This window comes from Capnocytophaga sp. HP1101, from assembly GCF_054772415.1.
This window is the reverse complement of sequence record NZ_BPUU01000007.1, coordinates 36,453-94,123: the sequence shown is the minus strand read 5'-3', so window position 1 is coordinate 94,123 and position 57,671 is coordinate 36,453. Positions and strand designations below refer to the sequence as shown.

Genomic DNA, 57,671 nt, shown 5'->3' with positions numbered 1-57,671 from the left:
TCTGGTTTATCAAGAGATTTAGGGACTCCATCAATAGTCATACTTTCCCATACCCAAGTACCAATTAAGTTCTTGTTTTGTACACTTCCCCCATTGTCGCTTTTACCACAAGCGATAAAGGTTACTAAAATTACTGCCATAATGGCTACTACCTGTGTAGCAGTGCGAAAGGTTGCCCACGCTACGTTTTTGTTTTTGTTTTTCATTGCTATTGTTACATAAAATTAAGTTTATACCTACTCTGTTCAGGCTTTTCGGTTACCGCCTTTATCGTGTAGGTTTCGCTATAATAAAGCAATAAAAAAACGTGGAAACATTCCTTATTGCTCAATTTCTGAAGCCCGACCAAAGGCTGATGTAAATAAGCAAAAGGAATGCCCACGTAACCGTAGGCATTTCCACTTTTACTTTCCTATTTACATCTAAAAAAATTGGTCGTTTTCAGAAATTAGGAAACTGTAAAGCGAAACGCTATATGTTGTTATGTTTAAATGCTATTTAAGCATTTATGTTTTCAATGAAAATTTTAATACAGAATTAACTTAAATTCAAGACGGAAAGCCGTCTTAGTAATCTATTCGGGTCTTGCTTAGCATTCATTACACCTATGATCCAAACTTTTGAAAGTTCTTCTATCACAAGAAAATAAATACAAAAATGAAATCTTTTAGTAAGACAAACTCTAATTTTTTCAGTTTCTGTTCTAAAAGAATAAGGTCTACTTTTAATATCTTGTATATAGTCGTATATTTCCTCATAGACTTCAAAACCTAAATTTTCTTTGATATTGTTGTAAAAAACAACTATATCTTCCAAGTCTAACTCAGCTTGGTGATGAATCATCAAATTAAAAACCATACTTAGTTCTTAGTCTTCTGTCAAAATCATCAAATGAACCTCCTGCTGTTTCAGGATTTGTCATTATCTCATTGGCTCTTGCTGTAAGCACTTGTAAATACTCATCAGTAGGAGCTCCCTCATCAAAAGCTATATTCTTTTCTTGTAAAAAAGAAGTTAATATAGCTTCTTGTAAATCATCTTTAGGATATACCAATACCATAATAATTTTGTTTTATGCGACAAAAGTATAAAAAAGTTTTATTCCTACAAAGAAAAAGAGTCATTTTAACACAAAAACATTGTTATCAACTTTGCCAAAGTCTCAAACTTTGGCAAAGTAAAAAGCAATGCACATCGCTGTACATTGCTTTTGTGAATTGTCAATTATCAATTGTTAATTGAATAATGCTCTAAGTTCTTTAGCGGTTTCTACCATTGCGTGGAGGGCGGCTTTGGTTTCTGGCCAGTGGCGCGTTTTGAGTCCGCAGTCGGGGTTGACCCATAGTTGCTCTTTAGGCACTACACTGATGGCTTTCTTCATCAAATTGGTCATCTCTTCTTGCGAAGGTACGCGTGGTGAGTGAATGTCGTATACTCCAGGGCCTATTTCGTTAGGATATTTGAAATCGCCAAACACATCAAGGAGTTCCATTTGGGAACGTGAGCACTCAATGGTAATCACATCGGCGTCCATATCGGCGATGGCTTCAATCATATCGTTGAACTCGGAATAACACATATGGGTGTGGATTTGGGTTTCGTCGTCCACGCCCGATGCCGAGATGCGGAAGGCTTTGATAGCCCAGTCAAAATAAGCTTTCCACTCGCTTTTGCGCAAAGGCAATCCTTCGCGAATGGCAGGCTCGTCAATCTGAATCACTTTGATACCCGCTTTTTCCAAATCAACTACTTCATCGCGAATGGCTAAGGCTATCTGCAAACAAGTTTCGGAACGAGGCTGGTCGTCGCGTACAAATGACCATTGCAAGATGGTTACAGGGCCTGTAAGCATTCCTTTTACGGGCAACTTAGTAAGCGATTGTGCGTATTTACTCCAGCGTACGGTCATTGGCTCAGGGCGTGAAATATCACCAAAGATAATTGGGGGTTTTACGCAACGCGAACCGTAACTTTGCACCCAACCGAATTTGGTAAAGGTGTAGCCTTTGAGGAGTTCTCCAAAGTATTCCACCATATCGTTGCGTTCAAACTCGCCGTGTACGAGCACGTCAATTTGAGTGTCTTCTTGAAAACGGATAGAATCTTCAATTTCTTTTTCTAACAGTTTATCGTATTCGGCTTGGGTGAGTTCGCCTTTTTTGAAGCGAGCACGCCAACTGCGCACTTCGGCAGTTTGTGGGAATGACCCGATAGTGGTTGTAGGGAAGAGCGGCAAGTTCAGTGCTTTGTGTTGTGCATCTTTGCGCACGTTAAACGGACTGTGGCGCACATCGTCTTTAGCGGTGATGCCGTTCACGCGTTCTTTTACCTTTTGGTCGTGAATAAGCGGAGAGGTTTTGCGGTTCTCAGCGGCTTTTTTGTTTTCTTCAAAAATCGCTTTTACCTCAGGGGTAATATGTTTGGTAGCAATCGCTTTGAGAGTTGCGAGTTCTTTCACCTTCTGTTTAGCGAAAGCCAACCATTGTTTGATTTCAAGGGTAAGCACTTTCTCGTTGTTTTCCAATTCAAGGTTACAAGGCGAGTGCAATAGCGAACAAGAAGTAGCGATAAGCAGACGATCAGCACCGAGGGCTTCGGTAGCTTTTTCCACGAGAGCTAAGGAATGTTCAAAGTTGTTTTTCCAAATATTGCGGCCGTCTACCACCCCAAGCGATAGTTTTTTGTCGGCAGGGAGAGCTTTGAGCACTTTGTCGAGCTGAGCAGTAGCACGCACCAAATCAATGTGGAGCACTTCAAAAGGCAAAGACACTGCCAAGTCGGTATTGTTGTCCAATGCCCCGAAGTAGGTAGTGAGGATAAACTCAGTGTTAGGGAATTGGCTTTTGAGTTCGCTATATACTTTTTTGTACACCTCAGCAGCGCCTTCAGGAAGGTCGAGTGCCAAGTAAGGTTCGTCAATCTGAATGGTTTTAGCTCCTGCATCTACTAAACTGCGCACGATTTGGATGTACACAGGCAATAAGCGTTCAGCTAAGTCTAAGCGGTGGAAACCTTGTTCTTTTTCTTTACCGAGCAACAAATAAGTAACCAAGCCAATAAGCACAGGTTTAGTGTCAAAACCGTGTTTTTTAGCGAGGTTGTATTCTTGCAAAGGTTTGTTTACCAAAATTTTGAAGGTTTGATCTTTGGTAAATTCAGGTACTATATAGTGGTAATTGGTATCGAACCATTTGGTCATTTCCATAGCGGTGATATCGATACCATCTTTTTGATAACCACGAGCTAGAGCGAAGTAACGCTCGGTGTTTGAAAGGTGCTTGATAGGGGCAAAACGCTCGGGAATCGCGCTCACTACAAACGAAAAGTCGAGCATTTGGTCATAGAACGAAAAATCGTTTGAGGGGATGAGGTCAATGCCAGCTTCTCGCTGCAACGACCAGTTGTGTACACGGATTTTTTCCGCTACCGCCAAGAGTTCTTCTTCTGAGCTATTACCCGCCCAAAAAGCCTCATTAGCCTTTTTAAGTTCTCGTTTTTCACCGATACGAGGGTAACCTAATACGTTTGTTCTCATTATATATTCTGTTTGAAATTTCTAATTCGGGGCAAAGGTAATAAAAATAATGTGACCTACAAATTTTTAAATAATAATTTTTTACTACAAATTTAAATTTTAGGATATTTTTCTGAAAAGAGAGTTTTTGTCAGGTTTGAGATTTCCGTTCTAAGAGATGATATCACTGTGATAAAAAAAGTCCCCGCTTAGGGCGAGGACTTTGGGAAACTGTGATTATCTTTTATTTGTTACTTGTTACCTGATGTATCAAATCAGCGGCTTCTTGGAACTGTATAGCCGAGTGTACTGATAAGCCTGAGGCGTCTAATATTTCTTTAGCTTGCTCGGCATTGGTACCTTGCAGGCGCACAATGATAGGCACGTGAATGGCATCGCCCATATTTTTATAGGCATCTACTACCCCTTGTGCCACGCGGTCGCAACGCACAATACCCCCAAAAATGTTGATGAGGATAGCCTTCACATTAGGGTCTTTGAGGATGATGCGGAAAGCCGTTTCTACGCGTTTGGCATCGGCGGTGCCTCCCACATCGAGGAAGTTGGCTGGCGAACCTCCCGCTTGCTTGATGAGATCCATCGTAGCCATAGCGAGGCCAGCACCGTTTACCATACAGCCCACGTTGCCGTCGAGGGCTACATAGTTGAGTCCTACAGCTTTAGCTTCTACCTCAATAGGGTTTTCTTCGCGTGTATCGCGGTAGGCTGCATATTCGGGGTGTCGGAAGAGTGCGTTGTCATCGAGCACCACTTTGGCATCTACTGCCATTATTTTGTTGTCGGAAGTTTTCAGTACAGGGTTGATTTCAAACAGACTCGCATCGGAAGAGATATAAGCGTTGTACAGAGCTGTTACGAATTTTACCATTTCTTTTTGAGCTTCGCCCGTTACGCCTAAGTTGAACGCAATTTGGCGTGCTTGGAAAGGCAATAAGCCCGCGGCAGGGTCGATTTCCTCGGTGAAGATAAGGTGAGGTGTTTTTTCGGCAACTGCCTCGATATCCATACCGCCCTCGGTAGAGTACATAATCATATTTTTACCTTTGGCACGGTTGAGCAATACCGACATATAGAACTCTTTAGTCTCACTTTCGCCAGGGTAGTACACATCTTCGGCGATGAGCACTTGGTGCACTTCTTTACCCGTAGGCGGTGTTTGCGGGGTGATGAGGTGCATCCCGATGATTTGGGAAGCGATAGGCTCTACTTGGTCTAAGCCTTTAGCGAGCTTGATACCACCCCCTTTGCCACGCCCACCCGCGTGAATTTGTGCTTTTACTACATACCACTGAGTGCCAGTAGCTTCAGTGAGTTGTTTAGCTGCCTCTACAGCTTCAGCAGGGGTTTGAGCTACAATGCCGCGCTGTACGCGCACCCCAAAACTCGAAAGGATTTCCTTCCCTTGGTATTCGTGTAAGTTCATACGTGATTGATTTGGTAACTATTCGGCAAAGATACGAAAATAATTTGATAATTAGCAAATTTGAAAATGAAAAAATTAGCAAATTGACTAATTGGCAAATTGACAAATTATTACTACTTTTGTCCCCTAAACCGATACAAATGAAAAACACCTATATATTAGCCATTGAATCTTCTTGCGATGACACCTCTGCTTCAGTGCTTTGCAACGACCAAGTGCTTTCTAACGTGGTAGCCAATCAGGAAGTTCATAAACAATACGGCGGGGTAGTACCCGAATTGGCTTCACGCGCTCACCTTCAAAACATTGTGCCCGTAGTAGCCCAAGCCCTCAAAAAAGCCAATATCACTCAAAACCAACTCTCGGCTATCGCTTTTACGCGCGGCCCTGGTTTGATGGGGTCGCTATTGGTGGGGACTTCCTTTGCCAAATCAATGGCAATGGGGCTCCATATTCCGCTCATTGAGGTTAACCATATGCAGGCGCATATACTCGCGCACTTTATTGACGAAGGACAAGAAAAACCCGAATTTCCTTTCCTCGCAATGACCATCAGCGGGGGGCATACCCAAATTGTGAAAGTAAAGAGTTTTTTTGAGATGGAAGTATTGGGTGAAACTTTGGACGATGCTGTGGGGGAAGCCTTTGACAAAACCGCTAAAATATTAGGACTTCCTTACCCTGGTGGCCCCCTCATCGATAAATACGCTCAAGAAGGCAACCCCAAAGCCTTTACTTTTTCGAAACCTAATATACAAGGACTCAATTTCAGTTTCTCCGGACTCAAAACGGGCATTCTCTACTTCGTACAGAAACACACGCAAGAAAATCCCAACTTTATCACCGAAAACTTAGCCGATATTTGTGCCTCGGTGCAACACACCATTGTGGAAATACTGATGAGCAAACTCAAAAAAGCTGTCAAAGAAACAGGCATCAAGCAAGTAGCTATAGGCGGAGGGGTGTCGGCCAATTCAGGCATTCGCAACGCTCTCACTGCTTTGGGCGAGCAATACGGATGGCGCACCTTTGTGCCTAAATTTCAGTACTGTACTGATAACGCCGCAATGATAGGAATTGTAGGGTACTACAAATTCTTGGAAGGCGATTTTACTGAGCAAGGCGTGACGGCGCAGCCGAGACTATCGTTTAGGTAATAGGCTGGAGAAGGCACTTACCCCTTATTTGAAAAAAAGCTCATATCTTTATAGGAACTCTCCTATAAAAATATGAGCTAAAAAAAGTAACAAATAAAAATAATTCTCTTCTTAATGGTCTTTTACAATTACGAGTTGTGCTTTGGAGCCTGTGGCTAAATCCCAACGGTTGCGCAATATCGTTTTACCTTGGTCGTCAAGCACCATAAACTCTGCCGTATTAGGGCCTGAATCCCCTTGGTTGAGCGCCAAAAACTCTACTTTGTTAAACCCTGGCTTGAGTTCCACCTTGAAACCTCGAAACTCTCCCAGTAGAAAAATGTCGCGAACTTCTTCTACTCCATTTACATACAAACTCACGTGGTCACCATCAATCGCAGCGAAGTCGCGACAATACACATTTACAAACTTTCCGTTATTGGTAAAATCCCCAAAAAACTGGTCGCCTTTAGGCGCCTCATAATCCTCTTGCTTGTGGTCGTTGAGCACTTCGTAATTAGGCTTGAACTCCACTTTGCGCTGTACCAAACTGCTCTTTCCCGTGAAATCAATACTCTTTTGAGGGGTCTTCATCCAAGGGTTGTCCTCTTTTTTAGGTGCTACACGCAAATTGATAGGACTGCTTTTGCTTTCAAGCTCAGGTGATTTCTCCAGCGGGATCACCACTTTTATATCCCTTTTTTGTGTCTCAAAAGGTTGTGCCTGAGCTGCTAAGCCTCCTAACAATAGTAATATGTACAAGTGTAATTGCTTCATATCATTTGGGCATTTACTTTTTTATAGCGATAATTATGCCAAATATTTGTTTTCTGCCGAATATTTCATACCTTTGCCCCTCACTATAAAGTATTTTTTTATGAAAAACATCGCATTATTTGTAGCACTCTCTTCCTTTTTTGTAGGAACCGCTCAAGATGACTTAATCAAATCGGTAGCTGCTAACCATTCAGAAAATGCTGGATTCCAGTTTACTACCGTTATCAACCTTGAACGCACCGACGTGAAAGACCAAGGTAGTAGTGGCACTTGCTGGAGCTATGCTGGCGCTTCTTTCTTAGAAAGCGAAATGAGCCGTATGGGCAAAAAACCTATCGACTTAGCCGAAATCTTCACCGCACGCAATACTTATATTGAAAAAGCCAAACAATACGTGCGTATGCACGGCTATTTGGATTACGGTCAAGGGGGTGAACTCCACGACGTGATCAATATGTACGCCAAATACGGTGCAGTACCTCAATACGTGTACACCGGCTTGAACTACGGCACCAATCGCAACGACTTTGGCGAATTGCACGGCATCCTTAAAGGATTCTTAGAAGGCTTAGTGAAACGCGAAAAAGTGAAAAAACTCACCCCTAACTGGTTGCCTGCCTTTACAGCAACTATCGATGCTTATTTAGGTACTGTGCCCGAAAGCTTTATGTACGAAGGCAAAAAGTACACCCCTCAAACCTTTGCAAAAGAACGTGTGGGTATCAACCCAGCCGACTATATAGAAATGGTCTCTTACGCCGACCAGCCTGTGTATCAAAATGTGTTTATGGCCGTACCCGATAACTGGAGTTACGATCACGCCTACAATATCGCAATGACCGATATTACCAAAACCATCGACAATGCGCTCAAAAAAGGTTATACTATCGCGTGGGCAGCCGATGTGAGCGAACGTTATTTCAGTTGGAAAAACGGCGTAGCTTTCGTTCCTGAAAAAGATCCTGCCGAGATGACCCAAGATGAAATAGCCCGTTTGTTTAGCAATACACCTGCTGCCGAGAGAACCATCACCCCCGAAATGCGTCAGCGTGATTTTGACAACTATCAAACCACCGACGACCACGCGATGCACATCGTAGGCCTTGCCAAAGACCAAAAAGGTCGCGAGTACTACATCGTGAAAAACTCTTGGGGCTTGCGCAATGACTATCAAGGCTATCTATACGTAACCAAAGCCTTTGTACAGTTCAAAACTACCGCCCTTATGCTCCACAAAGGCGGCGTACCGAGCGACATACTTAAAGGTAAGAGATAAGAGGTAAGCAACTTTAAGGTTTATAACTAGGAACTTTTAGGTAATACAATACAATAAAAAAGCAGTATAGCGCATTTTGCGCTATACTGCTTTTTTTGTCTCTACACAGCTCTGTTATAATACCGCAATGCAAGAAATCTCTACTTCTACAGCTTTAGGTAATTGTGCTACTTGTACGGTTTCGCGTGCGGGTGCTGTTGCCTCGTTGAAATAGCGCGCATATACGCTGTTTACTTGCGCAAATTGCCCCATATCGGCTAAGAAAATGGTGGTTTTTACTACATTTTCAAAGGTAGCACCTGCTTCGGTGAGAATGGCTTTGAGGTTTTCCATCACTTGCTCGGTAGCAGCTTCAATGCCTTTTACTACCTCGCCTGTGGCGGGATTTACGGGTATTTGTCCTGATACGTAGAGCGTGTTGCCAGCTTTTACAGCTTGAGTGTAAGGTCCTATAGGCGCTGGCGCTTTTTCTGTAAAAATGATATGTTTCATATAAAATAGTGTTTAGGTTTCACGTGTTAGGGAGTAGAAGTTAGTTTAGTAAAGTTGGCTTTTAGTGTTCCTATGTTACCTACTCGGTCTTTAGCTTCTACAATGAGCTCATACTTATCGGTTTGGGTAGTATCAATATCGCTGAAATGAAAAGTAAGACAACGGTTTTTTGGTTCGTATTCAAAGAGTATCCACTGACCGTTGAGAGTGGCAGAGCAGGACTCAAATCCTGAAAGATTATCACTTACTAAAATCTTGAGTGTATTAGCTTTCACGAAGCCCCCATTTCTGAAATTCACGGCTTTAAGAGTGGGTGGAATAGTATCTTTGCGCAAAAAGAACTTTCCTAAGTTACGCGCTTTGGCTGTGAACACGCCATCTTTATAAACGGTAGGTTCATAGCCTCCGTTTGAACGAGCTATAAATACCTTAGAAGTGTCTTCATTCGCATAAGTATCGCTTTTGATAGTTACTGTAAAGAACTTTTGAGCAGGAATAAAGGAACTACCAACGGTTAAAGTATCCTTAGTACTGGTAATATTCATCAAATAATCTTTGTAAAAAGTATCTTCGGGGAAGTATACGCTTCCGTATTCCATTTCATAATAGTTATCGCGAGTTGCAACCACTTGCTTATTGCCTTTAGGTTCTGGTCGAGCTGTTTTTAAAGGCTCTCGTTTGCCTTCTATAGGGATATTGATTTTAGTAGTATTTCCTTTAAAATCTTCTGTAATAATAGATACTGTATATTGTTTACCTTCCTCAATGGTAAGATAGCCTTTATTAGGCTTTAATGTAGGATATACTGATTCGAGTTTGTTGTTGGGCAGTTTATACAATAGCTGTACAAAACCCCTGCGTTGTGCATAGCGCTCATAATCGATGAGGGCATTGAGATAGCGGGTATCATCATAGTTAACTTTATCAAAGACGATTTCTAATTGAGTTTCGCCGTTGAGCAATAGGCTTGTTTTATAGATACCGTTGCGGTGCATTGTTTCATCTTGACGGTCATACCCTAAGATACCAAATCCTATGGTGCCAATGGCATTTACTTTTTCGGTTAGATAAGTGCCATCTATCTGTTTGTTTTTATTGAGCTGACGGGGTAATTGTGTGTTATCAACTTGAGCATCATCACTTAGTGAATAAGCGTATACTTGTAATACCTCGGGAGGTGTAGTGTCTTGTATTTCCTGAAAGCCAAAGAGCAATGGATTCCAGCCGTTATTGTGAATATCACGCACCTCGAAATGCAAGTGAGGTCCTTGGCTTCCGCCGGTATTACCGCTGAGAGCTACCCAATCGCCTTTTTTTACCACAAATTGTTTTTCGGGAACGAGTATATCGATATCATAGGTTTGTTTTTCGTATTGTTTTTGTTTTACGTAAGCCTCTATCTCAGGAGCGTACTTCTGCAAGTGTCCGTAAGTGGTGACATAGCCATTGGGGTGAGTGATAAAAAGCATTTTGCCATAACCATAGGGACTTACTTTGATGCGGGACACGTAACCTTCTTCAGCTGCTAAGACCTGCAATCCTTCGCGACTCTCTGTTTTTAGGTCGATACCTCCGTGAAAGTGATTCGGGCGCAGTTCGGCGAAATTACCTGCAAGCAAGGGCTTGGTATTGAGGGGTATTGCAGCTTGAAAAGATTGAGCTATTAAGGTAAAAGGTAAAAGGCAAAAAGTAAAAGTGATGAGTAGTGAGTGATAAGTGATATGTTTTTTCATTATTTCAGTCTAAATTTTGCTTTTGTAAAAACGGCGCAAAAGTAGAGAATTATTAGCAAATTAGCAAATTAAAAAACATTGCCAAAGTTTAAAACTTTGGCAATGTTGTTATAGAGTACTGATATTTAAATCTTTTAAATCGAGAGTAGCGCCTATTTCTAAGAGGTGGAGGCGACGGTGGTCGTCTTTGAATTTGCGTTTAGAGGCTTCTTTATCGATTTTAATTATGGGGAAGGTGTCGTAATGTACGCCGAGCACATTGCCTACTTCTACAAAACGGGCGGCGGTTAGGGCATCGCGTACGCCCATTGTATAGTTGTTTCCGATAGGGAAAATACCCAAATTCACGCGGTATTGATGAGGGATAATTTTCATATCATAATGCAAGGCTGTATCTCCTGAAATGTAGATAGTTTCTTCGTTATAATCAATTAAGAAACCTGCGGGATTACCTCCATAAGAGCCATCGGGAAAAGAAGAGGAGTGTTCGGCTTTAATCATTTTGATTTTCACTTTGCCATCTACAAAGCGGTGAGACCCCCCGAGGTTCATTGCGTGACCGCTGAGTCCTAAAGCCTCGAAGTGAGCGAGGATTTCGGGGTTAGTAATGAGTTTTGCTCCTGTACGTTTGGCGATAGCTTCCACGTCGGCAATATGGTCGAAATGGGCGTGAGTAATGAGGATATAATCGGCTTTGAGCGTATTGATATCAATATGAGAAGCCAAAGGGTTGAGCGTAATGAATGGGTCTACCAAAAAATGGGTACCATCAATGTCTATATTCACGCAAGCGTGACCTAAGTAAGTTACTTTCATAGTGTTTTATTTTTTTTGATTATTATTTGTTGTTTAAGGCTACAAATGTACAGATAAAAAATGAATAATGCAAATAAAATTGAAATTTATAGAAAAATGCCAATAATACCGATGATGTCAATAATGCCAATAATACCGATAATGAACTTTGACAAAGGTCGTAGCACGACGACCGATTAAAAACTTTGGCAAAGTGTATGCCACTAAAAGTGGCATATCAGTGGTTTCGGAAGGAAACGAAGAGATTCGGAGGAGGTGATTCAGGTAAAAGTTAAAAGTTAAAAGGTAAAATGGGTATGGTTAGCTTATACAAAGCTTATAGGAACCTTATACGAATCTTGGACGATTGTTATACAAAGGGTATATAAGTGGTTGATTCATAATGTAATACAATAATGCCAATAATGCTAAAAACAGGGTTTCGAGACGAAAGAAAGGGGAAGAGGCAATGGGCATTAGGCAATAGGCATTAGGAGGTAACATCTCCCTAACCCTCTCGTTGAGGGGGAACTGTGACGACGCAAAGACGGTGCGAGCTGCACGGGCAGTTGTAGTAGGACAGGCAAGTAGGTAAAGAATGAATGAAGAAAGAACAAAGGTAACCTCCCCCTAACCCCCTCCAAAGGGGGAACTGTAGCGACGGGGAAGCGAAAGAAATGACGAAGGACGAGGGACGAAGGAAATGTGATGAAAATATCTCCTTAGTATCGTATAAACATTCCCCTAGCCCCCTTCAAAGGGGGAAATGTGACGAGGGGGAAGCGAAAGAAATGACGAAGGACGAGGGACGAAGGAAATGAGATGAAAATATCCCCTTAGTATTGTATAAACATCCCCCTAACCCCCTCGTTGAGGGGGAACTGTAGTGACAAAAAGACGAAGGAATGATGAACGATGAATGGAGGTATGGTGAATTTGGGGTTAATGAAACAGCCGTTTTATATGGCTTTATAGAAAAGAAAATTGCTTATACTGATTTACGATAGGAGCGCCACCAACGTTCGGGGATAGTGCCACTAATGGCTTCTTCGTAGTCTTGAGGCAAACAAGGTATAAGTCCGGAAGGTACGTGATTTTGAGGTCCGGAGTATTTATCGCCTCCGGGCTTCATCCACCAGCGTTCGGTTTGTGTACTTTTGAAGAATTCGATTTGGATATCTTCGATAGGTACGATATATTTGGTGTAATTCTCGTCGTTTATTACGGGCAATTCTTTGATACGGAAGTTAAAGCCTTCGTAGAAATACCAGAGCATTTCGGCGAGCAATTGACTTGCTAAATCGGTATTTGGGATATCGAAAATTCCTGCTACTTGCACATTGCTACTGATGCCTGCATAACGGGTAATGGCACATATTTCCCTGCTATTGAAGCCGTTTACATTACCTTCTGTCAGCATATCTTTTGCTTGTACTGAGGTCATATCGACACTTACTATATCGGCATCTCGCATTGCGGGCTCAATAATCTTCAAATCATTCACTATATTGCCCAATCGATGTACTTCGAAGCACATTTTTTCGAGCAAATCGAGCTCTTCTTGTGCTACGTAATAGGACTGGTAGCCTAGATTGGTAAAATCAAGCAAATTCACGGGAGGTTCTGAGATGAGCTTGCTCATATAAGAGCTTTCGACAAAGAGTTCTTCGTCATCACCAAAATCAAACTTTGCATCTACACATACTATATTCACCATTTGTTCGAGGCTATCGAAAGCGCGGTAAAGCGAATAGGTAAAGTCTTGTGAACCTCCTAATACTATAGGTATCACTCCTTGCTTGATGAGATCAGCGACGATTTCGCGAATAGCAAAATGCGTGTCGTCTTCGGTTTCACCTAAGGGCAAATTGCCTAAATCGGCAATGGCGAAGTTCCAGTTGCCCATAAACAAGGAATACAAATGCTGACGAAACCGATAGAATGACTGCTCTTCTGTTTCGAGGCAGAAAAAAGCAATTTTCACATCGGTAAGGTCGGGTAAGCCAAGGGAAGGGAGGTGTTTATGTATTTGGAAACCTACTTGTTGAGGTTTGTAATCGTCTAAGGTAAAAGCCTCATCGACAGGCTGTAAATAGGATAGTGACATAATTATTTGTATTAATAGACGGCAAAGATAGGGGATAATTAGCAAATTAGCAAATTTGAGAATTAGCAAATTATTTGTGGTTGTTGATTCGTAGTTTATAATTATTTTGTAATTTTGCCGAATAAATAAGACAACTATTAGGATTTAGCTATTAACTATGAACGATATCACGGCTATACTCGATGATATATCGCACCGCCCTTGGGAGATTCCCAAAGGAAAAATCGCTTATTATCAGGAGTGGAACGATGCTTTGTTTTTACATTTTAGAGTAGAGGAAAAAGCCTTGCGAAACTTAGTTCCTGCTGAGATAGAACTCGATACTTTTCAAGGAAAGGCTTATGTATCAGTAGTTTGTTTTCGTATGGAGCAAATACACCCTATACACCTGCCAGCAGTGGGTTTCCTCTCAAATTTTTATGAGATAAATGTACGCGCGTATGTGAAGAAAGGAGATAAAGCAGGTGTGTATTTCTTGAATATAGAAGCAGAAAAGGCTTTTTCGGCTTGGGTAGCACGCACTTTATCGGGGCTTCCTTACGAAAAATCAAATATCAAGCGCACTCATAGAGGCTATACCAATGCGAACTCGCGAAAGAATTTCTATTTAGATGTGGGTTTTAACATTTCGTCGCACATAGAAGACAAAACGCCCTTTGACTTGTGGCTTACCGAACGTTATTGTTTGTACTTAAAACAAAGAAATAGTCTTTACCGTTATGAAATCCACCACAGAGAATGGCAACTAAACTCGGTAAAATTATATAATGTGGATATGGTTTATCAGTTGGGTGCTATAGAACTTTCTGCAGAGAATTTGGTAGCGGTACATTATTCAAGAGAACTACCTGTAGTGTCGTGGAAACGAGAAAAAATAGATAGAATTTAAAATGAAGATATTACATATAGACAAAAATCACCCCTTGATGCTCTCGCAATTAGCAGCACAAGGTTTTGAAAATCACGAGGACTACACCAGCCCTAAAGAAGCGATAGAAGCTAAAATTGCTGAGTATGATGGAATTATTATCCGCAGTCGCTTTCCTATAGATAAAACGTTTTTAGATAAAGCTACTCGCCTGAAGTTTATTGGTAGGGTAGGAGCAGGGCTTGAAAATATTGATGGAGCGTATGCCGAAAGTAAAGGTGTAACACTCATCGCAGCTCCTGAAGGTAACCGCAATGCCGTGGGAGAACACGCACTGGGGATGCTATTAGCACTGCTGAACAAGTTCAAGAAAGCAAACAACGAAATTAAGAATGGACAATGGTTGCGCGAGGAGAACCGCGGTTGGGAGCTTGACGGCAAGACAGTGGGCATCATAGGCTATGGCAATATGGGAAAGAGTTTTGCTAAAAAGTTGCGTGGGTTTGACTGTAATGTGATTTGCTACGACATTCTGCCTAACAAAGGCGATGAGAATGCCAAACAAGTAACTTTAGTAGACTTTTTCCGTCAGGCGGATATTGTTAGTTTGCACACGCCCCAAACGCCTCAAACTGAAAGGATGATTAACGAGGCGTTTATCAATAGTTTTGCTAAGAGCTTTTGGTTTTTGAACACTGCTCGAGGTAAGAGCGTCGTAACTGACGATTTGGTGCGTGCTTTGCAAAGTGGAAAAGTATTAGGTGCTGGCTTAGACGTATTGGAATACGAAAAAGCATCGTTTGAAGATTTCTTTACCGATGACCAGATGCCTGCCTCTTTCAAATACTTATTAGAAGCCGATAATGTGATTCTCACGCCTCATATTGCAGGCTGGACACTTGAAAGTAAAGAAAAGCTTGCACAAATAATAGTAGATAAAATCATTGACCAATTCGCTTGGCAAATTGGTATATTCACAAACTAAACAAATTAAATAGAAATGAAAAAAAGTTATTTACTCATCGGGGTAGCCGCTTTACTGCTCGGCAGTTGCTGTGCTACTAAACAAACTACCACAACGCAAACTACTACACAAGAAAGTGCCCTGATTGCCAATGGCAAATTGTGGTCGTCATACTTCCAGCAAAACGCTGCTGAATATGAGGCTTTGTGTTTGCAAGCCTTCAATGTGGCACAATTGCGCTTAGATGAAGCTCTTGCTAAAAAAGGGGATAAACCCTTAGCGATTGTTACTGACATAGATGAAACCTTTTTAGACAACTCACCTTTTGAAGCCTATTGTGCCAAGCAAGGTATCAGCTATTCACAAAAAGCGTGGGAAGAATGGACGGTATTAGGCGAGGCAGAACCTTTGACTGGAGCGTTAGAGTTCTTTAAATACGCCGATAGCAAAGGGGTAGCTATTTTTTATGTGACCAATAGGCGTGACAATGAGCGCGAAGGGACAACTAAAAATTTGCGCAAGTACAACTTCCCTTTACCTTCTGAGAGCCGATTGATACTTCGTTCAGCTGAGAAAAGCAAAGAAAATCGCCGATTACAAATTGCTAAAGATTATGATATTGTACTGCTGATGGGTGATAACCTTTCCGACTTCTCTAAGGACTTTGATGGAGGTACTCCAAAAGAACGCTCTCAGGCAGTTCACCATAACAAAACCGAGTTTGGTAAGCGTTTTATAGTGCTTCCTAACTACTCTTACGGCGATTGGGAAGGCGCTGCTTATGGTCATAAATATTCTATTCCAGAAGCTGAAAAAGAAGCGATAATTAAAAACAATACGAAGGCATTTAAATAGCTAAGAGGTAAAAGATAAAAAGGTAAATTATCAATTATTACTTGCTAATTGATAATTAATTCCTATCTTTGCAAAAAAATAGTCACTATATGCCTAAAAGCACAGTTACGCCCTATCAGGATTCAGCACAGGGTAAAAAAGAACAAGTTACCCAGATGTTCAACACTATCTCAGATACTTATGATGGTTTGAACCGCGTGATTTCGTGGGGGTCAGATGTAAAGTGGCGTAAATTTGTAGTGCAAAAAGTTGCAGAAATACACCCTACAACTGTGCTTGATGTCGCTACCGGAACAGCCGATTTAGCAATTGCTCTTACCACTATACCAGATGTTAGGATTACAGGATTAGATATTTCGGAAGGAATGCTAGAAGTAGGGCGTGAGAAGATAGCTAAAAAGAAACTTACTGATCGTATCAACTTAGTGCAAGGGGATAGTGAACAATTGCCTTTTGCCGATGCTACTTTCGATGCTGTAACAGTAGGCTTTGGAGTCCGCAATTTTGAAGATTTGGAAAAGGGGCTAAGAGAAATACTTAGAGTGTTAAAACCCAAAGGACGTTTGGTGGTGTTAGAAACTTCAGTACCTGAGAAGTTCCCCTTCAAGCAAGGGTATTATCTATATACAAATTATATGATGCCTCTCATTGGGAAACTTTTTTCTAAAGACCGATTAGCTTACCGATACTTATCTGATTCGGCTATTCACTTTCCATACGGGAAGAATTTCCAACAGATATTAGATAAAGTAGGCTATCATCAAACGGAATATTATCCTAAAACCTTAGGTGGAGTAGCCACCATTTACATAGCTAATAAATAGAACTTTAACAATAAAAAATGGATAAGAAAACATTTAAAAAGAGTCTTATAGGGTTGTTCTTATTTTTAGGAGCATTCAATTTGTATGGGCAACTTAAAGAGCCTATTATGAACTTAGAGCATTTTGATGAAAAACGCTTTCAGTGGGGGTACTATTTTGGTACCAATGTATTTGACTTCAAAATAGATTACCGCGATTTAAATTATCGCACCGCTAATCTAAGAGAAATACAAACCGACCGTAAATTAGGTTTTAATGTAGGTCTTACAGGCTCTGTGCGCTTAATCAAGTATCTTGATTTACGTATTGAACCAGGATTGGTATACAACAAACGTATTCTTATCTTTCCCGGTTTTTCTGACACAAGAGATAGTATGCGCGAAGTCCCTTCTACTTACATTTATATTCCATTATTACTGAAATATAGTGCTAAACGTTGGTATAACGTAAAACCCTACGTAACAGCAGGAGCTTCGATGGTATTTAACTTGAGTAGCAATGCGAATTTAAATATTGATAACTCCGAAAAGACTTTCCGTGCTACAAGAAATGTTTTCTTTTATGAGTTAGGTTTAGGTATTGACTTCTACACTCCTTATTTTAGAGTCTCTCCTTCTCTGAGAGCCCTGTTCTCAGTCAATAATGAGTTGATACCAGATAATAACCCTAATAGCCCTTGGACAAGTAACCTTAATGGCTTAAAGAGCCGTGGTTTCCTATTAAATTTAAACTTCGAATAATATGAAAAAACTAATCCTTATACTGGGCTTTTTGATAAGCCTTATCTCTTATGCGCAGAACTTTAGCTACCCTATGGCAAGTCCGCGTCAAGTAATCACACAACAGTTTTCTGTGAGTCAAATTACAGTAGATTACGGTCGCCCCAGTGTGCGTGGTCGTAAGATATTTGGTGAGTTAGTCCCCTATGGAAAGGTTTGGCGTTTAGGAGCTAACCAAGCTACAAATATTAGTTTCCTTCAGCCCGTGAAGTTCGGTGGTAAATCAGTAAAAAAAGGTGATTATGCTATTTTTGTAACCCCCGAAGCTCACCAATGGAAAGTAGTCCTTAATTACGATGCTGATGCGTGGGGAGCTTATAGCTATGACCCTAATGAGAACGCTATTGAATTTACAGTGCCAGTTACTCAAACCAAGGATTTACAAGAAGCCTTAGAGTTCTCGTTTGAAAGTATCTCCAATGAGAAAGTAAACTTAGTAATTCGTTGGGAATACACAAAGGTTGAAATCCCTATTGAAATAGACAAAAAAGAGACTATCGATAAGATTATAGAACAACTCAAAGAAGTAAAACAATTTGAGAGAGACTTAGAAGGTAAAGACGATAAGAAATAATGAGAAGGAAACAAGTGCGAAAATACAGCATATTTGCCATTTATATAGTTATTTGGCTCGTTTTTCGTAATTTTCCTACCCTCACTGAACATATTTATAGTAAAGGTATCTACCCGTATATAGCCAAAGTATTACACTTTCTATTCGGGTGGATACCTTTTTCTATAGGTGATATTTTATATACTCTGCTTATTATAGGGTTACTTTTAGCCGTAATAAAACACTTTAAAAAACTATGGCAAGAACCCCTAAAATCCTTAGATAACATATTTTCAAAAGTAATACGCATTGCCTTCGCCTTTTTCTTCCTCTGGGGGTTCAACTATTTCAGAATACCATTATCAGAGTCTTTGCACATCTCTAAAGAATATACCCAAGCACAACTATTGCAAGCTACAAAAACGTGTATTGATAGAGCCAATGCACTTCATTCACGATTAGCTACTAATGATACGACCAAAGTAGACTTTTGGCTATCACAAAACGAAATATACCGAATAGCTTATGAGAGTTACCCTATGAAGATAGAGGGTATTACTGATTTTCGTGCAATAAAGAGCGTAAAACCATCTCTTTATAGCAAACTCCTTACCTATATGGGATACAGCGGATATTTAAACCCCTTTACCAATGAAGCACAAGTAAATGGGAAGATGATAGGCTATAGCACCCCCGTGACAGTCTGCCACGAAATAGCACACCAAATGGGCTACGCAGCCGAAGAAGAAGCAAATTACATAGGATACTTAGCCGCTCAAAGAACTGACAATCCCTATTTTAAATACAGCGCAGAACTCTTTGCCTTGCGCTATTTCCTCAATGAAGTAGCTCAAGTAGACCCTACTCAATATGAAATCCTTCACTCTCAAGTTCACAAAGGTATCTTTGAAAACTATAAAGAAGTACGCTTATTTTGGCAACAATATGAAAACAAAGCCGAACCCGTTTTTAAAGCAAGTTATGATGCTTTCCTAAAAGCAAACAAACAAGCACACGGCATCAATAGCTACGATTTAGTGATAGGACTACTGATTCCTCATTATAGTCATTAACAATTAGACGTTAGAAATTAGTATTGACCGCTAATCATTAACCATTAATCATTAGTTACAGGTATTTGTTAAGTTCCATTAGTAAAACTTCACTGTCCTGGAAACCCTCCCCTCGCCAAATAAGGTTCATATTATTAAAGATAGCAACCGTAGGCAAAGCGCTTATCTTCAAAGCCTTACTTAACTCTTTATTCTTGTTCACATCCACTTTCACAACCTTTACCCTATCCTTCAAAATAGTAACTACCTCACGTAACACAGCATTCATATGTAGTGAAACTTCAATGCCTTCAGAATAAAAACAAATGAGTACAGGGCTATTTACATTGATGATATCGCCAAATTTCTCCATAATTTTATGTTTAAAATAATGGCACAAAAATACAAAGTTTTTTTTAATTACAAATAGATATAACCAAAATATATTATTTTTTCATCTCTGAGAGGCAAATAAAACGATTTCTTCCCCCTTTTTCTTTACTATCTCTTCGGGTACTATTCACTCTTCCTTCGTCTTTTGTTCGTCTTTTGTTCGTCTTTTGTTCGTCTTTTGTTCGTCATTCCTCCATTCATTCTTTGCCTACTTGTCTGTCGTACTACGACTGCCCGTGTGGTTCGCACCGTCATTCCTTCATTCATTCCTTACCTACTTGCCTGTCGTGCTACGACTGCCCATCGTGCTACGATCGCCCATCGTACCACGACCTCTTACTGTCTCTTGTAAGAGTATTTTTTATGGGTAAAGAATTTAAAGGGCAGAGAATAATTCGTATTAAGGTAAAGGAAAGCGCTTTAAATATTGAAATTTAAAAGTTTATAGCTAAAAAACGACCTCTTTTTTCAGCTGTGAAATAACAAGATATTACACATAAAATTGATGCATAGAGGTAAAAAAAAGGAGTAGATTATTTTATATAAAAAATAAATTCGTATATTTGCACCTAATTTAATAAAACTAACTAATATTATTTAGATATGTCAAACGACATCCGCATTCGAAAAGGGTTAGACATACACTTGGAAGGCGAAGCTGATAAGACCACAAAACAGCTTCCGCTTACCTCTATGTATGGTATTAAACCCAGTGATTTTCACGGCATTATTCCCAAGCTATTACTGCGTGAGGGCAATGAAGTGAAAGCAGGTGAAGCACTATTCTTTTCAAAGAGTGATGAGCGTGTTTTGTTCCCTTCTCCGGTAAGTGGTACCATTAAGGAGATTGTGCGCGGTGAACGACGTAAAGTGTTGGAAATACACATTGCGCCAAGCCAAGAACAGGCTTTCAAAGACTATGGAAAGAAAGACGTAGACGAGATGCAAGGCGAAGACATTAAGGCACACCTATTATCTTCCGGTTGCTGGCCTTTTATCAAACAACGCCCCTACGACGTGATTGCCAATCCCGACGGAAAGCCAAAAGCTATCTTCGTGTCGGCTTGCAAAACCAATCCGCTCGCTCCCGATTACGACTATGTGCTCAAAGGTAAAGAGCAAGCACTACAAACCGCTCTCACTGCCTTGTCTAAACTCACCACGGGCAAAGTACACGTGTCTGTTTTTAAGGACAGCTCTTTGTCTCCATTCCGCAACCTCAAAGACATCGTTGTGCACAACGTGTCAGGACCTCACCCCGCAGGGAACATCAGTACACAAATTGCACAAATTAGTCCGATTAATAAAGGCGAAGTGGTTTGGGTAGTAACTCCTCAAGATTTAGTGGTGATAGGCGAACTCTTCCTCACAGGTAAATTAAACATTACCCGTACAGTAGCTCTTACAGGTTCACGTATTGAGAACCCTCATTACGTTACTGCTATCGCTGGTGCTCAAATTAGTGGAGTAGTAGGTAACCAAGTGAAAGACGTAGCCACTACGCGCATCATTAGTGGAGATGTGCTTACTGGCACAAAGGTCAGTGAAACAGGCTTCTTAGGTTTTTATGACGACCAAATTACAGCCATTCCTGAAGGAAACGACTACGATTTGTTCGGTTGGGCAAAACCAGTAGCCAACAAGGTTTCACTTACGCGTTCGCTCACTTTCTCGTGGTTAAATCCTAAGAAAAAGTACGACCTCAATACCAACACCAATGGTGAACAACGCGCCTTTGTGGTAACAGGTATGTACGAAGAGGTTTTCCCATTGGATATTTATCCTATGCAATTGCTCAAAGCTTGTTTGTATAAAGATTTAGATGAATTGGAAAACTTAGGAGCTTACGAAGTAGCCCCAGAAGATTTTGCCCTTACTGAATTTGTGTGTGTATCTAAACAACCACACCAGCAAATCATCAGGGACGGGCTTGATTTAATGATGGCAGAATTAGGTTAATTCGTAGAAAAGTAAGTAAACAGTTTTTTAATAATTGAAACGAAATATGGCTAATTATTACAAACCTTCAGGGAAGTTTTCACCTATATCATTTGTATATTTCTTATTAGTATGTGTGATAGTGTTGCCCATATTGGCAACCATTTATGCGTATTTAATATGGTATATCCTATTGTATATCTCAACTTCTTAGTAACAATTGGTTTTGGTTTTGCCATAGCTATTACGGTTACTCATTTAGTAATTAGGCTTGGTAAAGTCCGCAATTATGGGTTAGCTATTTTGTTTGCTTTTATAGCATCACTTGTGGCTTATTATCTGCAATGGGTGGTATGGGCTGATTTAGCTATCAATACAAGTGAAGTGTATGGTAATAAACAAATAGGTGTAGCCGTAAGCAATGTACAACTTGAACAATTGTTTTACTTATTAGGTCACCCGTCAGACCTTTTTGGATTGATAGGTCTTATCAACGAAGAAGGAACGTGGGCTATAAAAGGCAATGTTGTAAGTGGAATCTTCCTCACCATTATTTGGATAATTGAATTCTTAGTAATTGTAATTATGAGCATAGTTGCCTCTGTGGGTCGTGCTAAAGAACCTTTCAGCGAACTTACCAATCAGTGGTTTGAAGAAGAAGAATTACCCGCTTTTTTATATATAGAAAATGTGGGTGACTTTAAGCAACAAGCAGAAGAAGGCAATTGGGAGCAACTATCGGCTACTATTCAAAGAGGAGACAAAGGAACTAATCATAGTGTTTTTACTTTGTATACCTCAGCAAATGAATATTATCTTTCAGTTTCTAATGCTACAGCTAAAAAGAGTAAGAAAGATAAGGTAGAGTTTGATACCGAAGATTTTATAAAATATCTCAGTATTGATAAAGCTGTTTATGACCTATTGAAGAATAAAATCTAAACATTATGGCACGTCCGCAATCTAAATTAGGGCTTGTAGTATCAGCAGAGAGAAAATACGATGAATTAATTTCTTTAATTGATACTATTCCCGAAGACAAACGAGAAAAAGAGTTCCCTAAGGGGACAATGAATCGAAATCTCCGAGATGTACTCGGACATTTATATCATTGGCATTTGCTTTTTTTATCTTGGTATGAAGAAGGAATGAATGGAGGTAAGCCTAAAATACCAAAAGAGGGTTATACTACAAAAGACACTCCCAAATTAAACCAAGAGATATGGAAGAGTTGCCAAAAGGTACCGTTTTCTGAAATGTTTTCTCTGTTTAAAGATTCACATAGTAAAGTTTTTCATATTATAGAAAGCCATACTGATGAGGAACTTTTTACAAAGAAGAAATATCCTTGGACGAAAACTACCTCTTTGGGGTCTTATTTGATTTCGGCAACGTCGAGCCATTATGATTGGGCTTTAAAACTAATTCGCAAATCAATAAAAAAGATAAAATGAAAAAAGTTTTTCAATGAATTACTATATAGCATTAGTGCTTTTAGAAACTGAAAACTTAGTTTCAAAAGTAAAAACTTATGATGAAACCATACTTTCAATAGAAGCCTCTTCCGCTGAAGAAGCACGAGAATTGGCTGTGAAATATGGTAAATCGTGTGAAGCAAATTACAAAAATGAGTTGGGAGAAGATATTTCTATTCATTTTAGGCAAGTAATAGATGTAAATCAACATTTAAGAGATGAATATGAAGACCGAGTCTTGGAACTCTATTCCCGTCATTTTGAAGATTTGAACAGTTATAGTAATTTTGAAAAGCTGTATTCTAAAAAGTAAATATTTAACTTATTCATAAGAAAATGAGTTTAAAAAGTAAATTAAATACATTAAAAGAAAAGTATAAAGGAACCAAGATGGAGACCACTTTCAATGCGCTCCACACTTTCCTCTATACGCCTAATGAGGTAACCCACGGCGGTACCCACATTAAGGCTGCTGACGACCTAAAACGTACAATGAATATGGTGGTTTTAGCACTAATTCCTTGTTTGATTTTCGGCATTTTCAATACAGGGTACCAGCACGAAGTGGCTTTCGGTCACCTCACTCACCCCGCTGAAGGCTTGGCTTTCTGTAGCGGTGATTTCTGGAGCTGGACAAACTTCTGTATTGGCTTTATGAAAGTACTTCCTCTCGTGGTTGTATCCTACGTAGTGGGCTTGGGCATTGAGTTTATCTTTGCTACCATTCGCGGTCACGAAGTAGAAGAAGGGTACTTGGTAACAGGTATGTTAGTGCCTCTTATCGTGCCTGTTGATATTCCTCTTTGGATGCTCGCTGTAGCAGTTGCCTTTGGGGTAATTATCGGCAAAGAAGTATTTGGTGGTACAGGTATGAACATCTTGAACCCTGCGCTTACTATCCGTGCCTTCTTGTTCTTCGCTTATCCTACCTCAATGACAGGGGATAAAGTTTGGGTAGAAGGTGTGTTAGACTATACAAAACAAGTAGCAGCAGGAACACAACCTGCTATTGATGGCTTGTCTGGTGAAACTATCTTAGGGAACTTAGCACAAGGAAACCCCATTCACTACACCAACTCCGATCTTCTTTTCGGATTTATTCCTGGCTCAGTAGGTGAAACTTCTACGATCCTTATCCTCTTAGCAGGTCTCTTCCTTATCTATACCAAAATCGCTTCTTGGCGTGTAATGCTCAGTATGTTCTTTGGTGCTTGGGTAATGGGTGCTATCTTCAACGCCTTAGCACCATCTATGGTAGGTACTTCTTTCCACGCTATTTGGAGCGTGCCTGCTTACCAACACTTGCTCATCGGGGGCTTGGCTTTCGGGGCTGTGTTTATGGCTACCGACCCAGTTACAGCGGCACAAACCAGCACTGGTAAGTATATCTATGGTTTCTTAGCTGGCTTCATCGCTATTGCAATTCGTTGCTTTAACCCTGCTTATCCTGAAGGGGTGATGCTTGCTATCTTATTGATGAACGTATTGGCACCTACTATCGACCATTTCGTAGTACAAGCTAACGTGTCTCGCCGTAAAAAACGTTTAAAAACAGTTACTAAAACCGCATAAGTTATGGCAGTAAAAACAGAAAGTAATTCGTATACAGTGATTTTCGCCATTATAATGGTGGTAATCGTAGGAGCATTGCTCGCTGGTATCTCATCAGCCTTGAGCAGTGACATCAGTAACAACCGTAAGTTAGAAAAGAAACAGAATATCCTTTACGCTATGGGCGTGAATAAAAATGAAGGCGAACTTGGCGGGGGTAAAGTAGAGTTCCTTACTACTACTGAAGCTGAAGCGCAGTTTCCTAACTATGTGAAAGAGCAATTCCTTATCAAAGGAAATACTGCTGAAAAAGTGGAAGGTGCTAATGACCTTATCAATTTCAATGGTCATCGTGACGGTCTTCCTCTCTACGTGGGCGAGAAAGATGGCAAAACTTACTATATCATTCCTGTAACAGGACGTGGTTTGTGGGATGCTATCTGGGGCTATGTAGCCGTAGATAAAGACCTTATAGTGCAAGGGGTTTATTTTGACCACAAAGGTGAAACAGCTGGCTTGGGTGCCAATATCAAAGAACGTTTCTTTATGGACGACTTCATTGGCGAACACCTCTTGAATGCTTCTGGTGAATTCCAAAGTATCAAAGTGTCTAAAAGCAACGGCGACCCCGAAAACAAACGTAAAGAAGATGGTCAGGTAGATGCTATCGCTGGGTCTACCCTTACCGGTAACGGAGTGCAAGCTATGATCGATCACGGTATCGCTCCTTATGTTTCATATATTAAAAGTTTAAACAAATAAGACGACTATGGGACTATCAAAAAAAGATACAAAATTAGTAACCGACCCTTTATGGGATAACAACCCCGTAACGGTACAGGTGTTGGGTATTTGTTCGGCTTTGGCAATTACTGCACAGCTCAAAGCGGCGTTGGTAATGAGCCTTTCATTCACCTTTGTAATGGTAATGGGTAACGTGGCTGTGTCATTACTCCGCAATGTCATTCCTCCTAAAATCCGTATTATTGCTCAGTTAATCGTAGCTGCTTCTTTGGTAATTATCGTTGATTTGGTGCTCAAAGCTTTCGTGTACGACCTTAGCAAACAGCTGTCAGTATACGTAGGGCTTATCATTACCAACTGTATCCTGATGGGGCGCTTTGAAGCCTTTGCTTTGGGAAATCCTCCGGGAAAAGCTTTCTTAGATGCTATCGGTAACGCAGGGGGTTACTCTATCGCGCTCCTTATCGTGGCATTCTTCCGCGAACTTCTCGGTTCTGGTACTTTGTTCGGCTTCCAAGTGTTAGGCGACCCTATCAAGAAAACAGGAGTTTATGCCTTAGGCTATGAGAACAATGGCTTTATGCTTTTGGCTCCAATGGCTTTGGTAACTTATGGTATTGTAATTTGGGTACAACGCACTCGCAATAAAGCCCTTATTGAGGACAGTCATTAATAATTAAAAAAACAAAAAAGAAATGTTAGAATATTTAACACTGATTTTTAAATCAATATTCGTTGAGAATATGGTTTTTGCTACCTTCTTGGGTATGTGTTCTTATTTGGCTGTATCTAAGAAAGTATCTACTGCTATAGGTCTGGGAGCTGCCGTTATTTTCGTGCAAACGCTTACAGTGCCTATCAACTTTTTGCTCAACCAATATATCCTTAAAGAAGGGGCTTTGGCTTGGTTAGGACCCGAGTACGCTGATTATGATTTGAGCTTCCTTACTTATATCTTGTTCATCGCTACCGTAGCTACTATGGTACAGTTGGTGGAAATTATTGTTGAGAAGTTCTCTCCTTCATTGTATAACTCATTGGGTATCTTCTTGCCTTTGATCGCCGTGAACTGTGCTATCTTAGGGGGCTCTCTCTTTATGCAATCTCGTGAGGAAACAATTCACTCATTTGGTCTTTCAGTAGCCTATGGTTTTAGTTCTGGTTTAGGATGGGCGATCGCTATCTTGGCGTTGGCAGCTATCCGTGAAAAAATTCGTTATTCACACGTGCCTGCCCCTCTTCGTGGTTTAGGTATTACCTTCATCACTACTGGCTTGATGGCTATCGGTTTTATGAGCTTCGGTGGTATGCTTACCGGTGGTAGCAGCAAAAAAGAAGAAGCTCCTAAACAAGAAACTACTATCCAACAAGAAGTTAAAACTGATAATTTAGCCAATAACACAAAAGATTTAAGCAATGATATTAGCAAGTGAAATATTAACAACTATTGCAGTAACGGTGATAGGATTATTAGTAGTAATCCTCTTGTTAGTGGCTCTTTTACTTTACGTAAAACAAAAACTAACTCCATCGGGACCTGTAAAAATTACGATTAACGATGAGAAAGTAATTGAAGTACCTATCGGTGGCTCATTGCTTTCTACTTTGGGTAACGAGAAAATTTTCTTGCCATCAGCTTGTGGTGGTAAAGGCTCTTGTATCCAATGTGAATGCCACGTGTATGAAGGTGGGGGAGAAGCTCTTCCTACCGAAACGCCTCACTTCACTAAAAAAGAATTGAAAGAGGGCGTGCGTTTGGCTTGTCAAGTGAAAGTAAAACAAGATATGAAAATTGGGGTGCCTGAACAAGTGTTCGGTATCAAGAAATGGGAAGCTACCGTAGTGCGTAACTACAACGTGGCATCATTCATCAAAGAGTTTGTGGTTGAAATCCCCGAGGATATGGACTACAAACCAGGTGGATATATCCAAATTGAAATCCCACCTTGTGAAGTAAAATACTCCGATATTGATATCACAGCGCACCCTAAAGAACACCCAGGTGAACCTGATAAGTTCAAAATGGAATGGGATAAGTTCAAATTGTGGCCTTTGGTGATGAAAAACACCGAGCCTGCTGAACGTGCCTACTCTATGGCTTCTTACCCAGCTGAAGGTCGTGAGATTATGCTCAACGTACGTATTGCAACTCCTCCGTTTGACCGTGCTAAAGGTGGCTGGATGGATGTAAACCCTGGGGTGGCTTCGTCTTACATCTTCTCTCGCAAACCTGGCGATAAAGTAACTATCTCTGGTCCTTACGGTGAGTTCTTCATCAACGAATCAAATGCTGAGATGTTGTACGTAGGTGGGGGTGCTGGTATGGCGCCTATGCGTTCGCACTTGTACCACTTGTTCAAAACCTTAAAAACTAATAGAAAAGTTACTTACTGGTATGGGGGTCGTTCAAAACGAGAGTTGTTCTATGTAGAGCACTTCCGAGAATTAGAGCGCGAGTTCCCTAACTTTAAGTTCTTTATCGTACTTTCTGAACCTCTACCAGAAGATAACTGGAAAGTGAAAAAAGATATCCACGATACTGAAGGAGACGGTTTCTTAGGTTTCGTTCATAACGCTGTAATTGAGCAGTATTTGAGCAAACACGAAGCTCCAGAAGATATTGAATTATACTTCTGCGGTCCGCCAATGATGAACAAAGCGGTTCAGAAAATGGGACAAGACTTCGGTATGCCTGATGAAAATATCCGTTTCGACGACTTTGGTGGTTAATCACTACCTACATTATACAAAAATCCGACTTAGCAATAGGTCGGATTTTTTATTGATAGGGAAATGAGAGAAGAATACCAATAATACCAATAATACCAATAATACAGAAAGGTATGCTTAGCTTTACGAACCTTATAGAAAAGACGAACAAAGAACGGTGCGAGCCGCACTGGCAGTCGTAGCACGACAGGCAAGTAAATAAAGAATGAATGGGGGAATGACGAACAAAGAACGAACAAAGAACGAACAAAAGACGAAGAAAGAACGAAGAAAGAACGAACAAAAGACGAACAAAGAACGAACAAAACCTCCCCCTAACCCCCTCCAAAGGGGGAATTGTAGCGACGCAAAGACGAACAAAAGACGGTGTAAGCTACTTAGGCAGATGAACAATGAATGAAGGAAAGAAGAAAGATAAACGGTGTGAGCTACTTAGGCAGATGAAGGATGAACAAAGAAAAGATGATTAAAAGTAGAACTTTTAATCATCTTTTTTGCTTGTGGAGAAGATGGGGCTCGAACCCACGACCTTTTGGCTGCCAGCCAAACGCTCTAGCCAACTGAGCTACATCCCCGTTTGCAAGTGCAAAGGTAAAATATTTTTTTCAATTACCAAACCTATTTACAAAAAAAGTTATACTTTTGCCATAAATTTATAATAACAATGACTGATAGATTGCAAGGTTCGTTGTATACGAAAATAGATAAACAACTGGCTGTTACTACTTTTGGACATCCTAATGCTAACTGTTTCCCTTTGGAGTTACTAAATAGGCTTACTAAAGAAATAGACTTACTTTCAGAAAATGATGAGGTGAGCGTTATACTCCTTAGGAGCGAAGGCGATGGAGCTTTCTGTGCAGGAGCTTCTTTTGATGAGCTTTTAGCCGTTAGCAATGAAGAGGAGGGTAAACGCTTTTTTGAGGGGTTTGCGCATCTTTTTTTAGCGATGCGCCGTTGTAAAAAACTTATCATAGGTAGGGCACAAGGCAAAACGGTTGGCGGAGGGGTAGGTTTGCTTGCTACCTTAGACTACGTGTTTGCTACTGAAGCTGTGAGTATTAAGCTATCAGAACTCTCATTGGGTATAGGTCCTTTTGTGATTGCTCCTACTATCTTGCGCAAAGCAGGACAGGCAACACTCAACGAGCTTTTTATGGCACCCGACCAGTGGAAGAGTGCTTATTGGGCTCAGCAGAAAGGACTGATTGCTCGTGTGTTTGAAAACACGAAAGATATGGATGAAGCTATTGACCATTTTATAGTTACGCTGTTGAAATCTAACCCCGTGGCTTTATCGGAGATGAAGCGTATCACTTGGCAACATACGGAATATTGGGAACAAGAACTCATAAACAACGCTGCTATTTCAGGAAAATTAGTGCTCTCTCAGCAGACGAGATTAATGTTAGAAAAATTGAAGAATAAATGAAAACAGAAGAAACCGTTTTAGAAATCAACCTATCCGCCTTAGAAAAGAATGTAAATTACTTAAAAAATAGGCTCAAGCCTACAACTTTATTTTTGGCAGTGGTAAAAGCTTCCTCTTATGGGAATAATTCAGTGCCTATCGCTTTGCATTTGCAAAAAAAAGGATTGGCAAATTACTTTGCAGTGGCTTATACTTCAGAAGGAATTGCGTTGCGAGAAGCGGGAATTACACTGCCTATCTTGGTGTTACACCCTCAGCATATCAATTTTGATGATATTGTAAAATATCATTTAGAGCCTACTCTTTATTCTTTGCGAATGACTCGCTTGTTTTTAGAGTATGCAGAAAAGCATCATTTGGTAAAATATCCTGTACATCTTAAATGTAACACAGGGCTTAATCGATTGGGATTAGATTTAAGTGAAATAGGTGAAGTACTTAATTTACTGAAAGATAATCCTACTGTGATGGTGAAAACTGCTTATTCTCATTTAGCAGCTTCAGAGGATTTGAATGAAAAAGAATTTACTGAAAATCAGATTAAGACTTTTATAGCTTTCCAAGAAAAGATAAATAAGACTTTCTCACATAAAGTGTTGTACCACCAATGTAATACTTCAGGTATACTGAATTACCCTCACGCTCAGTTTGATATGGTGCGTTGTGGCATAGGAATGTACGGTTTTGCTAATGATGCTCAGCTACAGCAATATCTTACGCCTATTATGGCACTGAAAAGTGTTATCTCACAGATACACACTTTGCAGGTGGGAGATAGCTTGGGCTATAATCGCGGTTACATTGCTGACCATATTACTAAAACCGCCACTATACCAGTAGGTCACGCTGATGGTATTAACCGTATTTATGGCAAAGGTAAGGGGGTTGTGTTTATCAATGGGAAGAAAGCCCCTATTATAGGTAATGTGTGTATGGATATGATATTGGTAGATGTTACTAATATTGCTTGTGAGGAAGGAGATGAGGTAATTGTATTTGATAAAGACCATACAGCTGAGACATTGGCTGAGTCGGCAGGTACAATTTCGTATGAACTTATTACCTCTATGGCACACAGAATCAAAAGAGTATATATAGAAGAGTAAAAAAGTATAGAAAAATAGCATTAAAAATTTTGCTATATAAAAAAAAGGTTGTACTTTTGCACCCAGAAATCGCGGGATAGAGCAGTAGGTAGCTCGTCGGGCTCATAACCCGAAGGTCACTGGTTCGAGTCCAGTTCCCGCTACAAAAATTAGACAACTGAAAAAGAGTGGTTTATATTCATAAATCACTCTTTTTTTATGTCTGATTTTAGTGAAAAATTACAAAACGCATACGCTAACGCATACGGAAACGAATACGCTATGAAAAATAAAGGTCTCTTCACTTTTATGTAAAGCGATTAGTGATATTTAATTTAGCACTATAGATTTAATATACTTTATATAATCTGTTAGATAGAATGTCAATCTAATATTCTATTTATTTCTTCAAAAAGAATAGTTTTTTACCACTTAAAAATTATTAAAAACACACTTGGGTAAAACTTTAACAAGACTTTAACATAGTGTAAAATATTGGAAATGAAAAATCTATATTTTTTTTGATTTAAAAACGTAAAAATATACACTCTAATGATGTGTAATTAAAAAAAAAGGATTACTTTTGTCGCACTAACTCTGTATACATAATATACAATTAGTTTTAAGAATAGCAGTTTTATATACCATAGTTTAATAACTAATGATAATGAAAAAGTTTTTATCAGCAATTTTGTTTTTGATGTTCGCAGGAGTTGCGTCAGCTCAATGTATAGACTTAGAGACAACGCCTATACCTGGGAATTGCTACTCCGATGCGCAATTAAAGGTGGAGGCAAAGCCCGTAACGCCCAAACCAGCCATTTGTCCTGATCCCAGTGGTGCGGGATATTTTGTGCAACTCAAAGGTTATGGAACCGATTCTGGTTTGCAGAAAATGAGTGGAGTGAATCCTGCTCAGTACACCTTTAGAAACCTTGAACCAGGGGAGTATGAGGTGATAGTACGTGACCAAAAGAATGGTACTCTTGATATAAAAAAGGTAACCGTTACTTCTAATTACAAGATAATGAATATCCAAAACTTGCAGGCACTAGCACCTGTTTGCGGGAAAAGTAATGGAGGTGTAAAGTTCCAAATTCCTAATGGAGGTATTGGTCCTTTTGAGGTAACCTTATTTGATATGAATGACCAAGTTTTGGTGCCTACACAAACTTTTCAACGTCCTGCTGGAAATGGATATATAGAGGTACGTGGTTCCAGTGCGCACAAAATATTACAGAATACTCTTATAAAAGTACAGATAAAAGATGTTACCAATGTACACGGCGACTGCGGTGAAATACGCCGTTTCCCTAGTGTACAAATTCCAGCAGAAACCTTTAGCTTTGACTGTGTTGAAATAAAAACAGCTGACCGTTATCTATACAGGAGTGAGACCGATTGTAATGCATATAGACTTCGTTTTAGATTTCACGATAAGAATGGTGTTTGGTTAGATCGTTATATAGATAGACAGGTGCTAAAAGACCATTTTAGCAAACCAGGTACTGCGGTAGTACGCTTTTTAAACCGTTCTAAAACCGTAGATATCTCTTCTTCCTTTAATGTCAACGCATTTTATCTAACTACTAATGGTTATGATATTCAAAAAGGTGATGAAATAGAAATCACTGTTAAAGGTACTAATAACACTATTGTTGAAAGGGTAAAATTTAATGATGATATTCTAACACCTTCGTGCCCTTCTTCTAATGTCTTATATACTGTTAACCAATCCTATAAAAGACATAAAGCGGGAACTTGTGGTACCATAGAGCAACAATTAGCTTTCTCTTATGGAGTATATCAAAGTGCTTATAAAAATTTTCCTAATACAGGAGGAGGAGGAACTTATCAGTATCATATAGACTGGCCTGTGGCGAAATTTAATATTACACAATTTAAATTAGAAAAGAGTAATAGCGATGCTGGACCTTGGACAACCGTTCAAATGGTAATAGGAACGGCTGGCTCAGGACAAGCACGTTGGGGATCTGGTTATATTGGGGTAGATCAAGTAGGAGAAGGATATTACCGGCTTACTTATACTGACCCTATTGGTTGTAGAAAAGTTTGTACTTCTGTTGTACATGTATTTTATAAAGTACAAACTACAACCAACCCTCTTGACAATATTTGGAAAGATGTGCGTATAGGCTATGGTGCCTATGAAGGTACAGGTGCCTATGGTATTTATTTCACAGGAAATAACTTCTATCTTCCTTTAAAATTTAAAGTAGAACCTACCGATGGTACTAAATCGGTTACCTATCAAGGTTCTATCGGTTGGAGTAGTACTGTTACACGTACCATAACTTATCCATTGGAAATGACAGTTAATAGTACTGGAAATGTACAACAAGGATATACCAATTTGCCCACAGGAGAATATAAAATAACAGTAACAGATGCTTGTGGTAATACCTCTACTCGTAATTACTTCTTGCCTGCAATGCATTACACTCCTGAACTAAAATATGAGCGTGATTGTGAGGTAGGAAAGATAATGTACGACTTAGGCCGCCCTTATATGAAGAACTCTACTTTTGAGGCAGTGTATTTAGAAAAATATGAAGAAGATGGTCACGGAGGAGGCTCTTGGAAACCTGTAAAGGTAAATGGAAACAATAATTATATATATGGGCACAAAGGTACGTTTTCTAACTTGCTTCCAGCTAAATATAGACTTTATACTAATTTATCGGGTTCTTATAGAAATAGAGCTTTCTTGCGCGATACTGGAGGAAATTATAATAATTTCTATGATCTCACAGATCCTACTACCCCCAATGTGGGTAATACAGTAGCTTATGGAGAAATTACTATAGGTGATTTGGTTAAAATGAACCCTATTTTGAACCCTGCAGTATGTAATAATGGTAGTAACTCAGGAATGATTTCAGTAGATTTAACAGGGCAACAAGTATTTTTCCCTGTTACCTATGAATTGTATTCTAAACCCAATGCTACTTCTACGCAAACTACTTTTATAGAAAAAGCAACCTATCAACAGTCACAAAACCAATATTATCATATATTTAGAAACTTGCCTACGGGGCACTATATGGTTAGAACAATCCATCGTTGCCAAACCGTAAACAAGGATATAGAGATAGATATCAGTGGTGATTTTGATCCTTACTTAGTAGTAGACCGCCCAGCACCTTTCTGTAAAGGAAATACAGCTACTGTTTATTTAGGGGTATCTGAGCACATTTTTGATATAAGATGGTTTAAACTTGATGCAAATGGTCAAAAAACAACATCATCACCTTTACAAACTGGCTCTTCTTTTTCAGAAGCTATTTACACAACTACTCATTACTTGGCTGAATATAATTTAAAACCAGGTATAGGTTGTGGTAATGCAAAAGTATATACTAAATCGGTTACTGTAACAATGCCTCCAGAAGATGAAGATCCATTACTAAGAACTCCTTGTCCTAATGATATTATTGTTTTTGCAGATCAAGGAGCTTGTGGTAAGTCAGTGAATTGGAGAGAATCTTCGGCTTATAATACTTGTAATGGTGCTATCACTACTGTGAAGAGTCATACACCACCATATTATTTTAATATAGGAGTTCATACCGTTACTTATACATTCTCTGATGTGAAAGGGAATACTACAAGTTGTTCTTTCACTGTGACAGTGAAATCTAATGGCACTAAACTGAAAACGAGTCAGCGTTATGTTGATACAGCAGGAAATGCTGTTACACAATTAACGCCTAATCAAGAGTTTTACTATGAGCTTACTTACCAGAACGACGGTTCAGAGAATATTAATAAAGCAACTATAAATGTAAAACTTCCTGCTAATACTACCGTAGTTACCAATGGTAACCCTGACCTTAATGGGGCAGGAGATGGAACAGTGAATAATCCTCTCCCTCAAAGTAGTTATAACAATGCTACTAAGAGCTATCAGTTTGTGATAGGAGGTACTACCGGAGGTGTACAGTTGCAATCTACACTTAAAGCAGGAGACCCTGCTCGTGTAATTCGCATTCCTCTTAAACTTGTAGGAGACTGCAATGACTTTTTGAAGCCTTGTGAAAATTACTTGCAAACGTCTATGAATATAGACTACGAAGGAGGCGCTGCAGGTTGTACAGGAAATCAACAGACAGAAGCAGGCTCTAAGACTATTACCGTAGATACTTCGGGCTGTAACCGTCAAGAGGCATTCTGTGGTAGCGGTGCGATGACTTTTGAAGCTATAGGAGGCTTTACTAGTTATCAATGGTATAAAGATGGAAATCAATTATCAGGTGAAACTGGACAATCTATAGTAGCAAACAGTCCAGGTGTTTATAAAGTAGAGAAAACAAATTCTTGTGAAGGAGTTTCGATAGTAACAGTAGAGACTATCAGCTATCAAGGTATTTCATCTACTACCGACCCTATTCGCGCACAAGCTCAAAATATAGGAGTAACTTGTCCTGGTGATGGTAGTTGGACAAGTCATTTCTACTTGTGTCAAGGAAACACTAAGAACATAACAGTAAGCTATAAGAGCACTGCTTTTGAATGGCAACAATGGAGTGGAGGTTGTACAGAATCATCACCTGATTGTCGTAATACCGATGATAGTTGCTGGAATCCGGTGCACTCTAACGCTACATTTGTGGCTAATACAGCGGGTAAATATCGCTTACATTTGAAAGATTGTAATGAAAACTTCTATTTTGAAGTATTCACTGCAGGACTTAACGGTTCACTTTCTGACAAGATAGACGAGACTAACTACTCACAAGGTTCAGTGAAATTGAACTTGAGTGCAAGTGGAGTGAATTATAGAGTAGGAATTTATAAAGGAGGATTGCTCTACAGAACTGATAATATCAATACAAATGATTACCGCATTCCTAACTTGTCTCAAGGAACTTATGATATTAAAGTTACCTCAGTGCAAATACCAGGTTGTGAGTACAACGGTAGTGTAACGATAGACAAACTTACCCAGATGACGATGACAGCTGCCTTCAAAGGTTGGAAAGATTGTAACACAGCTAAGTTACAACTCAAAGCAGAAGGAGGTAACCCTACTTATCGTTTCTACATTTGGAGTATAGATGGTGTACAACAATTTGCAGATGAACAAACTGCTATTGCTTCTACACAACCTATTGCATTGCAGTTGGCTCACCAAACGAGTGTAGATGTAGATGTACCAAACATTACTCAAGTGGGTGAATATGTGTTTATCGTAGGTGATATGGACAACGGTAAGTTTGCCTTGTCTAACAAAGTAACAATCACACCACCAAGTCCGCACGACTTTACGGTATCGGTAACTCAAGAAATAGAGTGTGAAAGTAATCCTAATAGTGGTCATATTAATATGATATTCCCTCCGGGAAGTCAAAATCAGAATCGCACTATTAGACTTTATGAATTAGACGAAAATAACAATCGTAAGCCAACTGCACCTCGTACCAGCGCAGGAGGATTATTTACAGGCTTGCCAGCGGGCTCTTATGAAATAGAGATGATTTCTCAAGTAGGAGGTTCTACTTGTAGATTTATCAAGAAACCTATTATCATAGCTTCTACACAAGCACCGCTTAGAGCTTATGCAGGTGTGGTTGCCGATAAGGATTGCGATGCAAGCAACCAGTATAAAGTAGCGGTAAACAATGTAACAGGAGGCACTCCTCCTTACCGCTATAGTTTTGATGGTGAAGCTACTTATGGAACTAATAACATAGGCTTTATGGGAGGTTCAGGTAATGTGTATGTGAAAGACAGCAAGGATTGCCGTATTGTTATCCCTGTGAATATTGTTGCACAAACCGTACCGACTCTTACTGTTGCTAACCCTATTACCTATCGTTGTGATAATGGTTATGGAATGGTAACCGTAACAATTGCTTCAACCTCCAGTCAAACCTATGAATATAGTGTAGATGGTGGTGGTAAAACAGCTATTGCGGGTAATACCTTCAGTAGATGGTTAGCATCAGGTACACACTCTATCACGGTATACTATAAAACTTTGAATACAGCTACTACACCTAATGTATTGTACGTAGAAGATTTTGGTAAAGGTACTAATGAGTGCTTATCAGGAGCTACTACAGGATTGGTATGTAAAACAGATGGTGATTTAGCCGATGGTAATTACATACTTACAAGACAGGTAGGAGCAAAAGCTTCTTGGATATCATCACCTACAGATCCTTCGGGAGGACGCTATTTGGCTATTGCAGGAAATGGTAATAACGAAACTGCATATCAAAAACAAATAACAGGAGCGACAGCTCTTACCCCTATTACAGTGAGTTTTGATGCCTTGAATCTTATTTCAAGTGCTTCAGGAGTAGCACCACGTTTCAGTGTAGAGCTTTACAAGAGTGATGGATCACTACTTCGTGGTAAGAATGTAGGTACTGTGAATGCTACAAGCTGGACAAATATGAGTGTTACCTTTAGCGAAGCTGAATTAACCGGTCTTACCAATGGAACACTTGGTGTGAGAATTGTAAATACAGCAGTAGCAAGCTATGGTAATTTAGGCAATGATTACGTTCTTGATAATATTAAGATATCACAAGCTACACAATATTGTGCTTCACAAGTTTCTCAGTTAGTAGATATTGAGAAGTTCAAAGAAATGCGTATTGAAAAATACGGTACTGAAAAGAATGTATCTTGTATAGGAGCTAATGACGGAGAAGTACGTATTAGAGTTATTAATCCAGCTTCTAATACTATTAGATATTCAGTAGACCCTCATCAAGCAGTTTGGACAACCACTACTATTGATGCACAAGGAGTATTTACTATCACAGGACTATCAGCTACACAAAACGGTGTGGTGGCAGTACAAGACGCTAATAATCCTAACTGTATTACTACCTTGCAAACAGGTTATAAGATTGGAGAACCTACTCCTATTGTACCTACTGCGGTAGTAATGGAGAAAATAACTTGCTACAATGGCGGAAATGCTAAAGTAAAAGTATCGGCTATAGGAGGTACACCAGGTTATCAGTATCAAGTAGGATTGGTAACAGGAACGCTAAGTGCTCCTCAACCAGCAGCTAAAACGCCTAACCCTTATGAGTTTACTAATCTTGTAGCAGGAACTTATAGCTTAGTAGTAACTGATGCTAATGGCTGTAAAACAGAAACTACTTTTGAGATTGAAGATAAAGCTACTATTTCGGCTACTGCTGAACCTCAGTCTTACTGCTATAGAACAGGAGACGAGAAGAGAGTAGTTATCACAATGCTCAGTGGTAATGGTAATTATAAAGTACAACGTGTGGGAGGAGCTATCTATTCGTTCAATACTAATAGTTATGTATATCCAGACGCTTTACCAGCAGGCAACCATACTTTTGTAATAACTGATGGATTTGGTTGTAGTACAACTGTTACTACCCAAGTATACGACCCATTGACATTACAGGTATCGCCTACTACCCAACAGTATGCTGATTGTAAAGGAGGTAGTGTAACCTACACTCTTACAGCACAAGGTGGTATTCCAACAGCAATGAAAGAATTTAAATACAGTGTAGATAATGGAGTGACATATACTACCATAACGACTGCTTCTTCACAAGCTACTGTAGCAGTAAACGTAGCAGCTACTACTGTTATTAGATTCCAAGTAACCTATAAACCAGATGGTAGTGAATGTACTGCCGAACGTTATATCACCGTATTGAGTGACCCACCACGTTTCTTAAATACGTTTAACAGTACTAAAGCTACTTGTGGAAAAGCAAATGGTTCCGTAACTATTACGCCAAGTGATTACTATGTAGGTACAGTTTCGCATACTTTGGTAGTGAAGGATACAGCAGGTGTTGTACAAACTCCTACTGCTTTGGCACAAGGTAACTATATAGCTGAATTAACTGATGACCGTGGTTGTGTGGCTACACAAGCCTTTACTATTGACGCTGTACCACAACTTACTGCTACAGCTACTGTTACTAAGCAAATGGGTTGTACATCAGCAGCAGCTGATTTGGCAGCTATTACAGTAACGCTCATCAATGGAGGTGGTACTGCACCATTTGTAATACATTTGAGAAATGGCTTAAATGGTTATGAAAGTACACAAACTCTAACCTCATCTAATAATATGCCAGCGGTGTTCTCTGGTTTGGATTACGGTAATTACGACATTACTATTACCGATGCTAACAGTTGTGAGACCAGACTTAGCTCTATTATTAATCCTAATTCTAGTGTGATGTCTATCACTGCTGAGACACCAACAAGTTGTACAACTACAAGTAGTATGGTTATCAGAGCAAGTAATGGTACAACCTTTAGTGCAACTACCAATGCTTACTTTGCTGTATATCGTCCAGGAATTGTGAATCCACCAAATACGGTTACAGCACAGCAAGTAACTACTAATAACCTGAACGGAGGTACTGATATTTGGTATAAAGGAACGGCTTCAGGTACAGGAGTAGCTGTGAGAATACCAAACTTAACACCTGGTATCCAATATACGTTTGTGGTATACAATATAGCAACAGGTTGTAGATATACTCAGCAAGCTACTATGCCAGCGCCTACCGCTTCTACATTGGGGGCTACTTTGCAAGTTGCCAATGTGAAATGTGCAGGAGGTAGTGATGGTACAGTAAGCTATACCTTAACAGGATATCAAGGTAGTACTACAGCTATTACTTGGAAGATATTCAGAGAAGACAGTCACCAACAAGTGGGTGCAGGTGGAGCTGTAACCGCACCATTTAACGCTACTCAAAATACCAATAGTAACTTACCAGCAGGTAAATACTATATTGAGTTTACAGAAAACACCGGTTGTGTGAAAGCCTTCCCATTTGAAGTAAAACGGTCAGCAGTAGCATTGCAAGTATCCACTATGGCTACTCAGAAGGCTTCTTGTAATACACTCGGACAAGCGTGGTTGAATATCACAGGAGGAACTGCAAGCTATACTTATGGTTATGTAGCCTCAGGAGCTGCTTATAACCCAGCAGTAATGACAGGCACTACACAAGCTTCAACTTACATCAACTTGCCAGCAGGCTCTTGGGATGTGTACGTAAGCGATGCATATGGCTGTATACAACACGCTGCTGTAACGATAGGATTATTTGATGTTCCAAGTATATCGAATGTTACTGCCTTGAATTGCCAAGCTTATAACAATACGGCTGGTAAGATACCAGTGAGAGTAACACTCAACCAAATAGGACAAGGTAACCACTATTACACTTTAGATGGTAGCGCTGATCACCCAGTGGTATGGACAGTAGCTAACCAAGCCTTTGAGGTGGAAGTAGACCCATTGGTAAATCACACTATTGTAGTGAAAGATGTGAATGGTTGTGCTACGAGTACAACATTTAGCACAACAGCTATTATTACAGCTACTGCTACAGTGAGCAAAGTGAAGACTTGTGCTACTCCTACTGCTGAAATTACAGTAGTAGCTACAGGAGGTACAGGTGTGTATAGCTATACTTTAGAACGTTTGGATAATGGTTCAATAGCAGGTGAAATTATCAGAGAGAATGTAGCCTTGCCAGCAGGTGGTGTGGTAACGATTACCAACCCAACAGAAGCAGCTACTTACCGTATTAGTATCTTTGATGCTGAGACTGTTGATTGTCCTATCGTGAAAGAAGTACAAGTGGTAGACCCAACACCTATCGACCCATCAACCATAGTAGTTCAAGGATATAACGAAAAATGTAACTTAGGTCTTACTGCTACGCCTACTGGAAGCATAGATGTAGCTTTACCTACCGACAGTGATACTTATACCTTTAGAATTACAAGTGCTATCGACTTGACTACTGGTAATAATATAACAGTGACAGCTACTCCTTCGACAGCAGGAACTCATAACGCTACCTTTACGCAACTAAGAGGTACTACTCAAGGAGTGAGATACCAGATAACTGTTACTAATAGTACGGGTTGTACCGCAATGGTAGAAACAATACTTACCTCACCAGAGCCATTGAGCTTTGATGCAGATGTTCTTTCAGCTACTCAATATGTATGTGAGGGCGGTGCAGGAATGTCTACACCAAAAGTAACCGTAGATGTGACTAAGATACGAGGAGGTATTCCACCTTACACTACTGAGTTCTTTGACGGGACAGGTAATAGTTTGGGTACAGGTACTGAATATACCTTACCAAACCTTAACGGTGGTAGCTTCTACGTAAGTATAAAAGATGCTTCAGGCACTTGTAGCACCAATACAGCCAGTGTAACTGTAGCTCCAGCCTTTGCTCTTACCTCAATGAGTATTACCACAACTACCTCAGTAACTTGTGTGGTGGACGAAGTGATAAATATTAGCTTAACGGTAACGCCTACTTATATAGCAGGCACTCCATTACGCTATACTATTAGAGGTACTGATAACGGCTTTGTGGCCATTACTTCTACTACCGCTACAACTCTTAGCGTACCACTTACAGGTTCAAGTGGCTTTGGTAATAGCAATTATACAATAGAAGTAATTAATGAAACTACAGGTTGTAGCATTACAGGAGTACACAGTATCAGACAACCTAATACTTTTGCTGTAGAATCGACCAACCCTGTGAGAGCAGTTTGCCATAACGACAATGGTTCTATCACACTCGGATTAGTGGATACTGACCTTTCTAACGGTGACCAATCAACTAATGGATATACTTATACCATTACCTCAGTGGGCGCTACAGTAGCTACCTCTACATCGGGAACGATAGCAGCAGGTACACGTAGCTTTACTGTGAACTTGAAAGGTGGTTCTTATGATATTGAAGTAACGGTGAACGGAGTAGGTTGTAAAGTACCAAAAACACGCTTTACTATTCCTTCTAACCCTGCTGAGATAGAAGTAAGAGATGCTCGACAAAAAGTATCAGTGGATTGTAGCAACCGAAATGGGGTAGCAGCCTTAACAGTAGTAGGAGGTCAAGAAACCTTTACCGTAACGCTTACTCCTGCAGGTGGTGGTACTCCACACGTACAGACTAATGTGAGAGCAGGTGCTCCAGGTATTGAGTTTGGTGGTTTAGACGCAGGTAGCTATATCATTTCAGTAACCGATGCTTTAGGTTGTGCAACAGCTACAGGTACTTTAAGTGTAACTATCGACCCATATAGCGGTATCAATACCTCTACTATTTCGGTGACAACTACACCTATCAGTTGTATTGATGCTAACGACGGTACTCTTAAGGTAACAGGTGTAACAGGAGGAGCACGTCCTTACCACTATATTTTGGTAAGAACATCGGCTACAGGAAGTGATTTACCTGAAATAGCTACTAATGATAATGAAGCTACCTTTACAGGTATTGAACCAGGTACTTACCGTGTGGATATAGTAGATGCTAAGAACTGTTCGGTAACCGTAGCAGGAAGCTATACCTTTACGAATCCGCAACCTATAACTGCTGATATTGATGAAATAAACTCAACCTTCTTTACTTGCTATGGTGAGAATAGAGGTAGTGTAACGGTTCACAATATCGCAGGAGGTACAGGTTCTTATACAGTAAATATCGTAAGAGCTGATAATAACCAGAGAATAGACGGACGTTCAGGAGTGACAGCAGGTTCATCAGAAACCTTCTCAGGATTAGCTCCATCACCTAAGAACACTTATTACCAAGTAGTGATACAAGATACTAATAAGTGTACGATGACTAAGACACTCAGCTTTACTGTAGAAGAATTCCCTGATATAGCTATAAGCTACGTGGAACAAGAAGGTACTTGCGAAATGAATACTAATAACTATGTAGACCATTTGGTAGTACGCTTCAGAAATACAGAAGTTGATTACTCTAAGATAACTTATAGTCTTAACGGTACGGCAAGTCGTACAGCCTTTACTCGTACGGTAGGTAATATAGCTTACATCGATAACTTTGATAGAACAACTCGCACTCAAACTATTCACATACATTACACTGCAGTTGCTCCTATCACAGGATACTGTACAACAAGCAAGACCTTTACGGTAGACCAAATCACTCCGCTTGTACTCAGTCAGGTAACTAATACTACTCTCAATACGATAGAAGTGATAGCTACAGGTGGAGTAACCAGCACAGTGAAGGGTTATACTTACTATTTCAACGGAGTGGAAAGCGGTGATAACCGTGTGTACAAGCTTAAACATAATGACCCTGAACGAATAGACAATGGTAGACGTATTAAGATTATAGACGTGAAGGTGGAAGATGCCCAAGGTTGTGTACGTACAATGACGATAGAAAAAGAATATCTCGACATTGAAGTACCTAACTTCTTTACCCCAGATGGCGACGGTCTTAACGATGTGTGGAAACCTAAGAACTTAGACAACAACGTGAATGCCCGCTTCTACATCTTCGACCGCTATGGTAGACGTGTAGCACTGCTTAAATCAGGAGAAGGTTGGGACGGTACTTACGACGGTCGTAGCTTACCAGCAGGTGACTACTGGTATATCATTGAGGTGAATGATGAGCTATACGACAAACGTGAGTTCTACGGTAACTTTACATTATACCGATAATTAATAAAGTTTCTCCATAACTAAAAAGAGCTGTTCAGCAATGAACAGCTCTTTTTTTATTGAACTTATCATAACAAAGTTATGAATACAAAAACTCGCCTATCTATTGGTTTAATAAAGTTGCTATACAAAGTAGTGCTGAAAAAATCGCTACTGAAATAGTAGTAGGAGCAGGTACTTTTACAGCTAAAAGTGCTGTAAAGAGTACTAAAAGCACGTTTATAACAAGTACATAACGAAAGGTGATAGGCAGTTGTAACTGATAATGTAAGCCATTGGCTATGCCAGCGAAGATAAGAGCTAAGCCGGCACTGAAAAACCAAAAGGCTTCTGCTGAAAGTTGGTTGTATTTCTTGAAACTAAGTGCTGAATGGGCTATGCCTAACAGTATAATTCCAACAATAGCAACCCCGTACAATATTTTCATCGGTACAGAAGTTTATAATTACTTTGCAAAGATACAAATTAATACCATAATGCAAAAAATGCCAATAATACTCATTAATACCAAAAATGCCAGAAATACTAATAATGCCAAATCAATGAGGAGATGCACTACAAAAGACGGTGCGAGGTCGTAGCACGGCAGGCGGGTAAGCAAAGAATGAATGGGGAATGACGAACAAAAGACGAACAAAAGACGAAGGAAGAACGAAGGAAGAACGAACAAAAAATGAAGATAACCTCCCCCTAACCCCCTCCAAAGGGGGAACTGTAGCGACGCAAAGACGGTGCGAGGTCGTAGCACGACAGGCGGGTAAGCAAAGAATGAATGGAGGAACGACGAACAAAAGACGGTGCGAGCCGCACGGGCAGTCGTAGCACGACAGGCAAGTAGATAAAGAATGAATGGGGGAATGACGAACAAAAGACGAAGGATGAACGAACAAAAGACGAAGAAAGAACGAAGGAAAGACGAACAGAGAACGAACAAAAAATGAAGGTGAGTTGAAGTTGAGGTAGAGATGAAAAGAAGGTTATTAGTGGATTTTCAACTTTGCCCAAGTTTCAAACTTTGGCAAAGTTTACAGGTAACTTTGGAGAAGTTCATACATAAACGAATGATGAGTAAATGAAATTGAGGTAAGGGGTGGAGGTAGGGTATTTCACAATAGTTTAAGGTTTTATTTTATTAGGATTTTATTTGGTTGCAAAAATTTTGCATCATTAAAAATAAGCTTTTAGAAGGATATTTAGTAAAAAAACTCTTTACATATTGGTGCTAAATCAAAAATATTATGTACTTTTGCCCAAATTTATGTAGTGGGCTTTGTAAAAAAACTACCTGTTGGAGTTAATAATCACTATGTGAGTTATATAAGAATTAATTTAGAGAATTACAATGGAGAAAATAACCGCTGCCATTACGGCTGTTGGAGGGTATGTACCTGAAGATGTTCTGACTAATGAGATGTTAGAAAAAATGGTAGATACTAACGACGAGTGGATTTACACCCGTACCGGCATCAAAGAAAGACGCATACTCAAAGACCCTAATAAAGGTTCTTCCTTTTTAGGTATTGAAGCCGCTAAAGACCTCATTCGCAAAACAGGTCTCGACCCTAAAGAAATTGACTTAGTAATCTTAGCGACTGCTACCCCTGATATGCCTGTAGCCCTTACGGGACCTTATGTAGCTTCGCAAATAGGGGCTGTAAATGCTTTTTCATTTGATTTGCAAGCTGCTTGTTCGAGCTTCTTATTTGGGGTTTCGGTAGCTGCTAAATACATAGAATCAGGAAGGTATAAAAAAGTACTCTTGGTGGGTGCCGATAAAATGTCGTCTATTATTGATTATACTGACCGTGCTACTTGCATTATCTTTGGCGATGGGGGAGGGGCTGCGCTCTTTGAACCTAACTACGAAGGTATGGGCGTGCAAGATGAACTGTTAAAGAGTGACGGTGTTGGGCGCAACTATCTGTATATAAAAGCAGGGGGCTCTCTTTGTCCGACCACGGCTGAAACTGTTGCCAACAAAGATCATTTTGTATTCCAAGATGGTAAAACGGTGTTTAAATATGCGGTTACGGGAATGGCTGATGTAGCAGAAGAGCTTATTAAACGTAACGGTTTGACCTCAAACGATGTGCAATGGCTTACGCCTCACCAAGCGAATAAACGCATTATTGATGCTACTGCTGAGCGTATGGGCTTATCACCAGAGAAGGTGATGCTTAACATTCATAAATACGGTAATACTACTTCGGCAACTATTATTTTAGCTCTCAGTGATTATGAAGCACAACTCAAAAAAGGTGATAACATAGTATTAGCAGCCTTTGGAGGAGGTTTCACTTGGGGAGCTGTTTACCTCAAATGGGCTTATGACGGAGCCCTCTATCACAAATAAAGAACAACCATTGAGAAAAACACAATATACGTATGGATTTAAGAGACATTCAAAATTTAATTAAGTTTGTTGCCAAGTCGGGGGCAAGCGAAGTGAAATTGGAAATGGAAGATGTAAAAATCACCATTAAAACGAACCCTGATGAAAGTGGCAAAGAACAAGTGTTTGTACAACAATTGCCTGTAGCACAGCAGCTACCCCAGTTGCCTTTGCAACAGCAAGTGCCTGTACAACAGCTTCCTGCAACTGAACCTACCGACAGCAAACCTGCAACACCTGCCGATGACGATAGCAAATACATCACTATCAAATCGCCGATGATTGGTACTTTTTACCGTCGCCCTGGTCCAGACAAGCCGCTATTTGTGGAAGTAGGTTCAACCATCTCTAAAGGTAGTGTAATTTGCATTATTGAGGCGATGAAACTCTTCAACGAAATAGAATCAGAAGTTTCTGGTAAGATAGTTAAGATATTGGTTGATGATTCTTCACCTGTAGAGTTTGACCAACCATTGTATTTAGTTGACCCATCATAAACTAAGTAATATGTTTAAAAAGATATTGATAGCCAACCGTGGAGAAATAGCCTTACGCGTGATACGTACGTGTCGCGAGATGGGTATCAAATCGGTAGCCGTATACTCTACTGCCGATGCCGACAGCTTGCACGTGCGTTTTGCCGATGAAGCTGTGTGCATAGGACCTCCACCCAGCAAAGATTCATACTTAAAAATACCTAATATTATAGCCGCTGCCGAAATTACCAATGCCGATGCGATACACCCAGGCTATGGTTTCCTTTCGGAAAATGCGAAATTCTCTAAAATTTGCGCTGAACACGGCATTAAATTCATAGGAGCCTCACCCGAAATGATTGAGAAAATGGGTGATAAGGCTACCGCCAAAGCTACTATGAAAGAAGCGGGTGTGCCTACCGTACCAGGTTCTGACGGATTGGTACGCGACTTGGAACACGCTAAGCAAATAGCCAAAGAAATAGGCTATCCTGTAATGCTGAAAGCTACTGCAGGTGGCGGTGGTCGCGGGATGCGCGATGTGTGGAAAGAGGAAGACCTCGAAAAAGCCCTTAACAGTGCGATGCAAGAAGCAGGTGCTGCCTTTGGTAACGATGCGATGTATATGGAAAAACTCATTGTAGACCCACGTCACATCGAGATTCAAATTGTAGGCGACCAGTACGGCAAGGCTTGTCACCTTTCTGAACGCGATTGCTCAATACAACGTCGCCACCAAAAACTTACTGAAGAAACACCGTCGCCTTTTATGACGGACGACCTTCGCAAGCGTATGGGAGAAGCGGCTGTAAAAGCTGCTGAGTATATCAAGTACGAAGGGGCAGGAACTGTAGAGTTCTTGGTGGATAAAGACCGTAATTTCTACTTTATGGAGATGAATACCCGTATACAAGTAGAACACCCTATCACCGAGCAAGTGATAGATTACGACCTTATTCGTGAGCAAATATTAGTAGCAGCGGGAGTGCCTATCTCAGGCAAGAACTACACGCCTAAACTGCACGCTATCGAATGCCGTATCAATGCTGAAGACCCTTATAACGACTTCCGTCCGTCGCCAGGTAAGATTACTACCCTGCACGCACCGGGAGGTCACGGGGTACGCCTTGATACACACGTGTACAGTGGTTATGTGATTCCGCCTAACTATGACTCGATGATTGCGAAGCTCATCACTACAGCGCAAACCCGTGAAGAAGCGATAGCGAAGATGAAACGCGCTTTGGACGAATTTGTAGTAGAAGGTGTGAAAACCACCATTCCGTTCCACTTGCAACTAATGGATGACCCCGATTATTTAGCAGGGAATTACACTACTAAGTTTATGGAGGACTTCCAGATGAAACCACAAGTGGCAGAATAATGGAATAGAAATGATTATATAAAGAAAGGGACTGTCTAACTCAATGGAAGGATAGTCCCTTTTATGTAGTTACAATATTATGATATATCTTATAGCGTACCTTATCTGCTGGGTAGTAGCTGTTGTGTTGTATAACTTTTCTTTTAATGAGAGTTTTGTATATACGGCATTGTATGCCCATTTGGTATATGGAGTAGGCTTTTTTGGGTTGTTTAACTTTGTAGGGCACTCAGTACTCAGTGAGAGAGTAGCTAAAACCATAGGCTGGATATCTAACGGTTTTCAAAAAGAATTGGGTTTTGTATCCTTAGGAATAGGCATTAGTGGAATATTATGCCATTGGTTTCGGGATGGATTTTGGTTGGCAACCGCTATTCCGTTTAGTGTATTCTTGATAGGAGCAGCCTTGTTACACATTGCTGAAATGAAGCGAAAACACAATTTTAACAAAGGCAATGTATGGATTATCCTTCCTGATTTGCTAATGCCCTTGACGTTATTAATATTGTTTATACTGAATTAGATATGAAACTCATAGCAATGATACCTGCCCGTTATGGTGCGACGCGCTTTCCTGCGAAACTGATGCAAGACCTTTGTGGCAAGCCTGTGATAGTACACACTTACCAAAGGGTGGCTGATACCCACTTGTTTGATGAAGTGTATGTGGTAACCGATGATGACCGTATTGAAAAGGTGATACGAGAGGTAGGAGGGAAAGTAATTCGGAGTAAGAAGGAGCATAACAGCGGTAGCGACCGCTTGGCGGAAGCCTCTAAAGATTTGGAGGTAGACATCATTGTAAATGTGCAAGGAGATGAGCCTTTTACCGATAAAGAGAACTTACAAAAAGTAATTGATATTTTCGCTAATGACACAGATAAAAGCATAGCAGTAGCCAGCTTGATGGAACGAATTACTGACCCAGAAGATATTGCAAACCCGAATAATGTGAAGGTTGTAGTGAATAAATTTGGTGAAGCATTGTATTTTTCGAGGAGTTTTATACCTTTCCCACGCGACCCTAACACCGATGTGCCTTATTATAAGCACATAGGTATTTACGCCTATCGTAAGGAAGCCTTACAACAGTTCACACAGTTGCCACCATCATTGTTAGAAGAGACTGAAAAATTGGAGCAATTGCGCTATTTGGAAAATGGGTTTAAAATACGATTGGCACTAACCAATATCCCTACCATAGGGATTGATACTCCCGAAGATTTAGAGAGAGCACGTAAGCGAATGGCTACACAAAAGTGATAAAAACAGGGAGAAAAATGCTAAAATAGAGGGAGATGAAGTAGAATTTTAGTAATTTATTAATATTGATTATCAGTAAGTTGTAAAAAAGTTAATAACTTATTGATGAGAAAATGCTGTAAAGTTTCTTTTTTTCTATATCTTTGCTACGTCTAAAAGAGTGCAAAGGCAGGAATAGAGACGCCTAATTTTTAGAAATATAATAACGAATTAAACAAAAAATTATCGGCTATATATCTAATATAGTTGTTTATGTAAAAAATGAAATATAACAAGTATTACGTAGGGTTAGATATCGGGACTACCAAGATTGTAACTATGGTAGGAGCCAAAAACGAATACGGGAAGATTCAGATTTTAGGTTATGGGCAATCTAAAAGTGAAGGCATTAATAAGGGAGTAGTGACTAATATAGCGAAAACTACTCAATCGATTATGGATGCCATTCAAGATGCCAAAGAAAAAACAGGATTGGAGATTGAGAACGTAGTAGCAGGTATCGCAGGACAAAACATAATCAGTCGTTCACATAGTGATTATATTACCCGTACAGACCCTGAACAACTTATAGACTTTGAAGATTTAGAGCGCTTGAAAGAACAGGTGTTCTCTATAGCACTTTCGCCAGGGCAAAAGATTATTCACGCATTGCCACAAGATTATAAGGTGGATAATGTGGGAGATATAAAAGAACCTATCGGTATGATGGGGACGCGTTTAGATGCTACTTTTCACTTAGTTATTGGGCAAGTAAGCGCTATAAAAGGGATTACTCGCTGTGTGGAGATGGCACATCTAAAGCCTATAGGTCTTACCTTGGAACCGATTGCTTCTGCTAATGCTGTGTTAAGCGAAGAGGAAAAAGATGCAGGAGTAGTATTGGTGGATATAGGAGGAGGTACTACTGATGTGGCTATCTTTAAGGATGGTATTATTCGTCATACCGCCGTAGTACCTTTAGGAGGAAATATTATTACTGATGACATCAAAGAAGGTTGTGGCATACTCACACGTCAAGCCGAGATGCTGAAAGTAGAGTTTGGTTCAGCTTGGCCAGGAGAGAACCGAGATAATGAGATAGTATCAATACCTGGTATAAAAGGGAAGGAACCTAAAGAAATAACACTTAAAAATCTTTCTAAAATTATTCACGCAAGGGTAAGTGAGATTATCAACTTGGTATTTAACGTGATTAAGAATTACGGACACGAAGAGACTAAGAAGAAGCTTTTTGCGGGGATAGTATTGACAGGAGGAGGAAGCCAACTGAAACATATTGTTCAGCTGGTAGAATACATTACAGGAATGGATACCCGTATAGGTTACCCTAATGAGCACTTGGCAGGAAATTCTGACCCTAAACTTACTTCACCTATTTACTCTACCGCTATAGGTCTTGTGATGAGCGCTATTGATAATGAAGCTGAAGAGCAATTTAAGAAACGCTTTGAGGAAGTAAGAGCTCAAGAACGTGCTGAAGAGGCAATGGAGAGTAGAATGGGATTGGTGGTAGAGACTTTACCAACAGATTCGCAGGCTTCAGAACTTGACAAACAACCTATCACAATAGTAGATTCACCAAAAATAAACGTTTTTAGCGATAAGGAAGAGGAAGATGAAGCAGGAGCACATAGAATAAGTAGAGGTTGGTGGAGTAAGTTGAATGAAAAACTAAAAGACTTCTTAGATAGTGAAGATTAAGTAGAAACAAATAATTATGATTTTTTGATATGAATTCGGACATTCAATTTGATTTGCCAAAGAATATTAGTAACTATATCAAAGTTATTGGCGTAGGAGGCGGAGGGTGCAACGCCGTAAATTTTATGCACAACGAAGGTATAAAAGGGGTAGATTATGTGGTCTGCAATACAGATGCACAAGCATTGGAAAACAGTCCTATCCCTAATAAAATTCAGTTAGGAGTTACCCTTACAGAAGGATTAGGAGCAGGAGCTAACCCTGATATTGGAGAAAAAGCGGCTCTTGAAAGTATTGAGGATATTCAACGTACTTTGGAAGGGAATACCCAAATGGTGTTTATCACTGCGGGTATGGGAGGCGGTACAGGTACTGGAGCAGTGCCCGTAATAGCTAAACAAGCTAAGGATATGGGTATTCTTACCGTTGCGATTGTAACCACTCCATTTAATTACGAAGGCTTAAAACGTAGTCGACAAGCGCAAGCAGGTATTAAAAAACTACGTGAATGTGTAGACTCTCTTATTGTTATTAATAATAATAAAATCAATGAAATATACGGTGATTTAAGTATTAAGGAGAGCTATGGTAAAGCCAATGAGATATTATTGAAAGGGGCTAAAGGTATGGCTGAGGTAATCAGTAAACACTACCTTGTAAATATTGACTTACGAGATGCCCGTACCGTACTTGAAAACGGGGGTACAGCTATTATGGGCTCAGCATCAGCTGAAGGTGATAATAGAGCTTATGAAGCAGTTGCAGCTGCTTTAAATTCTCCTTTGCTAAATGACAATAAGATTGCTGGAGCTAAAAATGCTCTTCTTTTGATTACTTATGGTAAGAAAGAAGCTACTCAGCGCGAAGTTACTGAAATAAGTAGTTTTATTCAAGAACAAGCAGGTGATAATATGGCTGACCTTATCTATGGGATAGGTGAAGATGAATCATTAGGGGAAGCTATCTCTGTGATAGTTATTGCCACAGGATTTGATGCTGATCAGCAACAAGAAATAGTGAATGCCGAAACTAAAAAGGTAATTCATATTCTTGAGGAAAATCAAACAGCTACACGTGATTTAACAGAGCCTAAAGGTACTGTGGTCAATGCTGTGAATAACACTTTTCCCATTTCTTCAATCCCTGAAATAAAAAAAGAGCCTTCAATATCAGATTTATTTAATATCTGGGTAGACTGTGAGGTGGTTACAGCCGTAAATGATGAGTTTGTGATAGTGGATAAGTCTATTCCTAAAATTAATAGTTATCAAACTATTGAAAAGAAAATTGAAGTACAGACTCAGCAACCAACATCAGTAAAACAAGAAGAACCTAAAAAAGAGGCTCCAATCATTCACCAATTGAGCGAGGATATTCATAAAGAAGTGCCTCAAGTAGAACGCCGAAAAATACCTCCTGTTGTAAATCAAGAAGGAGAAATACGTTATACTTTAGAAGACTATACAGAGCTTGAAAGAACTTTTAGAGAAGCAAAACCTAATTCTTTTACAGAAGATAAAAACTCAAATGAGTTTGTCCTTTATAAAAAAGAGGAAGAAGCTAAGCCTAAAACTTCTGCTTCTTCAGGTCAATTAGATATGTTTGCTGAAGAAGAGGATATAGAGTCTTCACTGAACCCTATTGATAGTAGAATTTCAGATGTAATGAAACGCTCTCGTTCTAACCGCTTGCAAGATTACAACTACAAGTTTGGAAGTAATAATCAATCACGTACCTCTATGGGTAAAGATAGCGCAGGCGAAATGCAAATAAGAAAAAACAATTCTTATTTGCACGATAATGTAGATTAGTTTTATAGACTCATCTATGAGAAAAACCATATTTCAATAAAAGACGGGAAGTTTAATTTTAAACTTCCCGTCTTTCTATATAATTACTATTTTAATTAGCCTTACAATACTCTATTCATATCCCACTCTTCAAGATATTTAGCTACGCGTTGCACAAACATTCCTCCTAAGGCTCCATTTACAACACGATGGTCATAACTATGAGAAAGCATTAGTTTATAGCGAATGCCTATTGTATCTCCTTCTGGAGTTTCAATTACAGCAGGAACTTTTTGAATTGCTCCTATAGCTAAGATTCCTACTTCTGGCTGATTGATAATAGGAGTACCAAACAAAGTGCCAAATGAACCTATATTGGTTACTGTATAAGTGCCATCTTTCACTTCATCAGGCTTGAGAGCATTATTGCGAGCTCTATTAGCAAGGTCATTTACTACTTTTGCCATACCTCTTAAACTGAGCTCATCAGCGTTCTTTATAACAGGAACAATTAAGTTACCGTCTGATAGTGCAGTAGCCATTCCTATATTGATATTTTTCTTCTTGATAATTTTATCTCCTTCTACCGAAATATTCATCATAGGGAAATCAACAAGTGCTTTGGCAACCACTTCCATAAAGATAGGTGTAAAAGTGAATTTCTCTCCTTCACGTTCTTCAAATGCTTTTTTCACTTTGTTACGCCATTTCCATATGCGCGTTACATCTACCTCAATAAAACTTTGTACGTGTGCTGAAGTAAGTTTGCTTTTTAGCATATGCTCGGCAATGAGTTTACCCATACGGCTCATCTCAATTCGTTCTTCACCGTGTTTGATGTAAACTCTGTTATCCGCAGGAGTAGCTCCAAAAGTAGCTGAAGACTTTATTTTTCCTTGTGTTCTATGCGTTAGATAGTCGAGAATGTCGCTCTTGGTTACACGGTCGTTTAACCCCGTACCTCTGATACTGTCTAACTCGCTTAGGCTAATACCTTCTTTCTTAGCGATATTCTTTACCAAAGGCGAGTAAAAACGCTCTGTTTTGCTGAAGTCTACTTGTGGTTGAGCTAAGGTAGTTTGCTGTATGTTAGCAATATCTTTTTCTAAATTGTCAACCGATTGTTCTACAGTATCAAAAGTTTCTTCTTGATTACCAATCTCTTCTTCGGTCTCAATAACGGCTAATACTTCACCTACTTTCACTACCTCGTCCACTTGAAACTTGATTTCAACCAGTACGCCCGATACTTCAGTAGGGACTTCACTATCTACTTTATCCGTAGCTACTTCCACAATACTTTCTTCGGCTTCCACAGGGTCGCCTACTTTTTTTAGCCAATTGGTAACAGTGGCTTCTGCTACACTTTCACCCAATGAGGGTAATGTTACTTCATATCTTCCCATTTTCCTGCTATTTTATTTCTTTTACCTCTTGTGGGAGGTTCATATTTTTGGTTAATACGCTTATCTTATTAAGGTCTATATCACCTGTAAGCGATAATACAATAGTTTGTTTTGAAGTCTCGGTAGGTTCTACAAGCATTAGCAGTTCCGATACGTGAGTAGCATCTTTTCCTCCTTTGGTGTAGAATTTCACATTCTGAGCTTTGTCTTTTACTCGCATTAATTCGGATAGTCCAGCGGTTTTAAGATATTCTTGTGCTTCCGTTTTCATCAGTCCGGCAGCTGTCTTGCTTTCAGTAGTGAATATCTTCATTCCTTTCAGCTTATTAGCAACCTCCATAAACTCTTTAGCTTCAGCATCTTTACTATCAATTTTTGAGAGCATCTGAAACATCTTCTGCGATACTACCACAGTGCTGATATCTTTATTAGCCTCCAGTTTGTCAAAAGCTGTTTGTCCGCTAACGGTTATGCTCACCCAAAAAGCAGATAGCATTAATATTTTCTTTATCTTCATAGTAACAATATGTTGTTAATGTTCTTTAACGATTTTATTTTTAGTCTCTTCATATTCTCTGAGGTATTGCACTTTCTCAGCGCCTTTATTGTATTCCTCTGAGAGTATCAAAAGCCCTTTTCTTATTACCTGATAGTTGTACTCAGCCTCTTTGCATTCCCGTTGCTGTTTTAACCAATAAGCAGTGCCTAATCCTATCGCTACTGCTATGAGTACACAAATTGTAATAGTTTTTTTCATCTTTTGTTGTAACTTTGTTAATGCCTTCTGAATATTGATAAATCGAAGTCAAGAAAGTAAAGAGCGATTAGTACCAATACCAATAGCACTATCCAAAAAGTCTTGTTTACCCCTGCGTTCTTTCGGTTCCGACTCTCATTGCGGATAGCGCGCCATTCTTCCGTGAAATGGTTCGTCACTGTTTCACGGTCTCTGCGTATGCGTGATCCCATCTCAAAAGGGTTACCTTCTTCTTTCCCTTCGTAATAACGAGGGGTATAGTTAAAGCGCTTGTTTTTTGGTAATTTAAATAATCTAATCTTCATAATGATGCAAAGGTATAAAATAATTCATAACTAACAATAAAATATTGCACAAAAATTATTCCAATAAGTTATCTATTTGTGCCATTACTTCCTTAATGATGTGATTTTCATCGATTATGTTTTCGGAAAGTTCTGTTTTACTTTTCTGTAATCTGATGATTTTTTCCTCAATAGTATCCTTGCTCACAAAGCGTATTACGTTCACTTTATTTTGTTGTCCTATGCGGTGTGCCCTCCCAATAGCTTGTTTTTCTGAAAACGGATTCCACCACGGGTCTAATAACAAAACATAAGAGGCTTGCGTGAGATTTAAGCCTACTTCACCTGCTTTTAGCGAAATGAAAAAGAACGGTATATTAGGGTTGTTCTGAAACATTTCTACTTGATTTTTCCGCTCAAACGAAGGCGTTTCGCCCGTTAGTTTGGCATATTTTATCCCTTTTTTGTTACACCACTCTTCATAAAGTGCTAAATGACTCACAAAACTGCTAAATATAAGTGCTTTTCTTGACGATTGTAGCAGTTCTTCCATATATTCTGTCACTTCTCCGTACTTTCCTGATGCAATTTTACTCTCTTTATCCACTAATTTAGGGTGCAAGCTTATTTTTCTTAGCCTCATTAGCATATTCAGGGTGTTAAATTCAGTGATGGGCTCATTAATCTGCAAAAGCTGATTGCGCACCTTCGATTTTTCTGTTTCATACCACTTGCTTTGGGCTTCAGTCATAGGACAGTAGATAATTTGCTCTTCCATTTCTGGCAAATCGTCAAGCACTTGCTCCTTTGTTCGCCTTAGTAAAAACGGACTGATAATGGTCTTTAACTCCTCTAAGGCTTGTGTGTTCTTCTTTTTGCTGATTTCTACTTCATAGTTTTTGTAAAACGAAGCATAACTTTTCAGTATATTCGGATTGATAAACTGCATTTGTGACCATAAATCACTGAGTGAGTTCTCAATAGGTGTCCCACTCAATGCGATGCGGTGACTCGCTTTTAGGGTGTGTATTGCCTTGAACGTTTTAGAGTTCTTGTTTTTAATGCGTTGGCTCTCGTCCAAAATAATGTACCTAAACTCATACTTCTGAAAGAGTTCTACATCGCGTTCCACTATGGGGTAACTGGTAAAAACCACATCGTAATTGCCTAAGCGCTTGGCTTTTACTTTTCGGTCAGCCCCCACGTATTGCGTACATTTAAAATGTGGAGCAAACCGTTTAGTCTCGTCATACCAGTTAAAAATAAGCGATGAAGGCAGAATAACCAGCACTTTTAAAGCCTCCTTACTCTTTTCTATCCCCGAAAAAAGGTCGATAGTTTCAATAGCTTTTTCAGGCAAGGCATCGTGTATAGCTACCAATAAAGCAATGGTTTGCAATGTTTTACCAAGTCCCATATCATCAGCAAGACACGCCCCTACGCCGTTGTAATAGTGTTGCAAAAGCCACTCAACACCCTCTATTTGATACGGACGCAAGGTCGCTCGTAGGTTAGGGGAGGGGGTGTAGCTCACCTTTTCTACTAAGTTCTGAGGTTTTATCTCGGGTACTGCTTCCAAAAGCGCGTAGTTACTCTTCGCAATTTGTAGTTTTTCCTGCCTAACTTGCGCGTATTTGGCAATACTACTGAACTTACTAAACCATTCTTGAGGGATAATGAACGCTTTTCCGTCAGAAAGTAAGTAAATAGGGTTGTTTTCTTTTAAATTCTTGATTAAATCTTTAAAATGAAAGCTATTTTCTCCTTGTTTTACCCTTATATTGAGGTCAAACCAATCGTTTTCACTATTTGTTTCTGCAAAAATAAGCTCAGGTAAGTGTCTGCTTATCTCTTTTCCACTTTCTATGCTGAAAGTATGAAAGCTAAATCCTGCTGCTTCCAATTCTTTTTTGCAGTGTAACAGATGAAAATACGAAGCAAAAGGGTCTTCACTTTTGATGGAAAAAGTACCTCCGTCATTCACAAAACCTAACTGTTCTAAAAACTGATACTTTTTAGCTTCTTCTTCTTTATTCCGTTGATAATTATGTATTTTAATGTCGTTATTTTCACTTATTTCTAACTCAGATTGGTTGTTTTTCGCTTGATTACTGTCAAAAACATAACCATTATAGTCAAAATGTAAGTATATTTTATAATGATTGGCAAAGAAATCGTACAATATATCCAATTCACACCCCTTTAATTCATTTTGTGTGATAATATCGAAGCCTTTAGCTTCTACCTGTGCATTTCTTAGTACCTTTTTGAGGAATTTCTCAAAGTATTCAGGAAAGGTTTTTTCAGGGATAAAGGTAGCTTCTTTGTTCAGAAAAGGTTTTAAGTGTGAAGCTTTGATGTGAGCTACTCTCACCACTTGCTTTTTTAGCACAATCCAAGCGTATGCATTGTTCAGCAGTTCAATTTGGCTTCCACAAGGCAGTAGTTTTTCATCACCATTTTGCAACAATAACCGGTAACTAATGCCTCCTTCAGTTTTGGTAAATTCTAATAAAGGTTCAATTATATTTGTACTTACTTGCAATATTTTCTTACTGATATCGTCCTTATGAGTGTAGTTAGTAGTAATAAACAGATTGTTTTCTGCAATTATAGACAGTAATTCAGCTGTTTTTTCTTCTATTTGTTGCTCAATATGCTTTTTTATTTGAATATTTTTGTATATTTCTTCAAAACTATCACCTTTTTTAAGATATTTTTGATGCAGAATATTAGGTTGCAGACTATTTACGATACTTAAAGCCTTCTTTTCCTCTTCCGACAACTGAAAATCAGCTAAACTATGTAATACTTCCGCTGTCGCTTTTTTGTAAAACGAGGTGTACCCGTTTTGTTTTTCAGCCAAATAAGCATTAGGCAAGACTATTTCTATAGTAGGGTGAAAGCTAAAATCAAAAAATAAAAACATAACTCAATAATCTAACTGCTGTAAGGTTTTGTATTTAGTCTGCAAAGGTACGGTATTTTTACAGGAATAAAAAAACTGACCACCCTCTTTTTATCAACAATCATACAAAAAACACCTACTAACTAATACTTTACAATTACCTTATCATCATCTTTGCGTCGCTACAGTTCCCCCTTTGGAGGTTGTCCGCGAGAGCGGAGTAAGTGAATAGGGGGAGGTTACTTTGGTCTTTTGTTCGTCTCTTCTTTATCTGCC

At 39.6% G+C, this 57,671-nt stretch carries 44 protein-coding genes, 2 tRNA genes and 1 pseudogene (1 of these 47 only partly in view); 29 read left to right on the top strand and 18 right to left on the bottom strand.

Going from position 1 to position 57,671, the window contains the following annotated elements; all coding sequences use genetic code 11:
* The 5 genes from RCZ04_RS05385 to sucC all read right to left on the bottom strand — a co-directional run.
* Positions 1-206, bottom strand: partial view of a lipocalin-like domain-containing protein gene (locus RCZ04_RS05385; protein ID WP_460484933.1) — the 5' portion only. It extends 298 nt beyond the left edge of the window; 206 of the gene's 504 nt are visible here — the first part of the coding sequence; the start codon lies at positions 204-206; the stop codon falls past the left edge of the window.
* A gap of 331 nt (positions 207-537) precedes the next feature.
* Complete coding sequence (locus RCZ04_RS05380; RefSeq protein ID WP_460484932.1) at positions 538-843, bottom strand: type II toxin-antitoxin system RelE/ParE family toxin; 306 nt, start codon at positions 841-843, stop codon at positions 538-540.
* A gap of 4 nt (positions 844-847) precedes the next feature.
* A complete protein-coding gene (locus tag RCZ04_RS05375) occupies positions 848-1,060 on the bottom strand; it encodes a hypothetical protein (RefSeq protein ID WP_460484931.1) in 213 nt (70 codons plus the stop codon).
* 174 nt (positions 1,061-1,234) lie between these two features.
* The gene (gene metE / locus RCZ04_RS05370; RefSeq protein WP_460484930.1) at positions 1,235-3,535 is read right to left on the bottom strand and encodes a 5-methyltetrahydropteroyltriglutamate--homocysteine S-methyltransferase; all 2,301 of its coding nucleotides are present in this window, start codon (positions 3,533-3,535) and stop codon (positions 1,235-1,237) included.
* A gap of 223 nt (positions 3,536-3,758) precedes the next feature.
* On the bottom strand, positions 3,759-4,958 hold the full coding sequence (gene sucC, locus RCZ04_RS05365; protein ID WP_460484929.1) for a succinate--CoA ligase subunit beta: 1,200 nt from the start codon (positions 4,956-4,958) through the stop codon (positions 3,759-3,761).
* A 140-nt stretch (positions 4,959-5,098) separates the two neighbouring features.
* Here sucC and tsaD point away from each other — a divergent pair, with 140 nt between their 5' ends.
* Positions 5,099-6,115, top strand: a complete 1,017-nt coding sequence (tsaD, locus tag RCZ04_RS05360) for a tRNA (adenosine(37)-N6)-threonylcarbamoyltransferase complex transferase subunit TsaD (RefSeq protein ID WP_460484928.1) — start codon at positions 5,099-5,101, stop codon at positions 6,113-6,115.
* 111 nt (positions 6,116-6,226) lie between these two features.
* On the opposite strand, the gene RCZ04_RS05355 is transcribed toward tsaD, so the two are convergent.
* Complete coding sequence (locus RCZ04_RS05355; protein WP_460484927.1) at positions 6,227-6,871, bottom strand: hypothetical protein; 645 nt, start codon at positions 6,869-6,871, stop codon at positions 6,227-6,229.
* Between the two features lie 100 nt (positions 6,872-6,971).
* Here RCZ04_RS05355 and RCZ04_RS05350 point away from each other — a divergent pair, with 100 nt between their 5' ends.
* Positions 6,972-8,147 (top strand): C1 family peptidase, encoded by a 1,176-nt coding sequence (locus tag RCZ04_RS05350; protein ID WP_460484926.1) that lies wholly within the window; start codon positions 6,972-6,974, stop codon positions 8,145-8,147.
* Positions 8,148-8,261: 114 nt separating this feature from the next.
* On the opposite strand, the gene RCZ04_RS05345 is transcribed toward RCZ04_RS05350, so the two are convergent.
* The 4 genes from RCZ04_RS05345 to RCZ04_RS05330 all read right to left on the bottom strand — a co-directional run bounded on the left by RCZ04_RS05345 (position 8,262) and on the right by RCZ04_RS05330 (position 13,274).
* Complete coding sequence (locus RCZ04_RS05345; protein ID WP_454983175.1) at positions 8,262-8,639, bottom strand: RidA family protein; 378 nt, start codon at positions 8,637-8,639, stop codon at positions 8,262-8,264.
* Positions 8,640-8,665: 26 nt separating this feature from the next.
* The gene (locus RCZ04_RS05340; RefSeq protein WP_460484925.1) at positions 8,666-10,372 is read right to left on the bottom strand and encodes a M23 family metallopeptidase; all 1,707 of its coding nucleotides are present in this window, start codon (positions 10,370-10,372) and stop codon (positions 8,666-8,668) included.
* Positions 10,373-10,480: 108 nt separating this feature from the next.
* Positions 10,481-11,188, bottom strand: coding sequence for an MBL fold metallo-hydrolase (locus tag RCZ04_RS05335; protein ID WP_460484924.1), 708 nt, complete (start codon positions 11,186-11,188; stop codon positions 10,481-10,483).
* A gap of 967 nt (positions 11,189-12,155) precedes the next feature.
* The gene (locus tag RCZ04_RS05330; protein WP_460484923.1) at positions 12,156-13,274 is read right to left on the bottom strand and encodes a formimidoylglutamase; all 1,119 of its coding nucleotides are present in this window, start codon (positions 13,272-13,274) and stop codon (positions 12,156-12,158) included.
* A gap of 157 nt (positions 13,275-13,431) precedes the next feature.
* On the opposite strand from RCZ04_RS05330, the gene RCZ04_RS05325 reads away from it, so the two are divergent.
* The 7 genes from RCZ04_RS05325 (at position 13,432) to RCZ04_RS05295 (ending at position 19,190) form a co-directional block, all read left to right on the top strand.
* On the top strand, positions 13,432-14,163 hold the full coding sequence (locus RCZ04_RS05325; RefSeq protein ID WP_460484922.1) for a YqjF family protein: 732 nt from the start codon (positions 13,432-13,434) through the stop codon (positions 14,161-14,163).
* 1 nt (position 14,164) lies between these two features.
* On the top strand, positions 14,165-15,127 hold the full coding sequence (locus tag RCZ04_RS05320; RefSeq protein WP_460484921.1) for a 2-hydroxyacid dehydrogenase: 963 nt from the start codon (positions 14,165-14,167) through the stop codon (positions 15,125-15,127).
* Positions 15,128-15,142: 15 nt separating this feature from the next.
* A complete protein-coding gene (locus RCZ04_RS05315) occupies positions 15,143-15,961 on the top strand; it encodes a 5'-nucleotidase, lipoprotein e(P4) family (protein ID WP_460484920.1) in 819 nt (272 codons plus the stop codon).
* Positions 15,962-16,050: 89 nt separating this feature from the next.
* Positions 16,051-16,785, top strand: a complete 735-nt coding sequence (ubiE, locus tag RCZ04_RS05310; RefSeq protein WP_460484919.1) for a class I SAM-dependent methyltransferase — start codon at positions 16,051-16,053, stop codon at positions 16,783-16,785.
* A 17-nt stretch (positions 16,786-16,802) separates the two neighbouring features.
* Positions 16,803-17,525 (top strand): porin family protein, encoded by a 723-nt coding sequence (gene porT / locus RCZ04_RS05305; RefSeq protein WP_460484918.1) that lies wholly within the window; start codon positions 16,803-16,805, stop codon positions 17,523-17,525.
* 1 nt (position 17,526) lies between these two features.
* On the top strand, positions 17,527-18,138 hold the full coding sequence (locus RCZ04_RS05300) for a DUF2911 domain-containing protein (protein ID WP_460484917.1): 612 nt from the start codon (positions 17,527-17,529) through the stop codon (positions 18,136-18,138).
* Entirely contained in the window at positions 18,138-19,190 is a 1,053-nt protein-coding gene (locus RCZ04_RS05295; RefSeq protein ID WP_460484916.1) for a DUF3810 domain-containing protein, read from the top strand. The genes RCZ04_RS05300 and RCZ04_RS05295 overlap by 1 nt, the downstream gene beginning before the upstream one ends.
* A 55-nt stretch (positions 19,191-19,245) precedes the next feature.
* On the opposite strand, the gene RCZ04_RS05290 is transcribed toward RCZ04_RS05295, so the two are convergent.
* Entirely contained in the window at positions 19,246-19,542 is a 297-nt protein-coding gene (locus RCZ04_RS05290) for a YbbN family protein (protein WP_460484915.1), read from the bottom strand.
* 623 nt (positions 19,543-20,165) lie between these two features.
* Here RCZ04_RS05290 and RCZ04_RS05285 point away from each other — a divergent pair.
* The 9 genes and pseudogenes from RCZ04_RS05285 to nqrF all read left to right on the top strand — a co-directional run bounded on the left by RCZ04_RS05285 (position 20,166) and on the right by nqrF (position 28,000).
* Positions 20,166-21,521, top strand: a complete 1,356-nt coding sequence (locus RCZ04_RS05285) for an NADH:ubiquinone reductase (Na(+)-transporting) subunit A (RefSeq protein WP_460484914.1) — start codon at positions 20,166-20,168, stop codon at positions 21,519-21,521.
* Between the two features lie 46 nt (positions 21,522-21,567).
* Positions 21,568-22,442: pseudogene (locus tag RCZ04_RS05280) on the top strand (hypothetical protein).
* Positions 22,443-22,447: 5 nt separating this feature from the next.
* A complete protein-coding gene (locus RCZ04_RS05275; RefSeq protein ID WP_460484913.1) occupies positions 22,448-22,954 on the top strand; it encodes a ClbS/DfsB family four-helix bundle protein in 507 nt (168 codons plus the stop codon).
* Between the two features lie 13 nt (positions 22,955-22,967).
* Entirely contained in the window at positions 22,968-23,288 is a 321-nt protein-coding gene (locus RCZ04_RS05270) for a DUF4288 domain-containing protein (RefSeq protein WP_460484912.1), read from the top strand.
* Positions 23,289-23,311: 23 nt separating this feature from the next.
* A complete protein-coding gene (locus RCZ04_RS05265; RefSeq protein ID WP_460484911.1) occupies positions 23,312-24,547 on the top strand; it encodes a Na+-translocating NADH-quinone reductase subunit B in 1,236 nt (411 codons plus the stop codon).
* A gap of 3 nt (positions 24,548-24,550) precedes the next feature.
* Entirely contained in the window at positions 24,551-25,288 is a 738-nt protein-coding gene (locus tag RCZ04_RS05260) for a Na(+)-translocating NADH-quinone reductase subunit C (protein ID WP_460484910.1), read from the top strand.
* Between the two features lie 7 nt (positions 25,289-25,295).
* Positions 25,296-25,943 carry a Na(+)-translocating NADH-quinone reductase subunit D gene (locus tag RCZ04_RS05255; protein ID WP_460484909.1) on the top strand — a complete coding sequence of 216 codons (648 nt, stop codon included), beginning with the start codon at positions 25,296-25,298 and terminating at the stop codon, positions 25,941-25,943.
* A 22-nt stretch (positions 25,944-25,965) separates the two neighbouring features.
* Positions 25,966-26,703 (top strand): NADH:ubiquinone reductase (Na(+)-transporting) subunit E, encoded by a 738-nt coding sequence (nqrE, locus tag RCZ04_RS05250; RefSeq protein WP_460484908.1) that lies wholly within the window; start codon positions 25,966-25,968, stop codon positions 26,701-26,703.
* Positions 26,687-28,000 (top strand): NADH:ubiquinone reductase (Na(+)-transporting) subunit F, encoded by a 1,314-nt coding sequence (gene nqrF / locus RCZ04_RS05245; RefSeq protein WP_460484907.1) that lies wholly within the window; start codon positions 26,687-26,689, stop codon positions 27,998-28,000. The genes nqrE and nqrF overlap by 17 nt, the downstream gene beginning before the upstream one ends.
* Before the next feature lie 501 nt (positions 28,001-28,501).
* On the opposite strand, the gene RCZ04_RS05240 is transcribed toward nqrF, so the two are convergent.
* Positions 28,502-28,575 (bottom strand) — tRNA-Ala (locus RCZ04_RS05240).
* Positions 28,576-28,664: 89 nt separating this feature from the next.
* Between RCZ04_RS05240 and RCZ04_RS05235 the strand changes: the two genes are divergently transcribed.
* The 4 genes from RCZ04_RS05235 to RCZ04_RS05220 all read left to right on the top strand — a co-directional run bounded on the left by RCZ04_RS05235 (position 28,665) and on the right by RCZ04_RS05220 (position 43,034).
* Positions 28,665-29,432: an enoyl-CoA hydratase/isomerase family protein gene (locus RCZ04_RS05235; protein WP_460484906.1), complete on the top strand. Its 768-nt coding sequence runs from the start codon at positions 28,665-28,667 to the stop codon at positions 29,430-29,432.
* Complete coding sequence (gene alr / locus RCZ04_RS05230) at positions 29,429-30,538, top strand: type III PLP-dependent enzyme domain-containing protein (protein ID WP_460484905.1); 1,110 nt, start codon at positions 29,429-29,431, stop codon at positions 30,536-30,538. Before RCZ04_RS05235 ends, alr begins: the two co-directional genes overlap by 4 nt.
* 70 nt (positions 30,539-30,608) lie before the next feature.
* Positions 30,609-30,681: transfer RNA gene (locus RCZ04_RS05225), tRNA-Met, on the top strand.
* A 497-nt stretch (positions 30,682-31,178) separates the two neighbouring features.
* Entirely contained in the window at positions 31,179-43,034 is an 11,856-nt protein-coding gene (locus RCZ04_RS05220; protein ID WP_460484904.1) for a T9SS type B sorting domain-containing protein, read from the top strand.
* A gap of 103 nt (positions 43,035-43,137) precedes the next feature.
* Here the strand turns inward: RCZ04_RS05220 and RCZ04_RS05215 are convergent, their stop codons facing one another.
* On the bottom strand, positions 43,138-43,461 hold the full coding sequence (locus RCZ04_RS05215) for a hypothetical protein (protein ID WP_460484903.1): 324 nt from the start codon (positions 43,459-43,461) through the stop codon (positions 43,138-43,140).
* A 915-nt stretch (positions 43,462-44,376) separates the two neighbouring features.
* Here RCZ04_RS05215 and RCZ04_RS05210 point away from each other — a divergent pair.
* From RCZ04_RS05210 to ftsZ, 7 genes are all read left to right on the top strand, one after another.
* Positions 44,377-45,387, top strand: a complete 1,011-nt coding sequence (locus RCZ04_RS05210) for a beta-ketoacyl-ACP synthase III (protein WP_460484902.1) — start codon at positions 44,377-44,379, stop codon at positions 45,385-45,387.
* Between the two features lie 32 nt (positions 45,388-45,419).
* Positions 45,420-45,923, top strand: coding sequence for an acetyl-CoA carboxylase biotin carboxyl carrier protein (gene accB / locus RCZ04_RS05205; RefSeq protein ID WP_460484901.1), 504 nt, complete (start codon positions 45,420-45,422; stop codon positions 45,921-45,923).
* A 10-nt stretch (positions 45,924-45,933) separates the two neighbouring features.
* On the top strand, positions 45,934-47,286 hold the full coding sequence (gene accC, locus RCZ04_RS05200; RefSeq protein ID WP_460484900.1) for an acetyl-CoA carboxylase biotin carboxylase subunit: 1,353 nt from the start codon (positions 45,934-45,936) through the stop codon (positions 47,284-47,286).
* Positions 47,287-47,365: 79 nt separating this feature from the next.
* Complete coding sequence (locus tag RCZ04_RS05195) at positions 47,366-47,809, top strand: DUF6790 family protein (protein ID WP_460484899.1); 444 nt, start codon at positions 47,366-47,368, stop codon at positions 47,807-47,809.
* A gap of 2 nt (positions 47,810-47,811) precedes the next feature.
* Positions 47,812-48,549 carry a 3-deoxy-manno-octulosonate cytidylyltransferase gene (gene kdsB, locus RCZ04_RS05190; protein WP_460484898.1) on the top strand — a complete coding sequence of 246 codons (738 nt, stop codon included), beginning with the start codon at positions 47,812-47,814 and terminating at the stop codon, positions 48,547-48,549.
* Between the two features lie 261 nt (positions 48,550-48,810).
* A complete protein-coding gene (gene ftsA / locus RCZ04_RS05185) occupies positions 48,811-50,250 on the top strand; it encodes a cell division protein FtsA (protein WP_460484897.1) in 1,440 nt (479 codons plus the stop codon).
* A 29-nt stretch (positions 50,251-50,279) separates the two neighbouring features.
* Positions 50,280-52,061 (top strand): cell division protein FtsZ, encoded by a 1,782-nt coding sequence (ftsZ, locus tag RCZ04_RS05180; protein ID WP_460484896.1) that lies wholly within the window; start codon positions 50,280-50,282, stop codon positions 52,059-52,061.
* 101 nt (positions 52,062-52,162) lie between these two features.
* On the opposite strand, the gene RCZ04_RS05175 is transcribed toward ftsZ, so the two are convergent.
* From RCZ04_RS05175 to RCZ04_RS05155, 5 genes are read right to left on the bottom strand one after another with little or no spacing between them, the layout of a single operon-like run.
* Entirely contained in the window at positions 52,163-53,446 is a 1,284-nt protein-coding gene (locus RCZ04_RS05175; protein ID WP_460484895.1) for a dihydrolipoamide acetyltransferase family protein, read from the bottom strand.
* 7 nt (positions 53,447-53,453) lie between these two features.
* Positions 53,454-53,963, bottom strand: a complete 510-nt coding sequence (locus RCZ04_RS05170; RefSeq protein WP_460484894.1) for a DUF4252 domain-containing protein — start codon at positions 53,961-53,963, stop codon at positions 53,454-53,456.
* Positions 53,964-53,978: 15 nt separating this feature from the next.
* The gene (locus RCZ04_RS05165; RefSeq protein WP_460484893.1) at positions 53,979-54,203 is read right to left on the bottom strand and encodes a hypothetical protein; all 225 of its coding nucleotides are present in this window, start codon (positions 54,201-54,203) and stop codon (positions 53,979-53,981) included.
* Positions 54,204-54,220: 17 nt separating this feature from the next.
* On the bottom strand, positions 54,221-54,508 hold the full coding sequence (locus RCZ04_RS05160) for a hypothetical protein (protein WP_460484892.1): 288 nt from the start codon (positions 54,506-54,508) through the stop codon (positions 54,221-54,223).
* A gap of 55 nt (positions 54,509-54,563) precedes the next feature.
* Positions 54,564-57,416, bottom strand: coding sequence for a DEAD/DEAH box helicase (locus RCZ04_RS05155; RefSeq protein WP_460484891.1), 2,853 nt, complete (start codon positions 57,414-57,416; stop codon positions 54,564-54,566).
* Positions 57,417-57,671: the final 255 nt, after the last annotated feature.

Coding starts and splice junctions, on each gene's coding strand:
- RCZ04_RS05380 (WP_460484932.1), bottom strand. CDS start 843: ATGATTCATCACCAAGCTGAGTTAGACTTGGAAGATATAGTTGTTTTT.
- RCZ04_RS05375 (WP_460484931.1), bottom strand. CDS start 1,060: ATGGTATTGGTATATCCTAAAGATGATTTACAAGAAGCTATATTAACT.
- metE (WP_460484930.1), bottom strand. CDS start 3,535: ATGAGAACAAACGTATTAGGTTACCCTCGTATCGGTGAAAAACGAGAA.
- sucC (WP_460484929.1), bottom strand. CDS start 4,958: ATGAACTTACACGAATACCAAGGGAAGGAAATCCTTTCGAGTTTTGGG.
- tsaD (WP_460484928.1), top strand. CDS start 5,099: ATGAAAAACACCTATATATTAGCCATTGAATCTTCTTGCGATGACACC.
- RCZ04_RS05355 (WP_460484927.1), bottom strand. CDS start 6,871: ATGAAGCAATTACACTTGTACATATTACTATTGTTAGGAGGCTTAGCA.
- RCZ04_RS05350 (WP_460484926.1), top strand. CDS start 6,972: ATGAAAAACATCGCATTATTTGTAGCACTCTCTTCCTTTTTTGTAGGA.
- RCZ04_RS05345 (WP_454983175.1), bottom strand. CDS start 8,639: ATGAAACATATCATTTTTACAGAAAAAGCGCCAGCGCCTATAGGACCT.
- RCZ04_RS05340 (WP_460484925.1), bottom strand. CDS start 10,372: ATGAAAAAACATATCACTTATCACTCACTACTCATCACTTTTACTTTT.
- RCZ04_RS05335 (WP_460484924.1), bottom strand. CDS start 11,188: ATGAAAGTAACTTACTTAGGTCACGCTTGCGTGAATATAGACATTGAT.
- RCZ04_RS05330 (WP_460484923.1), bottom strand. CDS start 13,274: ATGTCACTATCCTATTTACAGCCTGTCGATGAGGCTTTTACCTTAGAC.
- RCZ04_RS05325 (WP_460484922.1), top strand. CDS start 13,432: ATGAACGATATCACGGCTATACTCGATGATATATCGCACCGCCCTTGG.
- RCZ04_RS05320 (WP_460484921.1), top strand. CDS start 14,165: ATGAAGATATTACATATAGACAAAAATCACCCCTTGATGCTCTCGCAA.
- RCZ04_RS05315 (WP_460484920.1), top strand. CDS start 15,143: ATGAAAAAAAGTTATTTACTCATCGGGGTAGCCGCTTTACTGCTCGGC.
- ubiE (WP_460484919.1), top strand. CDS start 16,051: ATGCCTAAAAGCACAGTTACGCCCTATCAGGATTCAGCACAGGGTAAA.
- porT (WP_460484918.1), top strand. CDS start 16,803: ATGGATAAGAAAACATTTAAAAAGAGTCTTATAGGGTTGTTCTTATTT.
- RCZ04_RS05300 (WP_460484917.1), top strand. CDS start 17,527: ATGAAAAAACTAATCCTTATACTGGGCTTTTTGATAAGCCTTATCTCT.
- RCZ04_RS05295 (WP_460484916.1), top strand. CDS start 18,138: ATGAGAAGGAAACAAGTGCGAAAATACAGCATATTTGCCATTTATATA.
- RCZ04_RS05290 (WP_460484915.1), bottom strand. CDS start 19,542: ATGGAGAAATTTGGCGATATCATCAATGTAAATAGCCCTGTACTCATT.
- RCZ04_RS05285 (WP_460484914.1), top strand. CDS start 20,166: ATGTCAAACGACATCCGCATTCGAAAAGGGTTAGACATACACTTGGAA.
- RCZ04_RS05275 (WP_460484913.1), top strand. CDS start 22,448: ATGGCACGTCCGCAATCTAAATTAGGGCTTGTAGTATCAGCAGAGAGA.
- RCZ04_RS05270 (WP_460484912.1), top strand. CDS start 22,968: ATGAATTACTATATAGCATTAGTGCTTTTAGAAACTGAAAACTTAGTT.
- RCZ04_RS05265 (WP_460484911.1), top strand. CDS start 23,312: ATGAGTTTAAAAAGTAAATTAAATACATTAAAAGAAAAGTATAAAGGA.
- RCZ04_RS05260 (WP_460484910.1), top strand. CDS start 24,551: ATGGCAGTAAAAACAGAAAGTAATTCGTATACAGTGATTTTCGCCATT.
- RCZ04_RS05255 (WP_460484909.1), top strand. CDS start 25,296: ATGGGACTATCAAAAAAAGATACAAAATTAGTAACCGACCCTTTATGG.
- nqrE (WP_460484908.1), top strand. CDS start 25,966: ATGTTAGAATATTTAACACTGATTTTTAAATCAATATTCGTTGAGAAT.
- nqrF (WP_460484907.1), top strand. CDS start 26,687: ATGATATTAGCAAGTGAAATATTAACAACTATTGCAGTAACGGTGATA.
- RCZ04_RS05235 (WP_460484906.1), top strand. CDS start 28,665: ATGACTGATAGATTGCAAGGTTCGTTGTATACGAAAATAGATAAACAA.
- alr (WP_460484905.1), top strand. CDS start 29,429: ATGAAAACAGAAGAAACCGTTTTAGAAATCAACCTATCCGCCTTAGAA.
- RCZ04_RS05220 (WP_460484904.1), top strand. CDS start 31,179: ATGATAATGAAAAAGTTTTTATCAGCAATTTTGTTTTTGATGTTCGCA.
- RCZ04_RS05215 (WP_460484903.1), bottom strand. CDS start 43,461: ATGAAAATATTGTACGGGGTTGCTATTGTTGGAATTATACTGTTAGGC.
- RCZ04_RS05210 (WP_460484902.1), top strand. CDS start 44,377: ATGGAGAAAATAACCGCTGCCATTACGGCTGTTGGAGGGTATGTACCT.
- accB (WP_460484901.1), top strand. CDS start 45,420: ATGGATTTAAGAGACATTCAAAATTTAATTAAGTTTGTTGCCAAGTCG.
- accC (WP_460484900.1), top strand. CDS start 45,934: ATGTTTAAAAAGATATTGATAGCCAACCGTGGAGAAATAGCCTTACGC.
- RCZ04_RS05195 (WP_460484899.1), top strand. CDS start 47,366: ATGATATATCTTATAGCGTACCTTATCTGCTGGGTAGTAGCTGTTGTG.
- kdsB (WP_460484898.1), top strand. CDS start 47,812: ATGAAACTCATAGCAATGATACCTGCCCGTTATGGTGCGACGCGCTTT.
- ftsA (WP_460484897.1), top strand. CDS start 48,811: ATGAAATATAACAAGTATTACGTAGGGTTAGATATCGGGACTACCAAG.
- ftsZ (WP_460484896.1), top strand. CDS start 50,280: ATGAATTCGGACATTCAATTTGATTTGCCAAAGAATATTAGTAACTAT.
- RCZ04_RS05175 (WP_460484895.1), bottom strand. CDS start 53,446: ATGGGAAGATATGAAGTAACATTACCCTCATTGGGTGAAAGTGTAGCA.
- RCZ04_RS05170 (WP_460484894.1), bottom strand. CDS start 53,963: ATGAAGATAAAGAAAATATTAATGCTATCTGCTTTTTGGGTGAGCATA.
- RCZ04_RS05165 (WP_460484893.1), bottom strand. CDS start 54,203: ATGAAAAAAACTATTACAATTTGTGTACTCATAGCAGTAGCGATAGGA.
- RCZ04_RS05160 (WP_460484892.1), bottom strand. CDS start 54,508: ATGAAGATTAGATTATTTAAATTACCAAAAAACAAGCGCTTTAACTAT.
- RCZ04_RS05155 (WP_460484891.1), bottom strand. CDS start 57,416: ATGTTTTTATTTTTTGATTTTAGCTTTCACCCTACTATAGAAATAGTC.